This is a genomic window from Streptomyces sp. NPDC046915 (assembly GCF_040644935.1).
In the GTDB taxonomy this organism is placed as follows: Bacteria; Actinomycetota; Actinomycetes; order Streptomycetales; family Streptomycetaceae; genus Streptomyces.
Genome location: NZ_JBEYXB010000037.1, coordinates 1 through 55,551, shown reverse-complemented (window position 1 = coordinate 55,551; position 55,551 = coordinate 1). Strand labels below are relative to the sequence as shown.

52 protein-coding genes and 1 tRNA gene (1 of these 53 only partly in view) are annotated in these 55,551 nt (G+C 73.1%); 23 read left to right on the top strand and 30 right to left on the bottom strand.

Going from position 1 to position 55,551, the window contains the following annotated elements:
- On the top strand, positions 1–572 hold the 3' portion of the coding sequence (locus ABZ915_RS46290) for a LacI family DNA-binding transcriptional regulator (protein WP_361816738.1). The gene continues 460 nt to the left of window position 1, outside the view; the window shows 572 of its 1,032 coding nt (coding positions 461–1,032); its start codon lies beyond the left edge, outside the window; its stop codon occupies positions 570–572.
- A 10-nt stretch (positions 573–582) separates the two neighbouring features.
- Positions 583–1,233, top strand: a complete 651-nt coding sequence (locus ABZ915_RS46285; RefSeq protein WP_361816735.1) for a poly-gamma-glutamate hydrolase family protein — start codon at positions 583–585, stop codon at positions 1,231–1,233.
- Here ABZ915_RS46285 and ABZ915_RS46280 read toward each other — a convergent pair.
- The gene (locus ABZ915_RS46280; protein ID WP_361816733.1) at positions 1,197–2,357 is read right to left on the bottom strand and encodes a Gfo/Idh/MocA family oxidoreductase; all 1,161 of its coding nucleotides are present in this window, start codon (positions 2,355–2,357) and stop codon (positions 1,197–1,199) included. The two genes, ABZ915_RS46285 and ABZ915_RS46280, sit on opposite strands and share 37 nt — an antisense overlap.
- Before the next feature lie 111 nt (positions 2,358–2,468).
- Here ABZ915_RS46280 and ABZ915_RS46275 point away from each other — a divergent pair, with 111 nt between their 5' ends.
- On the top strand, positions 2,469–3,515 hold the full coding sequence (locus ABZ915_RS46275; protein WP_361816730.1) for a LacI family DNA-binding transcriptional regulator: 1,047 nt from the start codon (positions 2,469–2,471) through the stop codon (positions 3,513–3,515).
- Here the strand turns inward: ABZ915_RS46275 and ABZ915_RS46270 are convergent.
- On the bottom strand, positions 3,505–3,849 hold the full coding sequence (locus ABZ915_RS46270) for a cupin domain-containing protein (RefSeq protein WP_361816727.1): 345 nt from the start codon (positions 3,847–3,849) through the stop codon (positions 3,505–3,507). The genes ABZ915_RS46275 and ABZ915_RS46270 overlap by 11 nt on opposite strands.
- 167 nt (positions 3,850–4,016) lie before the next feature.
- On the opposite strand from ABZ915_RS46270, the gene ABZ915_RS46265 reads away from it, so the two are divergent.
- The 3 genes from ABZ915_RS46265 (at position 4,017) to ABZ915_RS46255 (ending at position 5,939) form a co-directional block, all read left to right on the top strand.
- Positions 4,017–4,529, top strand: coding sequence for a hypothetical protein (locus tag ABZ915_RS46265; protein ID WP_361816724.1), 513 nt, complete (start codon positions 4,017–4,019; stop codon positions 4,527–4,529).
- A 35-nt stretch (positions 4,530–4,564) separates the two neighbouring features.
- Positions 4,565–5,764, top strand: a complete 1,200-nt coding sequence (locus tag ABZ915_RS46260; protein ID WP_361816721.1) for a serine hydrolase domain-containing protein — start codon at positions 4,565–4,567, stop codon at positions 5,762–5,764.
- Positions 5,765–5,865: 101 nt separating this feature from the next.
- Positions 5,866–5,939: transfer RNA gene (locus ABZ915_RS46255), tRNA-Pro, on the top strand.
- Between the two features lie 98 nt (positions 5,940–6,037).
- Here the strand turns inward: ABZ915_RS46255 and ABZ915_RS46250 are convergent.
- The 3 genes from ABZ915_RS46250 to ABZ915_RS46240 form a co-directional block, all read right to left on the bottom strand.
- Positions 6,038–6,547 carry an RICIN domain-containing protein gene (locus tag ABZ915_RS46250; RefSeq protein ID WP_361816718.1) on the bottom strand — a complete coding sequence of 170 codons (510 nt, stop codon included), beginning with the start codon at positions 6,545–6,547 and terminating at the stop codon, positions 6,038–6,040.
- A complete protein-coding gene (locus ABZ915_RS46245) occupies positions 6,547–7,026 on the bottom strand; it encodes a hypothetical protein (RefSeq protein ID WP_361816715.1) in 480 nt (159 codons plus the stop codon). Before ABZ915_RS46245 ends, ABZ915_RS46250 begins: the two co-directional genes overlap by 1 nt.
- Before the next feature lie 235 nt (positions 7,027–7,261).
- Positions 7,262–8,185 (bottom strand): helix-turn-helix transcriptional regulator, encoded by a 924-nt coding sequence (locus ABZ915_RS46240; protein ID WP_361816713.1) that lies wholly within the window; start codon positions 8,183–8,185, stop codon positions 7,262–7,264.
- 222 nt (positions 8,186–8,407) lie between these two features.
- On the opposite strand from ABZ915_RS46240, the gene ABZ915_RS46235 reads away from it, so the two are divergent.
- A complete protein-coding gene (locus ABZ915_RS46235; RefSeq protein WP_361816710.1) occupies positions 8,408–10,159 on the top strand; it encodes a heparin lyase I family protein in 1,752 nt (583 codons plus the stop codon).
- An 11-nt stretch (positions 10,160–10,170) separates the two neighbouring features.
- On the opposite strand, the gene ABZ915_RS46230 is transcribed toward ABZ915_RS46235, so the two are convergent.
- From ABZ915_RS46230 to ABZ915_RS46195, 8 genes are all read right to left on the bottom strand, one after another.
- Entirely contained in the window at positions 10,171–10,869 is a 699-nt protein-coding gene (locus tag ABZ915_RS46230) for a GntR family transcriptional regulator (protein ID WP_361816768.1), read from the bottom strand.
- A gap of 41 nt (positions 10,870–10,910) precedes the next feature.
- Entirely contained in the window at positions 10,911–11,912 is a 1,002-nt protein-coding gene (locus ABZ915_RS46225) for a proline racemase family protein (RefSeq protein ID WP_361816707.1), read from the bottom strand.
- A gap of 13 nt (positions 11,913–11,925) precedes the next feature.
- Positions 11,926–12,816: a dihydrodipicolinate synthase family protein gene (locus ABZ915_RS46220; protein ID WP_361816704.1), complete on the bottom strand. Its 891-nt coding sequence runs from the start codon at positions 12,814–12,816 to the stop codon at positions 11,926–11,928.
- Positions 12,816–14,231, bottom strand: a complete 1,416-nt coding sequence (locus ABZ915_RS46215; protein WP_361816701.1) for an NAD(P)/FAD-dependent oxidoreductase — start codon at positions 14,229–14,231, stop codon at positions 12,816–12,818. Before ABZ915_RS46215 ends, ABZ915_RS46220 begins: the two co-directional genes overlap by 1 nt.
- Positions 14,215–14,523, bottom strand: a complete 309-nt coding sequence (locus ABZ915_RS46210; protein ID WP_361816698.1) for a (2Fe-2S)-binding protein — start codon at positions 14,521–14,523, stop codon at positions 14,215–14,217. The genes ABZ915_RS46215 and ABZ915_RS46210 overlap by 17 nt, the downstream gene beginning before the upstream one ends.
- Positions 14,520–15,680 (bottom strand): FAD-binding oxidoreductase, encoded by a 1,161-nt coding sequence (locus ABZ915_RS46205; protein ID WP_361816695.1) that lies wholly within the window; start codon positions 15,678–15,680, stop codon positions 14,520–14,522. The genes ABZ915_RS46210 and ABZ915_RS46205 overlap by 4 nt, the downstream gene beginning before the upstream one ends.
- 68 nt (positions 15,681–15,748) lie before the next feature.
- Entirely contained in the window at positions 15,749–16,543 is a 795-nt protein-coding gene (locus ABZ915_RS46200; protein WP_361816692.1) for a hypothetical protein, read from the bottom strand.
- A 105-nt stretch (positions 16,544–16,648) separates the two neighbouring features.
- Complete coding sequence (locus tag ABZ915_RS46195) at positions 16,649–16,924, bottom strand: hypothetical protein (RefSeq protein ID WP_361816689.1); 276 nt, start codon at positions 16,922–16,924, stop codon at positions 16,649–16,651.
- Positions 16,925–17,362: 438 nt separating this feature from the next.
- On the opposite strand from ABZ915_RS46195, the gene ABZ915_RS46190 reads away from it, so the two are divergent.
- The 4 genes from ABZ915_RS46190 to ABZ915_RS46175 all read left to right on the top strand — a co-directional run bounded on the left by ABZ915_RS46190 (position 17,363) and on the right by ABZ915_RS46175 (position 21,317).
- Positions 17,363–18,262 carry a glutathione S-transferase C-terminal domain-containing protein gene (locus ABZ915_RS46190; RefSeq protein WP_361816686.1) on the top strand — a complete coding sequence of 300 codons (900 nt, stop codon included), beginning with the start codon at positions 17,363–17,365 and terminating at the stop codon, positions 18,260–18,262.
- A 110-nt stretch (positions 18,263–18,372) separates the two neighbouring features.
- Positions 18,373–18,516: a hypothetical protein gene (locus ABZ915_RS46185; RefSeq protein ID WP_361816683.1), complete on the top strand. Its 144-nt coding sequence runs from the start codon at positions 18,373–18,375 to the stop codon at positions 18,514–18,516.
- 198 nt (positions 18,517–18,714) lie between these two features.
- Positions 18,715–19,923: an LLM class flavin-dependent oxidoreductase gene (locus ABZ915_RS46180; RefSeq protein ID WP_361816680.1), complete on the top strand. Its 1,209-nt coding sequence runs from the start codon at positions 18,715–18,717 to the stop codon at positions 19,921–19,923.
- A 20-nt stretch (positions 19,924–19,943) separates the two neighbouring features.
- Positions 19,944–21,317 carry an NtaA/DmoA family FMN-dependent monooxygenase gene (locus tag ABZ915_RS46175; protein ID WP_361816677.1) on the top strand — a complete coding sequence of 458 codons (1,374 nt, stop codon included), beginning with the start codon at positions 19,944–19,946 and terminating at the stop codon, positions 21,315–21,317.
- A 114-nt stretch (positions 21,318–21,431) separates the two neighbouring features.
- On the opposite strand, the gene ABZ915_RS46170 is transcribed toward ABZ915_RS46175, so the two are convergent.
- Entirely contained in the window at positions 21,432–22,517 is a 1,086-nt protein-coding gene (locus ABZ915_RS46170; protein WP_361816674.1) for a M12 family metallopeptidase, read from the bottom strand.
- A 94-nt stretch (positions 22,518–22,611) separates the two neighbouring features.
- Between ABZ915_RS46170 and ABZ915_RS46165 the strand changes: the two genes are divergently transcribed.
- Entirely contained in the window at positions 22,612–24,267 is a 1,656-nt protein-coding gene (locus tag ABZ915_RS46165) for a LuxR C-terminal-related transcriptional regulator (protein ID WP_361816671.1), read from the top strand.
- 31 nt (positions 24,268–24,298) lie between these two features.
- Here the strand turns inward: ABZ915_RS46165 and ABZ915_RS46160 are convergent, their stop codons facing one another.
- Complete coding sequence (locus ABZ915_RS46160) at positions 24,299–26,869, bottom strand: CHAT domain-containing tetratricopeptide repeat protein (protein ID WP_361816765.1); 2,571 nt, start codon at positions 26,867–26,869, stop codon at positions 24,299–24,301.
- A 147-nt stretch (positions 26,870–27,016) separates the two neighbouring features.
- Here ABZ915_RS46160 and ABZ915_RS46155 point away from each other — a divergent pair, with 147 nt between their 5' ends.
- Genes ABZ915_RS46155 through ABZ915_RS46145 form a run of 3 tightly spaced genes read left to right on the top strand, consistent with a single transcriptional unit; the run spans position 27,017 to position 29,576 of the window.
- Positions 27,017–28,456, top strand: a complete 1,440-nt coding sequence (locus ABZ915_RS46155; protein ID WP_361816669.1) for a S8/S53 family peptidase — start codon at positions 27,017–27,019, stop codon at positions 28,454–28,456.
- Positions 28,453–29,091 carry a sigma-70 family RNA polymerase sigma factor gene (locus ABZ915_RS46150; protein ID WP_361816666.1) on the top strand — a complete coding sequence of 213 codons (639 nt, stop codon included), beginning with the start codon at positions 28,453–28,455 and terminating at the stop codon, positions 29,089–29,091. The genes ABZ915_RS46155 and ABZ915_RS46150 overlap by 4 nt, the downstream gene beginning before the upstream one ends.
- Before the next feature lie 5 nt (positions 29,092–29,096).
- Positions 29,097–29,576 carry a hypothetical protein gene (locus tag ABZ915_RS46145; protein WP_361816762.1) on the top strand — a complete coding sequence of 160 codons (480 nt, stop codon included), beginning with the start codon at positions 29,097–29,099 and terminating at the stop codon, positions 29,574–29,576.
- 9 nt (positions 29,577–29,585) lie between these two features.
- Here ABZ915_RS46145 and ABZ915_RS46140 read toward each other — a convergent pair whose 3' ends face one another.
- The gene (locus ABZ915_RS46140; RefSeq protein WP_361816663.1) at positions 29,586–30,386 is read right to left on the bottom strand and encodes an N-formylglutamate amidohydrolase; all 801 of its coding nucleotides are present in this window, start codon (positions 30,384–30,386) and stop codon (positions 29,586–29,588) included.
- 341 nt (positions 30,387–30,727) lie between these two features.
- The gene (locus ABZ915_RS46135) at positions 30,728–32,947 is read right to left on the bottom strand and encodes an NADP-dependent isocitrate dehydrogenase (RefSeq protein ID WP_361816661.1); all 2,220 of its coding nucleotides are present in this window, start codon (positions 32,945–32,947) and stop codon (positions 30,728–30,730) included.
- 208 nt (positions 32,948–33,155) lie between these two features.
- Here ABZ915_RS46135 and ABZ915_RS46130 point away from each other — a divergent pair, with 208 nt between their 5' ends.
- Complete coding sequence (locus tag ABZ915_RS46130; RefSeq protein WP_361816659.1) at positions 33,156–34,706, top strand: M1 family metallopeptidase; 1,551 nt, start codon at positions 33,156–33,158, stop codon at positions 34,704–34,706.
- Between the two features lie 6 nt (positions 34,707–34,712).
- On the opposite strand, the gene ABZ915_RS46125 is transcribed toward ABZ915_RS46130, so the two are convergent.
- The 3 genes from ABZ915_RS46125 to ABZ915_RS46115 all read right to left on the bottom strand — a co-directional run bounded on the left by ABZ915_RS46125 (position 34,713) and on the right by ABZ915_RS46115 (position 37,465).
- A complete protein-coding gene (locus ABZ915_RS46125; protein ID WP_361816656.1) occupies positions 34,713–35,108 on the bottom strand; it encodes a DUF4186 domain-containing protein in 396 nt (131 codons plus the stop codon).
- Positions 35,109–35,415: 307 nt separating this feature from the next.
- Positions 35,416–36,507 (bottom strand): mechanosensitive ion channel family protein, encoded by a 1,092-nt coding sequence (locus ABZ915_RS46120; protein WP_361816653.1) that lies wholly within the window; start codon positions 36,505–36,507, stop codon positions 35,416–35,418.
- A 196-nt stretch (positions 36,508–36,703) separates the two neighbouring features.
- On the bottom strand, positions 36,704–37,465 hold the full coding sequence (locus ABZ915_RS46115) for a crotonase/enoyl-CoA hydratase family protein (protein WP_361816650.1): 762 nt from the start codon (positions 37,463–37,465) through the stop codon (positions 36,704–36,706).
- A gap of 93 nt (positions 37,466–37,558) precedes the next feature.
- Here ABZ915_RS46115 and ABZ915_RS46110 point away from each other — a divergent pair, with 93 nt between their 5' ends.
- Positions 37,559–37,705: a hypothetical protein gene (locus ABZ915_RS46110; protein WP_361816647.1), complete on the top strand. Its 147-nt coding sequence runs from the start codon at positions 37,559–37,561 to the stop codon at positions 37,703–37,705.
- Positions 37,706–38,048: 343 nt separating this feature from the next.
- On the opposite strand, the gene ABZ915_RS46105 is transcribed toward ABZ915_RS46110, so the two are convergent.
- Positions 38,049–39,023, bottom strand: a complete 975-nt coding sequence (locus ABZ915_RS46105; protein WP_361816644.1) for a lysylphosphatidylglycerol synthase transmembrane domain-containing protein — start codon at positions 39,021–39,023, stop codon at positions 38,049–38,051.
- Between the two features lie 183 nt (positions 39,024–39,206).
- Between ABZ915_RS46105 and ABZ915_RS46100 the strand changes: the two genes are divergently transcribed.
- The 6 genes from ABZ915_RS46100 (at position 39,207) to ABZ915_RS46075 (ending at position 47,022) form a co-directional block, all read left to right on the top strand.
- Positions 39,207–41,150 (top strand): ABC transporter ATP-binding protein, encoded by a 1,944-nt coding sequence (locus ABZ915_RS46100; RefSeq protein WP_361816759.1) that lies wholly within the window; start codon positions 39,207–39,209, stop codon positions 41,148–41,150.
- A gap of 71 nt (positions 41,151–41,221) precedes the next feature.
- Positions 41,222–42,091, top strand: a complete 870-nt coding sequence (locus ABZ915_RS46095; protein ID WP_361816641.1) for a hypothetical protein — start codon at positions 41,222–41,224, stop codon at positions 42,089–42,091.
- Between the two features lie 103 nt (positions 42,092–42,194).
- Positions 42,195–42,776 carry a 2Fe-2S iron-sulfur cluster-binding protein gene (locus ABZ915_RS46090; RefSeq protein ID WP_361816638.1) on the top strand — a complete coding sequence of 194 codons (582 nt, stop codon included), beginning with the start codon at positions 42,195–42,197 and terminating at the stop codon, positions 42,774–42,776.
- Complete coding sequence (locus tag ABZ915_RS46085) at positions 42,773–43,768, top strand: xanthine dehydrogenase family protein subunit M (protein WP_361816635.1); 996 nt, start codon at positions 42,773–42,775, stop codon at positions 43,766–43,768. The genes ABZ915_RS46090 and ABZ915_RS46085 overlap by 4 nt, the downstream gene beginning before the upstream one ends.
- Positions 43,769–43,774: 6 nt before the next feature.
- Entirely contained in the window at positions 43,775–45,901 is a 2,127-nt protein-coding gene (locus tag ABZ915_RS46080; protein WP_361816632.1) for a xanthine dehydrogenase family protein molybdopterin-binding subunit, read from the top strand.
- A 119-nt stretch (positions 45,902–46,020) separates the two neighbouring features.
- Positions 46,021–47,022, top strand: coding sequence for a LacI family DNA-binding transcriptional regulator (locus tag ABZ915_RS46075; protein WP_361816630.1), 1,002 nt, complete (start codon positions 46,021–46,023; stop codon positions 47,020–47,022).
- Positions 47,023–47,099: 77 nt separating this feature from the next.
- On the opposite strand, the gene ABZ915_RS46070 is transcribed toward ABZ915_RS46075, so the two are convergent.
- The 9 genes from ABZ915_RS46070 to ABZ915_RS46030 all read right to left on the bottom strand — a co-directional run.
- Positions 47,100–47,723 (bottom strand): Gfo/Idh/MocA family oxidoreductase, encoded by a 624-nt coding sequence (locus ABZ915_RS46070; RefSeq protein ID WP_361816628.1) that lies wholly within the window; start codon positions 47,721–47,723, stop codon positions 47,100–47,102.
- Positions 47,690–48,112: a Gfo/Idh/MocA family oxidoreductase gene (locus ABZ915_RS46065; protein WP_361816625.1), complete on the bottom strand. Its 423-nt coding sequence runs from the start codon at positions 48,110–48,112 to the stop codon at positions 47,690–47,692. The genes ABZ915_RS46070 and ABZ915_RS46065 overlap by 34 nt, the downstream gene beginning before the upstream one ends.
- A gap of 12 nt (positions 48,113–48,124) precedes the next feature.
- Positions 48,125–49,075: a TIM barrel protein gene (locus ABZ915_RS46060; RefSeq protein ID WP_361816622.1), complete on the bottom strand. Its 951-nt coding sequence runs from the start codon at positions 49,073–49,075 to the stop codon at positions 48,125–48,127.
- 28 nt (positions 49,076–49,103) lie between these two features.
- Positions 49,104–50,600 (bottom strand): CoA-acylating methylmalonate-semialdehyde dehydrogenase, encoded by a 1,497-nt coding sequence (locus ABZ915_RS46055; RefSeq protein WP_361816619.1) that lies wholly within the window; start codon positions 50,598–50,600, stop codon positions 49,104–49,106.
- Positions 50,601–50,614: 14 nt separating this feature from the next.
- Complete coding sequence (gene iolD / locus ABZ915_RS46050; protein WP_361816616.1) at positions 50,615–52,492, bottom strand: 3D-(3,5/4)-trihydroxycyclohexane-1,2-dione acylhydrolase (decyclizing); 1,878 nt, start codon at positions 52,490–52,492, stop codon at positions 50,615–50,617.
- Positions 52,492–53,370 (bottom strand): 5-deoxy-glucuronate isomerase, encoded by an 879-nt coding sequence (iolB, locus tag ABZ915_RS46045; protein ID WP_361816613.1) that lies wholly within the window; start codon positions 53,368–53,370, stop codon positions 52,492–52,494. The genes iolD and iolB overlap by 1 nt, the downstream gene beginning before the upstream one ends.
- Positions 53,367–54,239 (bottom strand): aldolase, encoded by an 873-nt coding sequence (locus ABZ915_RS46040; protein WP_361816610.1) that lies wholly within the window; start codon positions 54,237–54,239, stop codon positions 53,367–53,369. The genes iolB and ABZ915_RS46040 overlap by 4 nt, the downstream gene beginning before the upstream one ends.
- Positions 54,240–54,243: 4 nt before the next feature.
- The gene (gene iolC, locus ABZ915_RS46035) at positions 54,244–55,215 is read right to left on the bottom strand and encodes a 5-dehydro-2-deoxygluconokinase (protein WP_361816607.1); all 972 of its coding nucleotides are present in this window, start codon (positions 55,213–55,215) and stop codon (positions 54,244–54,246) included.
- Between the two features lie 96 nt (positions 55,216–55,311).
- On the bottom strand, positions 55,312–55,551 hold a 240-nt coding region (locus ABZ915_RS46030; RefSeq protein ID WP_361816604.1), incomplete at its 5' end, for a TIM barrel protein.

The following is a 55,551-nucleotide window of genomic DNA, read 5'->3' as shown; positions in this document are numbered from 1 at the left end:
CCGCCAGCGGCCGGTTCGGCTACGTCGGCATCGACAACCGGGCGGCCGGGGCCACCGCCGCCTATCTGATGGGCCAGTGGCTCGGCGACCGGCCCGGCAACGTCCTCACCAGCCTCAGCAGCGGGTTCTTCCGCAACGAGGAGGAGCGCGAGATGGGCTTCCGCAGCGCCATGCGGGCCCGGCACCCCGAGCGCGCGCTGGTGGAGATCGCCGAGGGGCAGGGGCTGGACGCCACCCAGTACGACCTGGTGCGGGCCGCGCTGGAACGGGACCCGGAGATCCGCGCGGTCTACTCGATCGGCGGCGGCAACATCGCCACCCTGCGGGCCTTCGCGGACCTCGGCCGCCCGTGCGCCGTGTTCGTCGCGCACGACCTCGACCAGGACAACACCCGACTGCTGCGCGAGCACCGCCTGTCCGCCGTGCTCCACCACGACCTGCGCCACGACCTGCGCGAGGCCTGCCACCTGGTGATGCGCGCCCATGGCGCCCTGCCCCCGGCGGGCCCGACCCCGCCGTCGGCGATCCAGGTCGTCACGCCCTACAACATGCCCGTGCGGGCCACGCGTTGAAGGAGACGGAGTGACGCGCGCCGAGCAGACCGAACACCTGGAGATCGACGGCGTCCCCCTGGTCGCGACCCTCGTGCGGGGCGGCGACGTGGGAATGCTGGCCCTGCACGGCAGCAACGAGGGCGGCACGGCCGAACTCGCGCGCATCGTGGCCCGCCGCTGCGGCGCCACCAGCCTGGTCTTCACCCAGCCGGAGACCCGGCGGCCCGTGCACATCCCGTCCCCGCGCATGGCCGTGGACCACTGCGAACTCCTGCGCGCGTTCCTCTCCCGGGTCTCCCTCACGGTCTCCCTGCACGGCCACATGCGCCCCGAGGCCCCCCGCTCGGTCTTCCTGGGCGGCGGCAACCGGGACGCGGCGCTCGTCCTCGCCCGCGAACTGAGCGCCCTCGCCCCCGGGTTCAAGGTCGTCACGCACGTTCCGGAGATTCCGGCCGCCCTGCGCGGGCTGCATCCCAGGAACCCGGTCAACCTCACCCGCCGGTCAGGAGTCCAGGTGGAACTGCCGCTCCTGGCCCGCACCAGCGGCCCGGAGAAACGGGACGGCGTCCCCGACGAACCCCCGCCGCCGGTGATCGAGGCGCTGGTCGCCGGTGTCGGCCGTCTTGCCGCGGGCCCGGACGGTCAGGGCCCGGCCACCTCCACCCAGGACCCGCTCTGAGCCGACCGGACCATGGCGTCCAGCGCCTCCGCGCTCCGCACGGCGTCCGTGAGCGTCGCACCGTACGGCTTGTCCTCCGCGATCGAGCGCAGGAACCGGGCGGCCTCGATCACCTTCAGGTCGTCGTAGCCCATGGCGTTGGCCGCTCCGGGCTGGAACGCCTCGAACTCGCCGTCGCCGGGGCCGACGTAGACGGTGCTGACGGGCTGGTCCTGGTAGGCCGTGCCGCGGCTGACGGCCAGTTCGTTCATCCTGCGGAAGTCCCAGGAGACCGCTCCCCGGGTGCCGTGCACTTCGAAGCCGTAGTTGTTCTGCTCGCCGACCGAGACCCGGCAGGCCTCCAGGACACCGCGGGCGCCGGAGGCGAAGCGGAGCAGGCAGCTGACGTAGTCCTCGTTCTCGACCGGGCCGAGTTCGCCGCCGGCGGCCCGGGTGTGGCCGGCGGTGGCGCCGGTGGGGCGGGCCCGCTCCGGGACGAAGACGGCCGTGTCGGCGGTCAGGGACGCGATGTCGCCGAGCAGGTACCGGGCCAGGTCCACGCCGTGCGAGGCCAGGTCGCCGAGGACTCCGCTGCCGCCCCGCTCCCGCTCGTACCGCCAGGTCAGCGCGCCGTCCGGGTGGGCGGCGTAGTCGCTGAAGAGGCGGATGCGGACGTGGGTGACGGTGCCGATCCCGCCGGAGGCGATCAGGTCGCGGGCGGTCTCGACGGCGGGCGCGTTGCGGTAGTTGAAGCCCACCGCGCCGCGCACGCCCGCCTTCGCCACCGCGTCGGCGACCGCGCGGGCGTCGTCGGCGGTCAGGCCCACCGGCTTCTCGATCCAGATGTGCTTGCCGGCCTCGGCCATCGCGACACCGATCCGGCGGTGCAGGAAGTTCGGCGCGGTGATGCTGACCGCCCGCACCCGGGGGTCGGCGGCGATCTCGCGCCAGTCCCGGGTGGCCGAGGCGAAGCCGAACCGCCCGGCGGCCTCCTCGGCCCGGCCCGGCACCTCCTCGGCGACCGCCACCAGCTCCGGCCGCAGGGGCAGTTGCGGGTAGTGGTGCGGGAGGCGGGCGTACGCCTGGGTGTGCACCCGGCCCATCCAGCCGAACCCGACGACGGCGACTCCGAGCGTCTCCACCATGACAGCCCCTCTTTGGACCGGTCCATATTCTTTCCCGGGCCACCTTGGGTGCGTTTGCCACGGGTGTCAACCCTTTGACAGGCGGGAGTGCCCCATGGAACGGTCCACGGCATGAGAGCGCCGACCATCCGCGACGTGGCCGAACGGGCCGGCGTGTCCAAGTCCCTGGTCTCGCTGGTGCTGCGCGGCTCCGGCCAGGTGCGCCCGGAGAAGCGGGAGGCCGTGCTGCGGGCGGTACGGGAACTCGGCTACCGGCCCAACGCCGCCGCGCGCAGCCTCAGCGAGCAGCGCACCCTCCCCCACTCTCGGCTTCGCTCGAGCGGGGGGACCCCCATGATCGGCGTGCTCCTCAACGACCTGCGCAACCCCTGGTACGTCGACCTCCTCGACGGCCTCAACCCGCTGCTGCACGCGGCGGGCCTGCACATGCTGCTCGCCGACGCCCGCCTGAACCGGCGCGGCGGCCACGATCTGACCGGCCCGTTCCTGGACCTCGGCGTCGACGGCCTGGTGGTCGTCGGCACCCTGCCCGACCCGGCCGTCCTCACCGCGGTCGCCGAGCGGCTGCCCGTCGTCGTCGCGGGCGCCCGCGAGCCGGTGCTGCCCGGCGTCGACATCGTGGCCGGGGACGACGAGCAGGGCGCCCGGCTGGTCACCGAGCACCTCATCGGGCTCGGTCACTCCCGCATCGCGCACCTCGCCGGGTACGGCGCCGTCGCCGAGCTGCGCCGCCGCGGCTTCGAGGCGACGATGCGGGAGCACGGGCTCGCCGACCGGGCGGCGGTGGAGCCGGGCGACCTCACCGAAGAGGGCGGCTACCGCGCCGCCGTACGGCTGCTCAGCCGTCCTCAGCGGCCCACCGCACTTCTCGCCGTGAACGACATCGCCTCCGTCGGCGCGCTGTCGGCCGCCGGGGAACTGGGGCTGCGGGTGCCGGGGGACGTGTCCGTGACCGGCTACGACAACACCAGCATCGCCCGGCTGCGCCACGTCTGGCTGACCACCGTCGACACCGCCCCGCACGAGGTCGGCCGCCGCGCCGCCCGCTGCCTCCTGGACCGGCTCGACGGGCGCGGGGGAGCGGGCGGCCTCCACCTGGCCGCGCCGGCGCTGCGGATCCGGGGGACGACGGCGGCGCCCCCGGCCGTCACAGGTTGATCGCGTACACCTTCCGCAACGTCTCGTGCACCGTCCACGTCGTACGGTCGCCCGCGCGCAGCACCGCCATGTCGCCGGGCCCGACCCGGAGCGTGGGCCCGCCCTCGACCTCGATCGTGGCCGAGCCGCCGAGCACCACGAACAGCTCGTCCGCCTCGGTGTCCGTGACCACGCCCGGGGTGATCTGCCAGATGCCGCGGAGCTGCTTGCCGTCCGCCGACTCCCAGACCACCTTTCCGGTCACCTCGGGCGTGCCGGACAGGATCTGCTCCGGGGCTAGCGGCTCGGGTTCGAGCTCGGCGTCGGGGACGTGCAGGGCGAAGCTGTGGGTCATGCCGGTGACCCTAACCGGGGCGTACGACGCCCGGGCGTGGACACAGTGTGGGGTATCGGCGCGGCTCGCAAGACGCTTCGTCGCGGCCCGCGGTGAAGTGGCGGGACGTGCCGGGGCGGGTGACCGTGGAGAGCACCGCCCCTGTGAGCCCGCGAAGAGAGCACCCCATGACGGATCCCGCGGAGGCCGTGCCCCGGCGGCCGGCGCACGACCGCCGGTCCATGCTGCTCTTCGGCGGGGTCTACGGCGCCGTGGTCGCCAGCGCCATGGTGGCGGCGCTCACCGAGTACGGGCACTTCAGCCGGGCCGACCGGCGCTACGACGCCGCGTGGCTGCTGGTGACCGCCCTGGCCTCCGCCCTGGCGCACGGCTACTCCCACTACATCGCCGAGCGCGGGCCCCGGATACGCGGCGAGGCCCTGCGCGCGCTCGCCGCCGAGTGGCCACTGGTCGTCGCCATGCTGCCCAGTGCCCTGATCCTCGCGGGCGCGGGCTGGGGCTGGTGGCCGACGAGGAGTGTCGAGTACACCGCGTTCACCTTCAACACCGTCCTGCTGTTCTCCCTGGGCCTGGCCTCGGCGAGGTCCGCGGGCCGCAGATGGTTCTTCGCGGCGGCCACCGGGGTGGGGGACGCGTTGATCGGGGTGTTCGTGGTGGTGGCCAACGCGATCATCAAGTAGCGGGCGCTCGTGTCAATATGTTGCTTATGGCCCGTATGACCGGTGTCCGTGCGATGTCGCTGTGCGCCGCCGCCCTGCTCGCCGTGGCCCTCGGGACGCCGGCGCTGCCGGCCGCTGAGCGCCCCGGCCGGGCCTGCGTCGCCGGCGGGCAGAGCACCGACGACCGGGCACGGCGGGTGAGCGACATCGTGCGCAAGGCCCAGCGGGAACTCGATCTCAAGGCCGTACTGGTCCGGGTCACGGTGAACGGCGGCGAGGTGGTCACCGACGCGACCGGTGAGTCGATGGCCGGTGTCCCGGCCACGCCGGACATGCGCTTCCGCTCCGGTGCGGTCGCCTTCGCCTACCTCGGAACCGTGCTGCTCCAGCTCGTCGACGAGGGCCGGGTGGGCCTCGACGAACCCGTCTCCCGCTGGCTGCCCGACCTGCCGCACGGCGACGAGATCACGCTGCGGATGCTCGGCGACTCCACCTCCGGCCTGCACGACTACGTCACCGACCCGGCGTTCGTGAAGCGGTTCTACGCCGACCCCTTCCGCCGGTGGACCCCGCGCGAGCTGCTCGCGTTCTCCCTCAGCCACCCCCTCTGGTACGCGCCGGGCTCGAACTGGAGCTACTCGCACGCCAACTTCGTCCTCCTCGGCCAGGCCCTGGAGAAGATCACCGGCACCCCGCTGGACAGGCTGCTGCGCGAGCGCGTCCTGGACCCGCTGGGGCTGAGCCGGACGGCCAACGGCTTCACCCCGGAGATCCCCTCGCCCGTGCTGCACGCCTACGACGGCGAACGCGGCAGGTACGAGGAGTCCACCTTCTGGAACCCCTCCTGGACCACCGTCCCGGGCGCCGTCCTCACCAGCGACATCTGCGACCTGGCGCGCTCGGCCCAGGGCATCGGCTCGGGCGAACTCCTCTCCCGGCATGCCCGCCGGGTGCAGCTCGACCCCGGCACCCCCGGCCTCGGCACCCCGACCGCCGGCTGCCCCGCCACCGTGTGCCTGAAGCAGACCGAGGACTTCCACTTCGGGGTGGGCGTCATCGTCAAGAACGGCTGGGTCGTGCAGAACCCGTCCTTCGCCGGCTTCGCGGCGGTGCAGGCGTACGAGCCCGACGCGAAGCTCGCCATCGCCGTGTCCACGACCGTGGGACAGCGGGCGCCGCAGGGCAACACCGCCCAGACGATCACCGACCGCATCGCGGCCGCCCTGGCACCGGGCCACCCGCTCGACCTGCCCTGACCTCGGCGGGCGGCGCTTGCCCCGGCCGCGGCAGCAGCACCCGTACGGGTGCGGTAGGGTTGACCTGCGCGATCACGCGGGACACCCGCGTGGCACCGCACCGGGACGTGGCGCAGCTTGGTAGCGCACTTGACTGGGGGTCAAGGGGTCGCAGGTTCAAATCCTGTCGTCCCGACTGGAGACAGTCGCAGGAGGGCCTGTTTCGGAGGTATCCGAAACAGGCCCTTGATCATTATCCGCCGCCTGCGCCCGGACCGTCGTCGGACGGGCTCCTCAGGGCCGTAGCGCCCAGTCCTGGTCGGCTCCGTCGGTGTCGGCCCACTGGACGACCTCGGACCCGTTCGCGGTCCGGCCGCCGTAGACGCCCAGGATCATCCTGGTCTGCTCGTTCTTGATCACACGATGCCCGTTGGCGTCGGTGGCGTACGACCAGAACATGTTCCCCGTCAGGTTGCACAGTGAGGCGATGACCTGGGCCCCTTGTCCTCCGGAGACGTTGAGGCACTGGTTGTCGCCGTTCTCGATCAGGAAGAGGTTGCCGGACGGAGAGCCGACCGACCACTCCTGGTCCGGGCGGGTCGTGCAGTCCCAGATCCCCGCGTTTCCGTTCGCGATGCCGAGGCAGCGGCCGGAGTTCGGGTTCAGCAGTCGCACGGGACCGAACCAGGGGCCGGTCAGCGGCACCGCAGCCCTGGAAGCCGCTGCGTTCGCGCCCGGCGCGGCGCCGGCCAGTGCGAGGCAGGCGAGGAGCGCGGCGGTGAGGGTACGGATGTGGATACTCATCAGCAGTGCGCTGTCGGCTCGTAGTTGACCGTGAGCGGGCCGGAGTTGGTGCTGGTGTCGTTGATCTGCCGACTGCCGCTGTACAGCCGGAAGTAGGCGTGCACCGTGACGCTGTCGCCGTATTCGGCCGGGTCCCAGCTTGACACGCACCACGAGCCGCTGGAGGGGTGGTGGCCCTTCGTACAGGAATTGCTGTCCTGGAAGACGGGGCCGAACCGGCGCTTGAAGCCGTCCCAGATCTCAACCGTGATCCGGCAGTTCGCCGGCACCGCGCCGTTGACGTAGTAGTCCGGGTATGCGTTGGTCGCGCCTGGGATGTTGCGGTCGTTGATGCAGATGCCGATCGGGTAGCCACCCGGCGAGTAGTCCTTGCAGTTGCCGGTCGCCTGTGCGTCGGGTGCGGCCATCAGCCCTGCGGCCGCCAGCAGTACTCCTGCGCCGGACAGGATCGCGGCCCGGCCTGGACGGGACGAAGTCATCTTCGATCAGCTCCTCGGATCTGACGCGCCTGGTGGGGGGAAGTGGTGGTGCAGCGGCCTGCCGCGCCCGGCGGTCACCAGTCGGCGCCGCGGCCCGCCGCCACACTCGTGCCGCGGCCCGGCCCGGTCAACGGGCGGGAGGCGGAATCGGAGGCGGTCGTACAAAGGAGCATCAACTCATCAATGTCTCGCCTGCTCAGGCCGGCTTTCCAGATGCGCGACCAGGTCCGCGTCCCTAGGAGGCGTCCCTCGGCTTCCAGATCACCACGTCGAGGCGGACCTGGGAGGGGCGGCCGGCCGCGTCGTGCCGCACGCCGACGATGCGGCACAGTACGTAGCGGCGCCGGTCGGTGATGAGGCAGAACAGCGTGCCCACACGGTCCTTGGCGGCGGTGACCGGCTGGCTGTAGTCGTTGCGGACCGCGCACTCGTCGCGGGTGCCACGGCTGTGGGCCGGAAGGATGGTGATGTCGTCCGCGCCGATGCTGGTCAGGGTGTACTGGTCCGACGTCAGTTGCAGGTCGTAGGGGTTGCCCTCATCGCCACTGGACATCGGCCACGCCGGGTTGTCGAAGTCGACGAGCTGGTCCGGACGCAGCGTCACGCCGCCCTCGCGCAGCACCGGGCGCGGCCGGTCGGTGCTCTCGCCGTCGCGTGCACTGGGCGTGGTCGCCGCCGCGGTGGGGGCGGGGCGCTCGGCCGGGGAGTGGCCCGAGCCGAAGGACGGCCGCACGACGGCGCCCACCCCTGCGGCGACGGCGAGCACGACGGCGAGGACCGCGGCGACTCGCAGGCGCCCCCTGAGGCGGGCGCGCAGGCGGTCCCCGAGGCGGGCGCCGCCCATGAGGGGCGGGTCACCGGGCTCGGCCCCGGCATCGTCCAGGGACGCGCTGTTCAACTCGCGGCGCACCGCATGCCATCGCGCCTCCCAGGCCCTGGTGTCCCCGTCGCACGCGGCGACGAAGGCGAGAGTGACCTCCAGCGACGGCAACGCCTGCGCGGAGGCGGCCCGCGACAGTGCGGTGGCGGAGAAATGAGCCCGGGCGGCCAGTTGCCGGTAGCTGGGGGTTCCCGCCTTGTGCCGCAGGGCGCGTAAGTCATGGGCGAATGCGGCCAGCAGCCCATCGGCGGGATCCAGCGGCAGTTCCGGTCTTCCCATCAGAGGACGCCCCTCCCACACGGTCACCGTTGTTGATGCCGCACGGTGCGCATTGATTGTTCACCGCCGGCGTCGCCTGGTCATCAACCCCCCGGTCATCTTCCCTGAAGCCGTCAGGCGTCACACGCGCCGTGTCCACAGGCGCGGCGGCGTAACAACTCCCGGCGGCACGCGGCAGGCCTTGCCGGCCGCCCGCCGGCTTGACGAAAGCAGGGCAGGAACATGCGATCCACGCTGTTGGCCTCGCTGGCCGCAGTCGCGTTGGCCGCCGGCGGCATGACAGCCGCCTCCGCGGCCCCCGCGCACCGGTCCGGCGTATCGGCCGCATCCCCGAAAGACTCCAAGTACCCCGACTTCAAGGGCATTTATGCCTTCAGCGGCGGCCACAGCTCCGACCTGGCGAGCAATCCGGATGTCGCGGGCCGCTCGCTGGTCTACTACTGGGCCCAACTCGAACCCAAGAAGGGCCAGTACAACTGGGACCTGGTCGACAAGGACATGAAGCCGTGGGTCGACGCGGGCAAGAAGGTCATCCTGCGCGTCTCCGCGGCCGGCTGGGCCAAGTGGGACAAGGAGGCCGACTCCGCGCACGGCACCCCCAAGTGGGTCTACGACGAAGGCGTCAAGTCCGTCACCGAGCAGGACAAGGCGGTCTTTCCGCAGTACTGGGGCCCCACTTTCGAGCAGGACTACGACGACTTCATCAAGGCGTTCGCGGCCCGCTACGACGGCAGTGCGAACGTCGCGTTCATCGAAGCGGGCGTAGGGGTCGGCGGTGAGACGAAACCGGACAGTGAGAAGAACGACAAGATCCTGAGCCTGTGGCAGGGCATCGGCTACACGGACAAGATCTGGTGGGGCTACGTACAGAACGCCATCAGCACCTACCGTCAGGCGTTCACCAGGACGCCGGTCGCGGTGATGCCGGACAAGACGTTCCTGGGCTCGACCGACGGCTACAACGAGCAGAAGACCCTCGACTACGCCGTCGCGCAGGGCGCCTGGCTCCAGGACAACGGCCTGGGCACCACCTGGCCGCTGAAGGGCGGGGACTGGCACAGGACCACGCTCATCGGCGAGCAGCGCCGAATGACCTCGGAATCCGGCGACAGACTGATCGACGACTTCCAGACGGCGCTGGACAACGACGCCGCCTACATCATGGCCTTCACCGACGACCTGGAGAACCCCGACAACGCGCAGACGATCCACCAGGTGGCCGCGGAGGCCAACCCCGACCCGACGGACCCGCCGCCCCCGCCCTCGGGCAGCGACCAGACCCTGTGGGACGGCGACTGGAGCACGTACGACTGGGAGATCCACGCCGGCGGCGACTGGGGCAACTCCACGCTGGAGAAGGTGGACGCGCCCGGCGGGCGGTCGGGCGTGGCCGGCAAGTTCACCGTCGACACCACCAAGAACGCCGAGGAGGAGCGGGCCGAGGCGACCGCCACCCAGAAGGACACCGGCGGTGACCCCGGCGACGAGGCGTACTACGAGTGGTGGACGTACGTACCCTCCGACCCGAACAAGAAGACCGGGTGGAGCTCCGACTGGACCGACATCACCCAGTGGATGGACGCCCGCGCCAACTGCTCCCCGCCCGAGCAGATCGACATCCTCCCCGGTGACAACGGCCCGCAACTGGTCTTCGACAACGAGCTCAACAACCAGAAGAACCCCTGCGACTACTCGCAGCCCGAGCATCTCCACACCCTCGGCGACCTCCGGTACGACACCTGGATGCACTTCGACGTGCACCTGAAGTTCTCCACCGACCCCGACGTCGGTTTCGCCGAGATCTGGCTGAACGGCAAGAAGGTCCTCCCCCTGACCCACATGCAGACGCTCGACGACAACAGCAAGGGTGTCTACATGGAACAGGCGCTGTACCGGGCCGACATGAAGGGCACCAACGTCCTCTATCACGCGGGAACACGACGCCACACCCAGCACATCGACAGCGGAGAATGAAGTGGGCGCGGTCAGTCCCGGGCGGCCCACAACCCCCGCACATGCCCCAGATGCCGGGTCATGACCTCGCGTACGGCGTTCTCGTCGCGGGCCAGCAGGGCGTCGAGCAGTTCGAGGTGTTCCTCGGCCGAGGCCAGCAGGCGGCCCGCCTCCACCAGCGCGGTGAGACCGTAGAGGCGGGAGCGTCCGCGCAGGTCGGCCACCACCTCGACCAGGTGGGTGTTGCCGGCGAGGGCGAGCAGACCGAGGTGGAAGCGGGTGTCGGCCTCGACGTACGCGATGAGGTCGCCCGCCGCCGCGGCGGTGACGATCTCCCGGGCGGCCGGGCGCAGCGCCTCCAGGCCGGCACGGTCCGCCGTGCCGGTCAGGGCCACCACGGTGGGGATCTCGATGAGCGCGCGCACGTGCGTGTACTCGTCGAGCTGCCGGTCGGACACGGCGGTGACCCGGAAGCCCTTGTTCGGGACCGCGTCGACCAGTCCCTCCTTGGCCAGGTCGAGCATCGCCTCCCGCACCGGTGTCGCGGAGACACCGAAGCGGGCGGCCAGGGAGGGGGCCGAATAGACCTCGCCGGGCCGCAGTTCACCCGCGATCAGCGCGGCCCGCAGCGCGTCGGCGACCCGCTCCCGGTAGCTGCTGCGCCTGCCGCCCAGCCGGGGGAGTGCGGGGGCCTCGGCGGCCTGGGCCGGCTGCTGCGGCTGCTGTGCCATGTCACGCGTCACCGGGGGAGTCTAGAGGGGGCTGGAGGAGGCTAGAGGACGAAGCCCGCGGGGAACGGGTCCGTGGGGTCGAGCAGGTACTGGGCCGTTCCCGTGATCCAGGCGCGGCCCGTGAAGCTCGGCAGCACGGCCGGGGTCCCCGCGACCTCGGTCGTGCCGAGCAGCCGGCCGGTGAACCGGGTGCCGATGAAGGACTCGTTCACGAACTCGGTGTGCAGCGGCAGTTCGCCCCGCGCATGCAGTTGTGCCATGCGGGCGCTCGTCCCGGTGCCGCAGGGCGAGCGGTCGAACCAGCCGGGGTGGATGGCCATCGCGTGCCGGGAGTGGCGGGCGGTGGCGCCGGGCGCGTACAGGTGGACGTGGTGGCAGCCCCGGATGGACGGGTCCTCGGGGTGGACCGGCTCCTCCTCGCCGTTGATGGCCTCCATCAGGGACAGGCCGGCGGCGAGGATCTCGTCCTTGCGGGCGCGGTCGAAGGGCAGGCCGAACTCCTCCAGCGGCAGGATGGCGTAGAAGTTGCCGCCGTAGGCGAGGTCGTAGGTCACCGTCCGCCCGTCGGCGAGCACGGCCTTGCGGTCCAGGCCGACGGAGAAGGACGGCACATTGCGCAGGGTGACGTTCCTGGCGGCACCGTCCTCGACCGCCACCTCGGCGACGACGAGCCCGGCCGGGGTGTCCAGGCGGATGGTGGTGACCGGCTCGACGACCTCCACCATGCCGGTCTCCACGAGCACGGTCGCCACGCCGATGGTGCCGTGCCCGCACATCGGCAGATAGCCGGAGACCTCGATGTACACCACCCCCCAGTCGCAGTCGGGCCGGGTCGGCGGCTGGAGGACCGCGCCGCTCATCGCGGAGTGCCCGCGCGGCTCGTTCATCAGCAACTGCTTGATGTCGTCGCGGTGTTCACGGAAGTACAGCCGCCGCTCGTTCATCGTCGCGCCGGGGATCGTGCCGATCCCGCCGGTGATCACCCGGGTGGGCATGCCCTCGGTGTGCGAGTCGACGGCGTGCAGGACGAGCTTGCTGCGCATGACCGAACTCCTCCTAGTCCAGGCCCGCCGCGACGGCCTTCTCGGTGGCCGCCCGGACGGTGGCCTCCTGCTCGGGCGCCAGCGGCATGCGCGGCGGCCGTACGGGACCGCCGTACCGTCCCACGACGTCCATGGACAGCTTGATCGCCTGCACGAACTCCGTGCGCGAGTCCCAGCGCAGCAGCGGGTGCAGCTGCCGGTAGAGCCGCTCGGCCGTGACGAGGTCGCCGCCGGTGGCCGCGTGGTAGAGCTCGACGCAGGCGGTGGGCAGCGCGTTCGGGTAGCCGGCCACCCAGCCCTTGGCACCGGCGATCGCCAGCTCCAGCAGCACGTCGTCCGCGCCGATCAACAGATCCAGTTCCGGGGCGAGTTCGGCGATGCGGTAGGCACGGCGGACATCGCCCGAGAACTCCTTCACCCCGTGGATCAGGCCCTCGCCGTGCAGCCGGGCGAGGAGTTCGGGCACGAGGTCGACCTTGGTGTCGATCGGGTTGTTGTACGCCACCACCGGCAGGCCCGCCTTCGCGACCTCCGCGTAGTGGGCGAGCACCGAACGCTCGTCGGCACGGTAGGCGTTGGGCGGCAGCAGCATCACCGCGCCGCAGCCCGCCTCCCGGGCCTGTTCGGCCCAGCGGCGGGCCTCGGCCGAGCCGTAGGCGGCGACGCCCGGCATCACGCGCCGGCCGCCGATCGCGGCGACGGCCGTCTCGACGACCTTGGCGCGCTCGGCGGGGGTGAGCACCTGGTACTCGCCGAGCGAGCCGTTCGGCACGACGCCGTCGCAGCCGTTGTCGACGAGCCAGGCGCAGTGCTCGGCGTACCTGTCGTAGTTCACCGTGAGGTCGTCGTCGAGCGGGAGGGCGGTGGCGACGAGGACGCCGTGCCAGGGGCGGTGGTCGGTCATCAGGGTCCTTCCTCGGTGGGATCTTCGAAACCGGCGGCCAGCACGCCCAGTGGTACGGGACGGGCGAACGGCCGCCGGGCGGAGGTGAGTTCGCAGCCGGCGAGGCCCGCCACCGCCGGTCCGCACATCCGGCCCTGGCACCAGCCCATCCCGGCCCGGGTGAGCAGCTTCACGGTGCGCGGATCGCCCGCGCCGAGCTCGCGCACGGCCGCGCGGACCTCGCCGGCGGTGACCTCCTCGCAGCGGCAGGCCACGGTGTCGTCCGGGACGCGGTCCGGCCAGCGGGCGTCGGGCGCGTACACCGCGTCGACGGCCGTGAAGAACGCCCTCAGGCGGGTACGGGACCGGGCCGCCGCCGACCAGGCCGTGGGGTCGGGCTCCCGGCCGTGCAGCCGGGCGGCGATCGAGCGGCCGGCGATGTGTCCCTCGGCGAGCGCGAGGGCCGCGCCGCCGATGCCGGTGGCCTCGCCGGCCGCCCAGACGCCCGGGACGTCGGTGCGCTGCTCGTCGTCGACACGCACCCGCTGCCCGTCCAGGGCGCAGCCCAGTGTGTCGGCGAGGTCGGTGTGCGGCAGCATGCCGTGGCCGACCGCGAGGGCGTCGCAGGTCAGGCGGCGCGCACTGCCGGGCCGGACTCGGCCGGAGGCGTCCAGGGCGGCGACGGTGACCGCTTCCAGCCGGTCCGTGCCGTGCGCCTCGACGACGGTGTGGCGGGCCAGGAGGCGTGTGCGGTGCCGCAGGAGCCGTACCGCGTACCCGGCGCCCTCGGCGAGCTTGCCGGGCTGTGCGGCCAGCGCCGCCGGGCGGCGGGCCAGGGCCTTCGGGTCGGCGGACTCCACGAGCGCGGTGACCCGCGCGCCCGCCGCCGCGAGGCCGTCGGCGACAGGCAGCAGCAGCGGCCCGGTCCCGGCGACGACGGCCGTCCGTCCCGGCAGCACCAGCCCGCCCTTGAGCATGGCCTGCGCACCGCCCGCGGTGACGACACCGGGCAGCGTCCAGCCAGGGAAGGGCAGTACGACCTCGTAGCCGCCGGTGGCCAGGAGCACCGCGTCGGCGCGCACCGCCGCGGGTTCCTCCTGCGCCGGGCCGCGCAGCGCGTGCACGGTGAAGCCGGCCGACCGCCGCTCGACGCACCAGACATGATGATCCGTCAGGTGGGCGACGCGGCCCGCCGTGCGATGCCCGTCGAGTCCGTCCCGCAGCCGCTCCCAGGTGTGCCACTGGTGGTGCAGCGCGCGGGCGCGGCGCGCGCCGAGGGCGGTGGCGGGCTGCCGGTAGAACTGGCCGCCCGCCTCCGGGCCGGCGTCCACGAGGGTGACGTGCACCCCGCGGGCCGCCGCGGCCAGGGTCGCGGCGAGCCCCGCCGGGCCCGCGCCGACGACGACGAGGCGCATCCGCTCAGCCGTCGTGGCCATCGTGTCCCGTCCCCTCCTGGGTGCGGATGACGTCGCCCGGCTGGACGGGCACCAGGCAAGCCCGTTGGTTCGGGCTGCCGTTGACCGTCACCAGGCAGTCGAAGCAGACGCCGATACCGCAGAAGACCCCGCGGGGGCGGCCCTCGCGCCGGGTGGTACGCCACGCGGTCACGCCCGCCGCCCAGAGCGCGGCGGCGACCGTCTGGCCGGGGAGCGCCTCGACCGGACGGCCGTCGAAGGTGACCGTGAACGCGGGGCCGGGCCGTGCCCCGGCCAACTCCAGTGGATTCACGCGGTGTTCACCCCGTTCGCCGCGAACCGTTCCGGCCGGAAGGGCGCGAGGTCCAGTTCCGTCGGTGTCCCGGTCAGTGCCTGGGCGATCAAGTGCCCCGTCCCGGTGGCCAGTCCGATGCCCGCGCCCTCGTGCCCGCAGGCGTGCAGCAGCCCGGGGACGCGCACGTCGGGGCCGATCGCGGGCAGGTGATCGGGCAGGTACGGCCGGAACCCCAGGTACGTCCGCATCGCGCGCACCCGCCCGAGGAACGGGAACAGCCGCGTCGCCCCGGCCGCCAGGGCCCGTACGACGGGCAGCGAGAACGAGCGGTCGAAGCCGACCCGTTCGCGGCTCGCACCGATGAGCACGGGACCGGCGGCCGTGCCCTCGACGACCGGTGAGGTCTGGAGCGCGGCCGAGTCGCTGGCCACGTCGGCCACGTAGTCCGCGGCGTACACCTTGTGCCGCACCAGCCGGGGCAGCGGCTCGGTGACCAGGACGAAGCCGCGCCTCGGCAGGACGGGAAGGCGCACCCCGGCCAGGCGGGCGAAGTCGCCGCCCCAGGTCCCGGCGGCGTTCACCACGGCCGGCGCGTGGACGTCCCCGCGGTCGGTGCGCACGCCGCGCACCGCGCCGCCGGCCGTGCGCAGCACGCCGGTCACCGTCCAGCCGGTGCACAGGCGGGCGCCCGAGGCACGGATCAGGCGGGCGGCGGCCAGCGCCGGCATGACCTGGGCGTCCTGCGGATAGTGCACGGCGCCCGCGAGGCCGGGCGCCAGATGGGGTTCGAGGTCGGGGAGCCGGTCCGCGTCCACGGGCACCGCGGTGACCCCGGCTCCCCGCTGGCCGGCGGCGAAGCCGGACAGGGCGGCGAGGTCCTCGGGGGTGGCGGCCACCACGACGCCGCCCTTGGACTCGTACTCGTACGCGGCGCCGTCCTCGCGGGCCAGGTCCGACCACAACCGGGCGGAGAGCAGGGCGAGCGCGAGTTCCGGGCCGGGCTCCTTGTCGGAGACGAGCAGGTTGCCCTCGCCCGCGCCGGTCGTGCCGCCGGCCACCGGGCCCCGGTCGACGAGGACGACGTCCAGGCCCGCCCGTGCCGCGTACAGGGCACAGGCCGCGCCCGTCATCCCGGCGCCGACCACCACGACATCGCAGGTCAGCCGCTTCGCCACGTCAGTACTATGTCACATATCGCTGACGCTGGGGAGGGCTCGGCGGCGTGGATCCGGGGTGGCCGGTCTCATGGGCTCGGGGTGCCGGGCGGAGTCTTCCCGGCGAGGACGTCCTTCAGGCGCTGGGCGCCCTGCCGCACCGCGGTCGCGGTGGTGTCGTGGCCGGCGCCGGACGGGCCGCCGTTGGTGACGGTGATGCCGGAGGCGCCGACCCGCACGGCGGCCACGTCCACGGTGACGGTGACGGGCTTGCCGTCCGCGGTGCCCCGCATCGTGACGGTCAGCCCCTGGCGATCGTCGCCCGCCGAGGGCAGCGAGTTCTTGGCCACCTGCACCGTCCGCTTGCCGCCGTCGGACCCGGTCGCGGTGAACTGGGCGCACTTGTCCGGGAGGCTCTTGACCCAGTCCAGGGACTTCTCCAGTGAGGCCTGGCCGTAGTCGCCGACCTGGTACAGCAGCCGGGCGTCGCCCTGGGTGAAGCCGGTCAGCGCCGACGCGCCGGGCGCCCGGCCCAGGAGGGTGTCGGAGTACAGGCTGTCGAGCAGCTTCTGGCAGCGGGCGTCGGTCGTCCTGGCATTGAGGAACGCGGCGACGTCGACATTTCCGACGAGGAGCCTGTCGCGCCAGGTCGCGGCGTTGTTCGCCTGCGTCCAGTTGTTCCCCAGGTCGTCCTTCGTGATCAGGGCCGCCCGCGCTCCCGTGCCGGTCAGCGCGGGCGTGGCGGTCGCGGGGGAGGTCGGCGTGGGTGAGGCGGACGTCGTGCCGGACGAGCCGCCCTGGTTCCCGCAGGCCGCCACGGCCAGCAGGATCCCCGTGGCCAGGACCGGGGCGAGAACACGCACGGGACGGGACGGACGGTTCATCGCGACGGCCTCCTCGGGAACGCGGTACGTCCTCCCACGCCACCATCCTCTTCGGCGGTCGGCCATCCGCACGGCGCCGTTCGGGCGAGGAACGGCGCGCCGCGCTCATCCGGAGCCGCCGCCCGCCCGGGGCGGGTGCGCGGCCCGTGCGGCGCGTTCCGGTGTGGTCACGCGGACCCGGCGTCCGCCGCAGCGGGGGCAGACCGCGTCGGCGAGGGGCGACCGCAGAGCCCGGCCGGCCTCGTCCACGTACTCCTGGGTGTACACGGAGACCGGGTCGGTGAAGAACACCACCTGGAAGACGGCCTGCCAGACATGGCCGCAGCCGGCGCACACGAACACGAACGTCTCGGGCACGGCTCCTGGGACCGCCCCGGTCACGCGGCCCGGCTCCTTTGCCATCGCGTCCGGCCCCCTTCCACCAGACCCGCCCGCTTCCAGACCACCGCGCGGACCGCCGTCCGGCAACTCGGACGCCCGGCCCGCCATGCCGCGGCCCCCGGGTGTCCCAGGCGTGGACGCCCACTTGACGCCGTCGCGAGCCGGATCGACACTCGCCGTGGGAATCCTAGTGAACAGGTAGGGAAACATGGGGCGCGTCGAGACGGCCACCGGCCGCGTGAGCCGTACACCGGCCTCACCCCTGCTCACCTCCCGCCGGCACATCGACCTGCTGCGCGTGTGCAGCGCACGATCAGCCTCCTGAGCCGGTCCGAGCCGCTCCGGGAACCCCGGACCTGTCCGGCACGCCTCGGCGCCCCCTGTCCGACGACGCTTCCGCCGCGCGTACGTCCGCGCGCCCGTACCCCGGGGAGACGCATGTCCATCACTCCGCTCGCCGCCGTCCCGTCCGCCCGCCGGACCGCCCCCGCCTTCCGGGGCCGCCTCGGCCGGGACGCGCGCAGCGGCCACCACGCCGTGCCGCACCGCTACCGGATCCATCTGTCGACCGCCTGCCCCGACGGGCTGCGCCTCGCCATCGGGCACGGCCTGCTCGGCCTCGACGGCAGCTGTCCGGTCACCTTGCTGCCCGCCGTACCGGACGGTCCCGGCGGCGGCCACTCGGCCCTGCGCCCGCTGTACGAGGCGAGCGCACATCACTACACCGGGCCGGCCCTCGCGCCGGTGCTCAGCGACGACTGGTCCGGACGCATCGTCAGCACCCATGCCCCGGACATACTGCGCGACCTGGACCGTTTCCCCCGGGACGGCCGTGCCTCCCTGTACCCGTGCGGCACCGAGAGCGAGATCGAAGCCGTGGAACGGCTCTGCGCCGAGGGCATCCAGGAGGCCGCGCAGCGCGCCGGTCAGGCCGACGCCGGCCCCGCCGAGCGCGCCGCCGCACTGGAGTCGCTGCTGGACACGCTGGGCAGGCTGGAGCGGTACCTGGACGGCGAGGAGTACCTCGTCGGCGGCCGGCTCACCGCCGCCGACATGGAACTGTGGGTCGCGCTGGTGGAGTTGGACACCGTGCACCGCTGCCACCTCGACGCCTCCGCCGTGCACCGCATCGCCGGCCACCCGGTGCTGTGGGCCTACGCCCGGCGCCTGGCCGCCCACCCCGCCTTCGGGTCCCACCTCGACCTCGACGGCATCGCCCGCCGCCACCACGGCCACTGCAAGGGGCTCGAGGCCGCCGGAGCCGCCGTCCAGATCCTGGACTGGAGGGGCCATGCCGCGGACTCCCCGGGTGCCGGTGCGCAGGTCAGCGGCGCCTGAGCCGGTCCATTGCATGGACCGGCGTTGACATCCCTGCGGCCGGACTCCTTTACTTACGGCTCTGGCAAGCGCACGGCCCGTCCGGGCCGGCACAGCGACAGGTGACGGACATGTACGCAGCTTTCAGGACGGCGGCCCGCCGCCCCCTGAGCTGCGTGCAGCCGAACCCCTTGGTCGCCGACCGTGCCGTCGATCTGCTCCGCGTCAGCAGCGCACTGTGTACCGCGCCGGGCCGTGCCCGCCGCCGGGTCTGACCGCTTCCTGACGTTCCTCGCGTCATCCCGCCGTCGCGGCCCCGCCCGCCCCGTGCGCCGCTCCCGGCCCCACACCGACCTCCAGCGCGTGGCCGGCGCCCTGCGTCGTTGCTCCTGAGCAGTCCTCTCCTCCGCCGTGGACCCGTTCCCGTGCGGCCCGGCGTGCCCTCGTACGGACCTCCAGGAAGGCACCCACTCGTGTCATCGACTCCCGTTTCCCCCCTGCACCTCGCCGTCGCCCTCGACGGCACCGGCTGGCACCCGGCGTCCTGGCGCGAGCCGGTGGCCCGGCCCCGGGACCTGTTCACCGCCGGCTACTGGGCCGGCCTGGTCGCCGAGGCGGAGGCCGGTCTCCTCGACTTCGTGACCATTGAGGACGGTCTCGGCCCGCAGTCCTCGCACTTCCTGGAGCCGGACGAACGCACCGACCAGGTGCGCGGCCGGCTCGACGCCGTGCTCATCGCCTCCCGGATCGCCCCGCTCACCCGGCACATAGGCCTGGTGCCGACCGTGGTGGCCACGCACACGGAGCCGTTCCACATCTCCAAGGCGATCGCCACGCTCGACTACGTCAGCACCGGCCGTGCCGGCCTGCGCGTGCAGATCACCGCCCGGCCGAACGAGGCCGCGCACTTCGGCCGCCGTACCGTCCCCGTCATCGACGCCTACGACAGCCCGGCCGCGGGGGAACTGGTCACGGACCTGTTCGACGAGGCCGCGGACTACGTGGAGGTCGTTCGCCGCCTCTGGGACAGCTGGGAGGACGACGCGGAGATCCGGGACGCGGCCAGCGGCCGGTTCGTCGACCGCGGCAAGCTGCACCACATCGACTTCGACGGCCGCCACTTCAGCGTCAAGGGCCCCTCGATCACACCCCGCCCGCCCCAGGGCCAGCCGCCGGTCACCGCGCTCGCCCACCGGACGGTGCCGTACCGGCTCGTGGCCCGCCAGGCCGACATCGGCTACGTCACCCCGCACGACACCGTCCAGGCCCGTGCGATCGTCGCCGAGATCCGCGCCGAGCAGGAGGCCGCCGGGCGCGCCGGCGATCGCCTGCACGTCTTCGGCGACCTGGTGGTCTTCCTGGACGAGGACCCGGGCCGGGCCGCGGCCCGCCGCGAGCGCCTCGACGCCCTCGCGGGCACCCCGTACACCAGTGACGCCCGGATCTTCACCGGCACCCCCGGCCAACTCGCCGACCTCCTGGAGGAGTTGCGCGGCGCCGGGCTGACCGGCTTCCGGCTGCGGCCGGCCGTGCTCGGCCACGACCTGGCGGCGATCACCCGGGGGCTCGTGCCCGAACTCCAGCGCCGGGGCCTGTTCCGCGGTACCTACGAGGCCGGCACCCTGCGCGGCCTCCTCGGGCTCGCCCGCCCCGCCAACCGCTATGCCCGAGCCACCGTCTGAGCCGGAGGGCCGATACGACCATGAGCAAGCCGCTGAAGCAGATCCATCTGGCCGCCCACTTCCCGGGCGTCAACAACACCACCGTGTGGAGCGACCCGGCCGCCGGCAGCCACATCGAGTTCGCCTCCTTCGCGCACTTCGCGCGCACCGCCGAACGCGCCAAGTTCGACTTGCTGTTCCTCGCCGAGGGCCTCAGGCTGCGCGAACAGGGCGGGGAGATCTACGACTTGGACGTGGTCGGCCGCCCCGACACCTTCACCGTGCTGGCCGCGCTCGCCGCCGTCACCGACCGGCTCGGGCTGGCCGGCACCATCAACTCCACCTTCAACGAGCCCTACGAGGTGGCCCGCCAGTTCGCCGGCCTCGACCACCTCTCCGGCGGCCGCTCCGCCTGGAACGTCGTCACCTCCTGGGACGCCTTCACCGGCGAGAACTTCCGCCGGGGCGGCTTCCTGCCGCAGGAGGAGCGCTACGCACGCGCCCGCGAGTTCCTGGCCACCGCGCACGAGCTGTTCGACTCCTGGCGCGGCGACGAGATCCTCGCCGACCAGGACAGCGGCACCTTCCTCAGCGACGCGAAGGCCGGCGCCTTCGTGCACCGGGGCGAACAGTTCGACATCCACGGCCGCTTCAACGTCCCCCGCTCCCCGCAGGGCCGCCCGGTGATCTTCCAGGCGGGCGACTCCGAGGAGGGCCGGGAGTTCGCCGCCTCCGGTGCCGACGCGATCTTCAGCCGGCACGCCACCCTGGAGGAGGGGCAGGCCTTCTACACCGACGTCAAGGGCCGCCTCGCCAAGTACGGGCGAGGCCATGACCAGTTGCTCATCCTGCCCGCCGCGACCTTCGTCCTCGGCGACACCGACGCCGAGGCCGAGGAACTGGCGCGCGAGGTGCGCCGGCAGCAGGTCAGCGGGGCCACCGCCGTCAAGCACCTGGAGTTCGTCTGGAACCGGGACCTGTCGGCGTACGACCCGGACGGCCCGCTGCCCGACGTGGACCTGGTGGTCAGCGAGGAGCACATCTCCCGGGGCCGCGCCCAGGTACGGATGTACCGCGACCCGGTCGCCCTCGCCCGCGAGTGGCGGGAGCTCGCCGAGGCCAACGACTGGTCCATCCGCGACCTGATCATCAACACCGGCAACCGGCAGACCTTCGTCGGCTCCCCGTCCACCGTCGCGAAGACCGTCAACGAGTTCGTGCAGGCGGACGCGTCCGACGGCTTCGTCCTCGTCCCGCACCTCACCCCCGGCGGCCTCGACCCGTTCGCCGACCGGGTCGTCCCGCTCCTCCAGGAACAGGGCGTCTTCCGCGCCGACTACGAGGGCACCACCCTGCGCGACCACCTGGGGCTCGCCCACCCGGACGAACTGCGGGGCGAGGGGGTGGCGTCGTGAGGTTCAGCCAGGACCGGTGTGGCCGCGGACGTCTCCCTCCCCCGAAGGTGACGTCCGCGGCCGCTCCCCCGGTGCCGGACTGTGGTCCGGACGCCCGCGTCGCGGCCTGTGCTGTCACCAGCACATGACGGCTGTCTCGCCCGAACCCCAGGTGGAGTACAGACGGACGCGGACGAAGTAGCGGCGGCCCTTGACGAGCCGGACCTGGACGGTCGCGTTGTGCGGTGTGCCCCCGTCGTCCCGGCCGGCGAGGTAACGCGGCTCCCCGTCGCGTTCCTCGAAGACCACGAGCACACTGTCGGCGTCCCCGAAGGTGCCCACGGTGTACGCGCGGGTCTCCGGCGGCTCGACGGTGAAGTCGGCCTGCCCGCCCGGTCCGAGGCCCAGCGGCGCCGAGCGGAACGGCACCAGCGCGGGCGGCCGGGACGGCTCGGCGGGCGGATACCAGCGGAGCACGAACTCCTTGTCCGCCGGGGACAGCGAACCCGGCGGGTGCAGGCCCGCCCGGTACTGCTCCGGTTCCAGGACCAGCCCCGGCCCGAAGGGGAACTCCATGACCGACTGCGGGTCCCACACGGACCCGTTGGCCTCGGACGGGTCCAGCCTGCGCAGGATGCTGGCGTACGTCGTGTCCCGGCTCCAGAAGTTCGGCGGGCCCGCCAGATCGGCGTACACGGCCTCGTCGTCCCAGTGGATCCCGGCGACCGGGCTCTGGTGCTCGTGCAGCATGCCGAGCGCGTGCCCGATCTCGTGCAGTGCCGTCCCGCGCTCCCCGGGCGCGGTCAGGTCCCAGCCGAAGTTCATGGTGCGTTCGCCCCGGCCGACCGTCAGCGCGTCCCGGCCGACGGCCGACCAGGAGCCGTCACCGGCCTGGAACCCGATGCGCAGTTCCGCCTCCCGGCGGTCGCCGACCTCGGCGAAGGTCACGCCGATGCCGAGGTCCCGCCACTGGCGGAAGCCCTCGCGCACCGCGTCCCGCTGCTCCTCGGCCCCGACCCACGACACCCGGCGGGTCTCCCCGGTCCCCGGGACGGGGATCACCGACGCGTCGGTGCCGGCGTCGAAGAAGTGGTAGTGCAGGACCGTGCCGTTGACCCACATCCGCCGCCCGCCGGTCAGCGCGCTCAGCCGCTCGGCGGTCAGCCCCGGTGCGAAGGAGGGGGCCGACTGCTGCGGGAGCGAGCAGTAGCGAGCGGTCATGGCCCCAGACTGCCGCCGCACCCCGCCGGGCGCCTGAGTCGAGGTCTACTCAAGTCCCCCTGTATCAGACGTGAGTATCCCGTCTCTCACTGGTGTGACGACTTACGAACCGGACGCGCGGACGCTCGAACCGCCCTGGCCGTTCACCGGCCGGGAGGACGAACTGGACCTGGTCCGCCGGTCCCTGACCGGCGCACGGCACGGCATCGTCGTGACCGGACCGTCCGGCCGCGGCAAGACACGGCTGGTCACCGAGGCCGTCCGGGGCACCGACTGCGCCCGGGTCACCGGGACGCCCGAGACGCGCCGGCTCGACTTCGCCGCGTTCGCGCACCTGCTGCCCGAGGTGGTCTCGTTGCACCGCGCGGTGCGGCTGCTGTCCGGTGTGCGCCTGCTCGTGGTCGACGACGCGCATCTCCTCGACGACGCCTCCGCCGCCCTGGTCCACCAGCTCGCCGTGCACGGGCGTACCCGCCTCGTGGTGATCGCGGCGGACGACGGCGCCCCGGTGCCCGCCGCCGTGTCCCGGCTGTGGACCGGCGAGCTGCTGCCCCGCCTGGCCCTGGAGCCGCTGCCGCGCGAGGAGACCGCGAGGCTGCTCACCGCGGGCGCGGGCCGTGCCCTGGAGCCGCTCACGACGGGCCGGCTGCACCGGCTGTGCGGGGGCGACCTGAGGCTGCTGCGCGAACTGGTGGGCGCGCTGGTCGAAGGCGGCCTGCTCACCCGGGTACGAGACGGCGACGAATGGGCCTGGCGCGGCCCGGTGCCGGTGACCGCCGCCGTACGCGAACGCGTCGCCCACGTCCTGGAACGCCCGGGTCCGGGTGAACGCGAGATCCTTCAGCGGCTCGCCTTCGCCGAGCCGCTGCCCCTGCGCCTCGACGAACTGGACCTGGAGACCGTGGAGGGCCTGGAGGCCGGCGGTCTCGTACAGGTCGACGACGAGGGTGCCGTCCGCCTCTCCCACCCCCTGCACGGCCCGGTCCTGCGCGCCGGCGCCGGACGGCTGCGCGCCAGGCGCCTGGCGCGCACACCGCAGGACTGCGGCCCGGCCCTGGCGGCCGAACGGGACGCGCTGGCCCGCCGGATCGAGGAGGCGGACGTACGGGCCCTGCCGACGCCGGTGGGGGAGTGGCTGGCGGGGGAGGGCGCCCGGGTACCGGCCGGGTACGCCGCCGTACGCGCCCGGTTCGCACGGCTGAGGGGTGAAGTGCGGGAGGCGGCGGCCTGGGCGCGCGAAGGGCTGCGGGACGCACCGGACGACCCCGCCTGCCGTGGCGAACTGGCCCTCGCGCAAGGGGAGTACGGTCCCGAGCAGGCCGCCGGGCACCTCCCGGCAGGGGGCGTGTTCGCCCGGCACGCCGACGCGCTCGCCCGCGGCGACGGACCCGCGCTGGACCGGGCGGCCGAGGCGCTGCGGCAGCGCGGCTTCCTGCTGTTCGCGGCCGAGGCGTACGCACAGGCCGCCCACGCGCACCGCGACCCGGGCGCCGCCCGCACCTCCCGCACCCGCGCGCTCGCCCTCGCCCGCCGCTGCCAGGACGCCCGCACCCCGGCCCTGTCCGGGCTGGTACTGGGCGAACTCACCGCCCGGCAACGGCAGATCGTCGCCCTCGCGGCGGCCGGGCTGAGCAACCGGCAGATCGCGGAGCGGCTCACGCTGTCGGTGCGCACCGTCGGCAACCACCTGTACAGCGCCTACACGCGGCTCGGGGCGAGCGACCGGGCGCGGCTGCCGCGGTCGGCGTGACCGCCGGCCGGGCAGCCGGCATGCGGCGAGGTCAGGCCGCCCCGAACGCCGCGAACGCCCACCCGGTCGCCTGGTGCACCGCGTCCCCGGGCAGCGCGGCCCGGGCGTCGCGGAGCGCCTCGGCGAGGGACAGGCCCGCCCCCAGGCCCTTGTGCAGCGCGAGCATCAGCGGCACCACCGCCGCGTCGCTGACCGGCGCGCTGCTCGCCACCACCCCGGCGGTGCCCAGCGGCAGCAGCGCGGTCACCAGGCCCAGCAGCTCGTCGGCGCCGACCGAGGCGAGCCGGGCGGTGTCGCAGCTGGAGAGGATGATCCGGTACGGGCTGCGGTCGAGACGCTCGAAGTCGTGCACGATGAGCGGGCCGTCGGACATCCGCAGCGACGAGAACAGGGGGCTGTCCGCACGGAACGTGCCGTGCGCCGCCAGATGGGCGAGCGTGGCGCCGTCGAGCTCGTCCAGCACCCGGGGGACCTGTGCGTCGTCGCCCTCCAGGACCGTCGCCGTGCCGTAGCGGCCCGCGAGTTCCGGCACCTCGGCGCCGCCCGTCGCCAGCCCCGGGCCGCGCACCAGCACCTGCCGGCCGCCCGGCGGCGGCTCGGTGTCCCGGGCGCGCAGCCAGCTGCCCGCCGACGGCGACACACTCAGCACCCGCTCCCTGAGCGACGGCAGCAGCGCCCACGGCACCCGGTGCAGCGCGCCCGGCGGCACCACCACGACCGGCCCGGACCCCAGGTGCCGTACCGCCCCGGCGAGCAGCAGCTCCTGAAGCCGGCGGCCCCCGGCCTCCACCACCGGCAGCCTGGCCTCCGCCCCCGGGTGGGCGAGCCGCCGCAGCCCCGCCTGGACGTGTTCCGCCTCGGCCACCGCCTCCGCCAGCGCCCCGCCCTCGAACCGCCGCACCCGCCCCTGCCCGCACAGCAGCACGTGCACCCGCCCGTCCAGTACGGCCAGTTCGACGAGCCGGGTGTCACCGAGCCGGTCCAGCAGCCGCCTCGGGTCGAAGGACGAGGTGTCCCCGTAGCCGGGGGCGGTGCCGCGCATGTGCAGGGTGCGGGACCTGATCTCTCGCTCCAGGCGCCGCTGTTCGCGCTCCAGGGCCGGCACCGGGCGGCCGTCCATGCGGGCGGCCTCCGCGCGGGCGGCGATCTCCCGGAACGCGGTCAGGCCGCTGAGCAGCGCGGGGTCGGCGGGCGGCCGGGTGGGCGGCGCGGACAGTATCGTGGCCCGCCACCGCTCGCTCCACTCCAGCAGCCGCCGCGGCCCGCCCCGGGCGAGGCCCGCCTCCTGGGCCAGCGCCGCCAGTTCCGCGCCCTGCGCGGTGGCCCGGGCCCGCAGCTCCGAGGCGCCCAGCGTCATCCGGTGGTCGTCGAGCACGTCCAGCCCGCGCCGGCACGCCTGAAGCACGCCCCGCCCCGAACCGGCCGCCCGCGCCCTGAGGGCCTGCGCCGCCCAGCCCGTCATCCGGGCCGGCGGCGGCCCGGCGCGTCTGCTGCGGGCGGCCACCGCCAGATGCCGTTCCGCGTCCGCCGTCCAGCCCAGGGCGAGCGCGATCCGGCCCGCGAGCAGCGAGGCCTCCGGCGCGGCGGGCGAGCCGAACGAGGCCAGCCGCTCCGCCACCCGGGCCGCGTCCGCGACCATCCGCCCCGACCGGCGCCCCGCCGCCACCCGCGCCTCGATCAGCACCAGCCGGGCATGCGTCTCCCACCAGGTGCGCCGCTGCCCGGCGAACAGCCGTACGGCGACGGCGGCCCGCGCGATCGCCGTGTGCGGGTCCCCGGCCGAGCGGGCCGCACGGGCGGCGGCCAGCAGCAGTTCGGCCTTGCGGGTGGACTGCCCGCCGATCTCGTCGAGCGCCGCGATCGCCGCGTCCGCCTCGGCGAGGGCCTCCGGGGCGAGCCCGGCCGCCATCAGCACCTCGCAGCGCCGGACGCACAGCATGAACGTGGGCGTGCCGAGCTTGGCGTACCGCTCCTCGGCCTCGTCGAGCAGACGGAGCGCCGCCGGGATGTCACCGGAGCGGAACGCGGCCAGGCCCCGGCTCTCCACCGCGTCGGCCTTGTCGTGCTCCTGGCCGGTCGTCTCCCACAGCCGCTCGGCCGCCGTGAAGTCGGCGTCCGCCCGGTCCACCGCGCCCAGCGCCAGGTGCACGGTCGCCCGCAGGGTCAGCGCACGCGCCGTCCAGATCACGTCGTCGGCCTGCCGCAGCACCGGTATCGCCCGGCGCACGTCCCCCAGTGCCTCCCGGTGCCGGCCCAGCACCCACCACACGTAGGCCCGGCGGTACAGCACCCGGGCCCGGGTGTGCCCGGTGCCGCGCGCGATCCCGCGCTCGAACGAGGTGAGCCCCTGCCGTGTGCGCCCCGCGTGCACCAACGCGACCCCGAGCGTGGCCAGGACGTCCGCCTCCCGGTCCGCCGACTCGGCCCGCGCCGCGAGGTCGCGGGCGCGCCGCAGATGGCCGAGGGCGATCTGGATGTCGCCGAAGTCCCGGTGCCAGATGCCGATGACCTGGTGGGCGACCGAGGCGTGCAACGGCGGCGGATCGGCGTCCAGCACCCCCTGCGCCCCGGCGAGGGCCTCGTTGGGGGCGGCGAACACCATCGGCAGCAACTGAAGGACCGACGCGTCTGTCGCTGTCACTCCTCGGATGGTAGTGGTCCCGTCACGGCCCGTCATGGTCCGGGCCTGTATCAATCGGCGGCCGGTGGGCTCAGACTGACGAAACCGGCCTCAGGGGGAGGACAAGCCATGGCACCTCAGCGCTTCCATGAACAGTTCGAACAGGTCCAGCGGTCGATGCCGGACGTCCCGCTGGCGATGGGACCGGACGACTCCGCCGAGTTCTTCTACGAGAAGGGCGTCGTCCTCGCCCGCGACGGCGAGGAGGCCCGGCTCGTCGAGGACACGGTCCGCGGCCACTTCACCGAGGCCACCGGCCTGGTCGCCGACCACGTGCGCCGGGAGAGCCCCGAGACCAACCGGACCGGCGTCACCCGCATCCGGGTCGGCGACCCGGGCCACGGCGACCGCAGCGGCGACCGCTCCGTGGCCCACGCGCTGCGGGCGATGCGCGAGCACGAGGGCCGGCAGGGCCGTCGGCTGGTCAGCCGCAACCACGTGGTGTCGATCGCGTCGGTCAACGCCTGCCCCGGCGACGAGCCGGAGCCCGCCCCCCTCACCGGGCCGTGCAACCCGGCGGCGGACGGGACGCCGTACGACCCGGACACCGCCGTCGCCGTCCTCGTCATCGACAACGGCCTCATGCACGACTACCGGTCCTACCCGCTGCTCGCCCGCGCCGAGGGGGACGCCCAGCTGACGGAGACCGGCGACGACGGCGTCCTCAGGCAGTACGTCGGCCACGGCACGTTCATCGCCGGACTGCTCGCCGCCGTCGCGCCCAACACCGACCTCACCGTCCGCAACACGCTCGACGACGCGGGCGCCGTCCTGGAGTCCGAATTCGGCGCCAGGCTCTTCGAGGCCGTCGACCGGGGCGGCTGGCCCGACATCATCAGCCTCTCCGCCGGCACCCCCAACGGCCGCACCGACGGGCTGCTCGGCGTGGACGCCTTCATGCGCGAACTGCGCGAGCAGCGCACCCTGCTGGTCGCGGCGGCCGGCAACAACGCCAGTGCCACACCCTTCTGGCCCGCCGCCTACGCCTCGCTGCCCGACTACGAGGACGCCGTGCTGTCGGTCGGCGCGCTGCGCGGGGACGGCGAGTTCGGCGCCTGCTTCACCAACCACGGCTCCTGGGTACGGGCGTACGCGCCCGGCGAGCGGCTCACCAGCGCCCTCACCGGCTTCGACCGGCCCGTGCCGTACGTCTACCAGCACTCCACGTACGACTCCTGCCGGTTCGGCTTCGCCTACGCCTGCACCTGCCAGTACCCGCGCCACACCGGGGTGCTGAGCGAGGAGCGGCAGGGCACCCCGGGCAAGGCGGACCAGGTCATGTTCGAAGGGTTCGCGCAGTGGAGCGGAACCTCGTTCGCCACCCCGGTTGCCGCCGGGCTGGTCGCCGCCCACATGACCGCGCACAAGGAGGGCGACCCGCGCGCCGCACGCAGGCAGTTGCTCGACTCCAACACCGAGTACGCCGAAGTGCGCGGGGCGCACGTACCGGCGCTGAAGCCGGCCACCTGGCGTCCGGTCCCCGTCGTGCGACTGGTTCCCGGCGCATGAGGACCGGATGCGTCCCCTCCGCGGCGTACGATGACGTGCCGTACACGAGGGGTGGGACCGTGGACCGAGCAGAGGTCGGGGCGCTGGTCCGGTCGGCCGTCGAAGGCGACGCGGCGGCCTGGAAGGCGCTCGTGGAAGGGCTGAGTCCGCTGGTGTGGTCCGTCGTGCGCGCGCACCGGCTCTCCGACGCCGACGGCTCGGAGGTCTACCAGACCGTGTGGTTCCGCTTCGCCCAGCACCTCGGCCGCATCCGCGAGCCGGAGAAGGCGGGGGCCTGGCTGGCGAGCACGGCGCGGCACGAGTGCCTGAAGGTGATCAAGGGCCTGACCCGGCTGATGCCGACGGACGATCCGCAGGTACTGGACCGGGTCAGCGAGGACCGTACGCCCGAGCAGTCGCTGCTGGACTCGGAGGAGGCGGCCGCCGAGGCCGAGCGGATCCGGCGGCTGTGGCAGGAGTTCGAGGAACTGGGCGACCGCTGCCGCCAGTTGCTGCGGGTCCTGATGTCCTCGCCGCCGCCGAGTTATCTGGAGGTGTCCGCCGCCCTCGGCATCGCGGTGGGCAGCATCGGACCGCTGCGCCAGCGATGCCTGCGCAGGCTGCGGGCGCGGCTCGACGCACGAGGGGCGGTGTGAGCGGCATGCACGAGGACGACTTCCGCGACCAGGACGCGTTCGGCGAGGACGACTTCGGTGGTGGGCTCCTGGAGGAGGAACTGCGCCAGGCTGCCGCCATCCTCGACCCCGTCCCCGCCGAGCTGCGCCAACTGGCCATCGACGCCTACGCGTTGCTTGATCTGGAGGCCCGCGTCGCCGAGCTGACCTTCGACTCCCTGGTCGACGCCCTCCCGGTCCGGGGCGCGTCGGACCCGCCCCGGATGCTGACCTTCCGCGCGGGCGGGCTGACCGTGGACGTCGAGGTCGGCGAGGACGGGCTGATGGGGCAGGTGCTGCCCCCGCAGACGGCACGCGTCGAGGTGCTCGGCGGCCCGCAGACGGCGGTCCCGGTCGCGGCGGACGCCCTGGGCCGCTTCACCAGCGCGGCGCTGCCCAGGGGCCCTTTCGCACTGCGGCTGCGGACCGGCGGGGACGTGATCGTCACGGAGTGGCTGCGGGCCTGACCGCGGGCCCTAGCGGGAGGCGCCGTCCACCAGGGTGGCCAGGGCCGCGGCCAGCCGGGACAGTCCCGGTTCCACGGTGGGTCCGCCGGGCTCGGTCATGTAGGTGTCCCGGCGGATCTCCACCATCAGGGCGCCGACCCGCTGGTCGGTGCCGTAGAAGTCGAGCGGCACGTACGTACCGCTGAACGGGCTGTCCAGCCCCGTCTCCCCGCACCGCGCGAACGCCTTCCGGGCCAGCTCCGCCAGTTCGGGCGGCGTGTGGAAGGCGTCGGTGCCCACGCACACCGGCGGGCGGGGCCCCGCTCCGTGCAGCTCGTAGGGCAGCGCCTCGGTGGGATAGGAGTGCACGTCGATCACGACGGCCCGCCCGGTCGCGGCCAGCCGGCCGGCCACCGCCCGCGTCATGGCCTCGGCGTACGGCCGGAAGTACCGCTCGACCAGCGGCTCCGGGTCGGTGCCGGCGGGCCTGAGCTCGGCCCGGTGCGTGGTCCGCGTGTACACCGCGCCCATCCCCACGGCGAGCATCTCCTCCCGCTCGTCCGGGAACCGCTCCGGGTCGACGACCAGCCGCGACAGCCGGTTGACGAACCGCCAGGGCGTCACCCCGGCCAGCCCGGCCGCGGCCTCGGCGAGCTCGGCCGTGTGCGCGTCGGTGATGTGGTCCAGCTCCCGCTCCAGCGCGGCGTCGTCCAGGACGATCCCCGCCCGCACGCCGTCCGGTATCTCCCGCGCCGAGTGCGGCACATGCAGGATCACGGGTGAGTCGTCGGCACCGGGCAGGAGGTCGAACGGGGGCAGCGGACGGGACACGGGCGGCTCCGGGGGTGTGGTCAGTGGCAGGGTGCGGGAGCAAGGGGCAGGACCAATGTGCCGGATCGATGCCGAGCCACGCGTGGCGCGCAGGGGGCCGCGTCTACCTCCGGTGCCGGACGTACCAGCCCACCACGACGACGACCAGCAACGAGCCGATGAACGCCCAGAGGGTCACTGCGGTGTCATGGGACTGGTAGCCGATGATGGCGAGCATGCCCGGTCGGATACCCGCGGTCGCCGACGGCATTCCCGCTCGGCTGCCCGTACGGCTCCGCCCCGGCCGGGGTGCCGGCCGGGGCGGAGTCTCATTCAGCGGGACGGCTCTCGGGCCGTGCGCGTCAGCTGAGGGACGCGAGGGCCTCGTTCCAGGTGGCCGACGGGCGCATGACCGCGTCCGCCTTGGCCTTCTCGGGCTGGAAGTAGCCGCCGATGTCGGCGGGCGAGCCCTGGACGGCGATCAGCTCGTCGACGATCGCCTGCTCGCCCGCGGTGAGCGTCTCGGCGAACGCGGCGAACGCCTTGGCCAGGTCGGCGTCGTCGGTCTGCCGGGCCAGCTCCTGCGCCCAGTACAGGGAGAGGTAGAAGTGGCTGCCGCGGTTGTCGATGCCGCCGACCCGGCGGGTCGGGGACTTGTCCTCGTTGAGGAAGGTCGCCGTGGCCCGGTCGAGGGTGTCGGCGAGGACCTTGGCGCGGGTGTTGCCGGTGGCCGCCGCGTACTGCTCGAAGGCGGGGACGAGCGCGAAGAACTCGCCGAGCGAGTCCCAGCGCAGGTAGTTCTCCTTGACCAGCTGCTGGACGTGCTTCGGCGCGGAGCCGCCGGCGCCGGTCTCGAACAGACCACCGCCCGCCATCAGCGGGACGACCGACAGCATCTTGGCGCTGGTGCCCAGCTCCAGGATGGGGAAGAGGTCGGTGAGGTAGTCGCGCAGCACGTTGCCGGTGACCGAGATGGTGTTCTCGCCGCGGCGGATGCGCTCCACCGACAGCTTGGTCGCCTCGACGGGGGAGAGGACCTTGATGTCCAGGCCCTCGGTGTCGTGCTCCGGCAGGTACTGCTCGATCTTGGCGATCAGGTTGGCGTCGTGGGCGCGGGTGGAGTCCAGCCAGAACACGGCCGGGTCGCCGGTGGCGCGGGCGCGGGTGACGGCGAGCTTCACCCAGTCCTTGATCGGCGCGTCCTTGGTCTGGCAGGCGCGGAAGATGTCGCCGGCGGAGACCGTCTGCTCGATCACGGCGTTGCCGGCCTGGTCGACCAGGCGGACCGTGCCGGTGACCGGGATCTCGAAGGTCTTGTCGTGGCTGCCGTACTCCTCGGCCTTCTGCGCCATGAGACCGACGTTCGGGACGGAGCCCATGGCCGCCGGGTCGTAGGCGCCGTGGGCGCGGCAGTCGTCGAGCACGGCCTGGTAGACGCCGGCGTACGAGGAGTCCGGCAGGACCGCGAGGGTGTCGGCCTCCTGGCCGTCCGGGCCCCACATGTGGCCCGAGGTGCGGATCATGGCCGGCATGGACGCGTCGACGATGACGTCGGACGGGACGTGCAGGTTGGTGATGCCCTTGTCGGAGTCGACCATGGCCAGCGCCGGGCCCTCGGCGAGCTCGGCGTCGAAGGAGGCCTTGATCTCCGCACCCTCGGGCAGCGACTCGATGCCCTTGAGGATGCCGCCCAGACCGTCGTTCGGGGTCAGGCCGGCCTTGGCGAAGGTCTCGCCGTACTTCGCGAACGTCTTCGGGAAGAAGGCGCGCACCACGTGACCGAAGACGATCGGGTCGGAGACCTTCATCATCGTGGCCTTCAGGTGCACGGAGAAGAGAACACCCTCCTCCTTGGCGCGGGCGACCTGGGCGGTCAGGAACTCGCGCAGGGCGGCGACGCGCATCACGGAGGCGTCGACGACCTCGCCCTCGAGGACCGGCACGGACTCGCGCAGGACGGTGGTGGAGCCGTCGTCACCCTTGAGCTCGATGCGCAGCGAACCGGCCTCCGAGATGACCACGGACTTCTCCGTGGAGCGGAAGTCGTCGACGCCCATCGTCGCCACGTTGGTCTTGGAGTCGGAGCTCCAGGCGCCCATGCGGTGCGGGTGGGTCTTGGCGTAGTTCTTCACCGAGGCCGGGGCGCGGCGGTCGGAGTTGCCCTCGCGCAGCACCGGGTTCACGGCGGAGCCCTTGACCTTGTCGTAGCGGGCGCGGATCTCGCGCTCCTCGTCGGTCTTGGGGTCGTCCGGGTAGTCCGGCAGCGCGTAGCCCTTGCCCTGGAGCTCGGCGACCGCGGCCCTGAGCTGCGGGATCGACGCCGAGATGTTCGGCAGCTTGACGATGTTGGCCTCGGGCGTCTTGGCCAGCTCGCCCAGCTCGGCCAGCGCGTCCGGGATGCGCTGGTCCTCGTTCAGGTACTCCGGGAAGTGGGCGATGATGCGCCCGGCCAGCGAGATGTCGCGAGTCTCCACGTCGACACCGGCCTGCGAGGCGTAGGCCTGGATCACCGGCAGGAACGAATGCGTCGCCAGGGCCGGGGCCTCGTCTGTGTAGGTGTAGATGATGGTCGAGTCAGTCACCGGGTGCTCCGCTCCACGTCTGCAACATTGCTCGACATCAAGATATCTCGTGACCGCCGTCCACTCGACAGGGGTCCGCCCTCACGCCGGGATCACATCGGTGTCGTCCGGGGCAACCGAGGGATTCGATTCTGCGGTCCAGCAAGTAGATCGCCCACTCACCGACGGCCGGATCCGACCACCCCGGCCGCCCGAGCGAAAGCGGACCATGAGATATCGCACCAGAGTGACGGCCCCCGCGGCCGCCCTGATCGGCACGGCGACCGCACTGACCGTGGGCTCGGCCGCCCACGCCGCCCCGCGCACCGGCGGCGACCCGGGGACCCCGGGCCCGGAGACCCTCGACGACCAGGTCTTCCCGGCCCTCGGCAACGACGGCTACCGCGTCTCCTCGTACGACCTCGACCTCGCGTACGACCCCGCGACCGGGCTGGTCGACGCGACCGCGACCCTGACGATCCGCACCGACCGGCGGCTGACCCGGTTCTCCCTCGACTGCCTCGGCCTGGACATACGGTCCATACACGTCGACGGCTGCGAGGCCGGCTTCGAGCAGGCGGACGAGAAACTGCGGATCACCCCCGCCGAGGCCCTGCGGGCCGGGGACCGGGTCACGGTGTGCGTGGCCTACTCCGCCGACCCGCACCGCGCCCTGCCGCACACCGGCTGGGTCGTCACCCCCGACGGGTTCGCGGTGTGCGGCCAGCCGAACTCCGCGCACACCGTCTTCCCCTGCAACGACCACCCCTCGGACAAGGCGGACTTCACCTTCCGCGTCACGGTCCCGGGCGGCCTGCGCGGCGTGGCGAACGGCGTGCTCACCCGCACGGAGACCCTGGCCGACGGCCGCACGGCGTACTCGTACCGCTCCCGCTCCCCGATGGCCACCGAGCTGGTCCAGATCACCGTCGGCGACTACGTCGTCAAGGACCGGCAGGGCCCGCACGGCCTGCCCCTGCGCGACGTCGTACCGGCCGCCCGCGCCACCGCCCTGGAACCGGCGCTCTCCCTCACCCCCGGCCTGGTGGAGTGGCTGGAGGCCCGCCTCGGCGCGTACCCCTTCGAGACGTACGGGCTGCTGCCCTGCAACTCCGACGACCCGAACGCCTTCGACTTCACCGGCCTGGAGACCCAGACCCTCACCCTGTACAAGCCGAACTTCCTGCTCCAGGAGGAGAAGAAGATCGGCTCGCACATGATGCACGAGCTGGTCCACTCCTGGTTCGGCAACCTGGTCAGCCCCGCCACCTGGGCCGATCTGTGGCTGAACGAGGGCCATGCCGACTTCTACGGGCTGCTGTACCGCTACGAGCGCGGCTGGCCCGACTCCCTCGGCCTCACCACCATGGAGGCCCGGATGAAGGACACCTACGCCCGCGGCGACCAGTGGCGCCAGGACTCCGGCCCGGTCGCCGCCCCGAACGCCGTCAACCTCTTCGACAGCCAGCGCTACCTGGGCGGCGTCCTCGTCCTGTACGCCTTCCGGCAACTGGTCGGCGAGGACGTCTTCCACGCTGTGGAGCGCACCTTCCTGACGTGCTTCCGCAACTCCTCCGCCGCCACCGAGGACTACGTCGCCGTCGCCTCGCAGGTCTGCGGGCAGGACCAGTCCGGCTTCCTGCGCGACTGGCTGTACGGCACCACGACCCCGCGCATGCCCGGCCACCCGGACTGGACGGTCACCCCGGTGACCCCGTCCCTGGCGACCCCGCACAGCCTGCGCGGCGGCCACTACCACGACAACTCGGCGACGCTCTGAGCCCGCTCAGCCGGTCAGCTCACGCTCGATCCAGCGGCAGACGACGGCCACCACGTAGGCGCGCTCCGCGCGGCTCAGCTCCCGCCCCTTGGGGATTCCGTGCCAGCGCTGGAGGCAGCCGCGGCAGCACGTCGCGGTGGCGTGCTGGGCGACGAAGACCGGGTGCCCGCGGTACGGCGTCTGCCTGCCGTCCTTGTACGGCTCGGCCGGCGCCAGCCGCTTGGCGATCAGGTCGTGGGCGTGCCACCGCATCGTGGCCGGGCCACTCAGTTCCGCGGTGGCCCGGTCCCGCCCGCGCAGGTGGAACTTGGCCCGGAACGGCTGCCGCGCGATCGCGTCGAGCCGCTGGTCGAGCACGCGGGCCGGCGGATCGGGAATCGGGGAGTCCGGGGGAGAGGCCATGCTGCTGCGAGCATACGACGGCCGGGCCCGAGGCCGCCGAGACGCCACCCGGCCCCGCCACACGGAACATCGGCGCGGGGCGCGTGCGACGGGAAGCCGGCCACTCGGCCGGGGTGCGCGCCCGTCGGCGTGGGCGGGAGGTGCCTGCCGGGTGCCGCCACCGCCGCCCGCCACCGCCGGTCGGCGTCTGCGGGCGGTGCGGGCTGCGGGCGATGGCATCCTGTTCGGTCGGGGTGCGCCCCCAGGTGGTGCGGGCGAGAAGTGCCTGCCGGGCGCCGCGGCCGGCGCCGGCGCCCGCCGGACGGCGTCAGCCGACGATGCCGGGGCCCGACGGGACGTCCTCCGCGCCGCGCTGGTGCGGGATCGCCACCGAGCCCTGCTGGAGCGCGACCGTGCGGGCGGGCGCGGGGATGCGGATGCCCTCCTCGCGGTAGCGGCGGTGCAGACGCTTGATGAACTCGTGCTTGATCCGGTACTGGTCGCTGAACTCGCCGACGCCCAGGATGATCGTGAAGCCGATGCGGGAGTCGCCGAAGGTGTGGAAGCGGATGGCGGGCTCGTGGTCCGGGACGGCGCCGGTGACCTCGGTCATCGTCTCGGCGATGACCTCCGTGGTGACGCGCTCGACGTGGTCGAGGTCGCTGTCGTAGCTCACGCCCGCCTGTACCAGGATCGTCAGCCGCTGCTCGGGGCGGGTGTAGTTGGTCATGTTGCTCTTCGCCAGCTCGCCGTTGGGGACGACGACCAGGTTGTTGGAGAGCTGGCGGACCGTCGTCTGGCGCCAGTTGATGTCGACGACATAGCCCTCCTCGCCGGTGTTCAGCCGGATGTAGTCGCCGGGCTGCACGGTCTTGGAGGCGAGGATGTGGATGCCCGCGAAGAGGTTGGCGAGGGTGTCCTGGAGGGCCAGGGCGACCGCCAGACCGCCCACGCCGAGGGCGGTGAGCAGGGGCGCTATCGAGATGCCCAGCGTCTGGAGCACCACCAGGAAGCCGATCGCCAGGACCAGCACCCGGGTGATGTTGACGAAGATGGTGGCCGACCCGGCGACACCGGAGCGGGAGTGGGTGACGCTCTGCACGAGCCCGGCGATCACCCGGGCCGCGGACAGGGTCACCACGAAGATCAGCAGCACCTTCAGGCACTGGTTGGTGTGGTGCTGGACGGACCGGGTCAGCGGCAGCGCCGCCCCCGCACCGGCCGCGCCGGCCGCGATCGCCGCCCACGGCACCACCGTGCGCAGCGCGTCCACGATGACGTCGTCGCCGCTCCACTTGGTGCGCTTGGCGTGCCCCGCCAGCCAGCGCAGCAGGGTGCGGGAGGAGAAGGCCACCAGCAGGCCCGCCGCCAGGGCGATGCCCGCGAGGATCAGGTCGTCCAGGGTCAGCGCGCGGTTCACCGGTCACCTCCGGCGCGGGAAGCTGCGGCGAACGGCGTCGCCGGCGGCCCGGTGGGAAGACCGGTGTGAGGAATCGTCACGTTGTCACCTGCTCGTTTCCGGGATGTGCGGTCGCGCCCGCCGGTTGGACGTCGACGGCCGGCGCGACTTTTCATCCTGCCGTATCGGGAACGGCAGTTCGCACACGTGCGGCCCCTCAGCGCGAGAACGAGCCGTGTCGTCCCTCACCCTCGGCGAACCGGGCCGCTCCTTCCAGCGCCTCCGTCAGCACACCGGCTCCGTGCCGGAGTTCACCGCGCAGCGCGCTCTCCTCGTCCAGCCCCTCCTGCTCCAGCACCGACGCCCGGTCGGCGCGCAGGCAGGCCTGCGGGAATCGGGCGATGGACGCGGCGAGCTCCTCCGCCTCGGCGCGGGCCCGGCCGGTGGGGACGAGCCGGTTGGCCAGGCCCGCCTCGTGGGCCTCGCGGGCCGGCACCGGGCGGCCGGTGAGGATCATGTCCAGGGCGCGGCTCGTGCCGATCAGCCGGGGCAGCCGTACCGTGCCGCCGTCGACGAGCGGGACGCCCCAGCGGCGGCAGAACACGCCGAAGACGGCGTCCTCCTCGGCGACCCTGAGATCGCACCACAGGGCGAGCTCCAGGCCTCCCGCAACGGCGTGACCGGCGACCGCGGCGATCACCGGCTTGGACAGCCGCAGCCTGGTCGGGCCCATCGGGCCGTCCCCGTCCTCGGCGACCCGGTTGCCGCGCTCCGTACCCATCGCCTTCAGGTCCGCACCCGCGCAGAAGGTGCCGCCCTCGCCCCACAGCACGGCCACCCGCGCCTCGTCGTCGGCCTCGAACGCCCGGAACGCCGCCACGAGCCCGGCCGCGGTCGGACCGTCGACGGCGTTGCGGACCTCAGGGCGGGAGAGGACGACGGTGGTGACGTGTTCCTTGCGTTCCACGCGGACCGGCACGGGTGTGTCTCCTTCTGCCGTCGACTTGTCATGTCCGGCCGTGCTTGGCTCGGGAGGCCACTGTGCCATCCGGTTCGTCTCGCAGGAGGACATGTGAGGGAGAAGCTCGTCATTCTCATCGCCGCGGTCGTGTTCGTCGCAGGCATCGCCACCAGCGCGATCGCCATGAGCGGCGCAGGAGCCGACGCGAGGCCGTCGACGCCGGCCGTCCAGGGGTCCATCGGCGGCGGCTGCTGCTGAGCGGGAGCCGCCCGGCGGTGTCCCGGCCGTGGTCCGGGCCAGGTGGCCCGTGGGCGGCCGGGGCCCCCGCCTCGGATCGCCTTCAGCCGCACCGGCGCCCCGGCGTCGGGTGGGTTCGCCACGGGTGTGACCGTCGTGGGGGACCGGGACCGGGAGCGGGTGTGGCCCGGTGGTGTCCGTGGCCCAGGCGGGTCCGGGCCGGGTTCCGTCTCGGATCGCCTTCAGCCGCACCGGCGCCCCGGCGTCGGGTGGGTTCGCCACGGGTGTGACCGTCGTGGGGGACCGGGAGCGGGCGTGGCCCGGTGGTGTCCGTGGCCCAGGCGGGTCCGGGCCGGGTTCCGTCTCAGATCACTTTCAGCCGCACCAGCGCACCCAGCGTCAGCGCGCCGGGCAGCAGCGGGACCCAGACCGTGATGATCCGGTAGGCGAGGACGACCGCGGTGGCGACGGCCGCCGGGCCGCCCACCGCGACCAGGGCCACGATCAGTGCCGCCTCCACGGAGCCGATCCCGCCCGGCGTCGGCACCAGCGCCACCGCGACCGTCGCCGCCAGATAGGCCAGAGCCATGTGCGCGGCCGGCACCGGCAGCCCCAGCGACTGCCCCACCGCGGCCAGCCCGGCCGCCTGGAGCGCGGGGAACGCCAGCGAGCCGCCCCACAGGGCCAGCGCCCGGGCCGGCCGGGCGTGCACCGACCGCGCCTCGCCCAGCGCGGTCCGCACGAAGGAGAACGCGGCCGTGCGCAGCCGTCGTACGAGCAGCAGCACGGCCACCGCCAGCAGCAGCACGGCACCGACGGCCAGTAGCAGCGGGCCCAGCGCACCGCCGGGCAGCAGGCTGCCGAGCCGCAGCGCGTCCGGGAAGGCGATCAGCAGCGCCGTCAGCAGGACCAGCCGGCCCACGCACTCGGCCAGCAGGTACAGCGCGAGAGCCGCCGAGGAGCGGGCGAGCGGCACCCCGCACACGGTCATGAAACGCAGATTGACGGCGCTCGCGCCGAGCCCTGTCGGCAGCAGGTGATTGGCCGCCCCGGCCGCGAACTGGGTGGCCAGCAGCCGCCGTCTGGGCAGCGGCTGCACGACGGCGCCCTGCCGGGTGAAGGCGGCGGCGACCCAGGTCAGACAGGTGGCGCCGGCCGCCGCCAGCAGCCACGGCCAGGACGCCGTGCGCAGATGGCCGAAGCCCGCGGTGAGCACGGAGCGGTGCCGCACCGCGGCCACGGTGACCAGCAGGAGCGGGACCAGGCACAGGGCCTGGCGGACGGGGACGCGTCGGGGGAGTCGTCCCGGGCGGAGTTCGGGGAGTTGTACCGCTGTCACATCGCAAGAGGCTTTCCGCACCGCGCCAACGGCGGGTGGCGGAATCGGGACGGGCGGCTTACGGACGGGAAGCGGGTGAGGGGGAAGGTGCGGGGGAGGGGTCATCGGGTCCTTCGCGCGAGGGGACGGCGGGCGGGCATTGACCTCAACGATGCCTGAGGTTCTACGTTCTCTCCCATGAGCATGGAGACCACAGCGTGGACACAGCTGCACAGCGTGATGAACGCCCAGGCGGAGCGCCGCCCCTTCGACCGCCGGACCCTGCGGCGCATCGCCGCCTTCGCCCGCCCGCACCGCCGCCGCATCGTATGGTTCGTGCTGCTCGGGGTGGTGACCGCGCTGCTCGCCGTCGCGACCCCCGTGCTCGCCGGCCACGTCGTCGACGCGATCGTGACGCACGGCGACGAGCACACGGTCGTACGCCTGGCCGTGCTCATCGCGCTGATCGCCGTCGCCGAGGCCGCCCTCGGGATCCTCGGCAGACGGCTGTCGTCGACGCTCGGGGAAGCGCTCATCCTCGATCTGAGAACGGCTGTGTTCGATCATGTGCAGCGCATGCCGGTCGCGTTCTTCACACGTACTCGTACGGGAGCGCTCGTCTCCCGACTCAACAACGACGTCATCGGCGCCCAGCGGGCCTTCAGCAACACCCTGTCCGGCGTCGTCAGCAACATCGTCACACTGCTGCTCACCCTCGCCGTCATGCTCACCCTGTCCTGGCAGATCACCCTGCTCGCACTCGTGCTGCTGCCGGTGTTCGTGGTGCCCGCCCGCCGCATGGGCAGCCGGATGGCCCGTATGCAGCGGGAGGCGGCCGCCCTCAACGCGGCGATGGGCACCCGGATGACCGAGCGTTTCTCCGCCCCCGGCGCCACCCTGGTCAAGCTGTTCGGCCGCCCGGAGGAGGAGTCGGCCGAGTTCACGGCCCGGGCCGCCCGGGTGCGGGACATCGGCGTCCGCACGGCGACCGCCCAGTCGGCGTTCATCACCGCCCTCACCCTGGTGTCGTCCCTGGCCCTCGCCCTGGTCTACGGCCTCGGCGGCTGGTTCGCGCTGCGCGGCCACCTGGAGCCCGGCGCGGTCGTGTCGCTGGCGCTGCTGCTGACCCGGCTGTACGCCCCGCTCACCGCGCTCGCCGGGGCCCGCGTCGAAGTGATGTCCGCTCTCGTCAGCTTCGAGCGGGTCTTCGAAGTGCTCGACCTCGAGCCGCTCATCCAGGAGAAGCCGGACGCCCGTGAGGTCCCCGAGGGCCCGGTGGCGGTCGAGTTCGACGGCGTCCGCTTCGGCTACCCGTCCGCCGACAAGGTCTCCCTCGCCTCCCTGGAGGAGGTCGCCGCCCTCGACGCCCGCGGCGGCAGCCCGGTGCTGCACGGCGTCACCTTCCGCGCCGAACCGGGGCAGACCGTCGCCCTCGTCGGCTCCTCCGGCGCCGGCAAGTCGACCATCGCCCAGCTGCTGCCACGCCTGTACGACGTCGACGAGGGCGCCGTCCGGGTCGGCGGCGTCGACGTACGGGACCTGACCGCGACCTCCCTCAGGGCCACCCTCGGCATGGTCACCCAGGACGGCCACCTCTTCCACGACACCGTCCGGGCCAACCTGCTGCTGGCCCGCCCCGGGGCGAGCGACGACGAACTCTGGGACGCGCTCGGCCGCGCCCGCCTCGACGTCGTCGTACGGTCCCTGCCCGACGGCCTGGACACCGTGGTCGGCGAGCGCGGCTACCGCCTCTCCGGCGGCGAGCGGCAGCGGATGACCATCGCCCGGCTGCTGCTGGCCCGGCAGCGCGTCGTCATCCTCGACGAGGCCACCGCCCACCTGGACAACACCTCCGAGGCCGCCGTCCAGGAGGCCCTGACCGAAGCCCTCAGGGACCGCACCGCCCTCGTGATCGCCCACCGCCTGTCCACCGTCCGCGCCGCCGACCTGATCCTCGTCGTCGAGGCCGGCGGCATCGTGGAACGGGGCACGCACGACGAACTCCTGGCGGCCGGCGGGCGATACGCACAGCTGTACCGCACCCAGTTCGAACAGAAGCGGGACGTCGCGCCCGAGACCGCGCCCGAGACCGCGCCCGAAACCGAGACCGGGACCGAGGGGGCCGCCGAGGTGGTGGCCGGGGCGTGACCTGCGGTCGGCAGGGCACCCGAGGAGGCGCCGAGAACCGACGGAACGACCCCTCCCGGGAGGCAGACACCGTGTCGAAAGCGCAGATCGGAAGTGCCGTGGCCACACTCGTCCTGATCGCGGGAGCAGCGGCCTGCGGCAGCGACGACGGCTCCGCGGCGGGCGGCGACGCCAAGGGCGGCGCGAGTACGACGCCCAAGGCCGAGGCCGTACGGGACGCCTACCGCAAGACCGTGGCCGCGGACACCGCGCGGATGACGGTGAGCACCAAGGCGGTCGCCGACGGACAGGCCGTCACCGCGCACGGCACCGGCCTGGTCGACCTGAAGGAGGGCGCCAGCCGGATGACGCTCACCTCACAGGGCACCGAGATCGAGCAGCGCGTCGTCGACGGGGTCGTCTACCAGAAGCCGTCCGGCGGACAGAAGGGGGGCGTCGTGCCGGGCGGGAAGACCTGGATGAAGATCGACCTCGCCCGGCTGGCCCGGTCCGGATCCGCGGGCCGGTCCCAGTTCAGCGACCCCGCCCAGCCGCTGCGCTACCTCAAGGGCGTCGGCTCCGGCAGCGTCGCCCGCGCCGGCGCCGAGACCGTCGACGGCACCGCCACCACCCGCTACCGCGTGGCGGTGCCCGTGTCGGCGCTGGCGTCCGGCAACGCCGGCCAGGCCGCGGAACTCCGCCGCCAGCTGGGCAGGTCCTCCCTGCCGTTGGACGTGTGGCTGGACGGTCAGGGCCGTCTGCGCCAGGAGCGCGTCCGCCTCGCCCTGCACCCGCTCAAGGACCGGGCGCCCGGGCAGCGCGACACCCAGGTGGTGAGCAGCACCGTCCTGAAGTTCGCCGACTTCGGCACGAAGGTGGACGTCGCGGCGCCGCCCGCCTCGGACACCGCCGACGTCACCGGCCGGCTGACGCAGTCCGGCGGCCCCACGCAGTCCGGCTGACCCCGGTCCGGGCCTCCCCGGGGTGCCGGAACGTGTCAGCTGTCGCAGCCTGGATACGCGGTCAACCACGGCAGCACGGCGCGTCCGGAAGGTCATCCACACCATGGACAGTCACGACGAGACCCCCGACGCCGGGGCGGGCCCCGAGCCGCCCGCGCTCCCCGCCCCGTACCGCTCGGAAATCACCCTCCGTGTCAACGGGAAACCCCGCACCCTCCTCGTCGACCACCGGCGCGCCCTGCTCGACCTGCTGCGCGAGGACCTCGACCTCACCGGCGCCAAGAAGGGCTGCGACCACGGCCAGTGCGGGGCCTGCACGGTCCTGGTCGACGGGCGCCGCGTCAACAGCTGCCTGCTGCTCGCCGTGGCCCTCGACGGCAGCGAGGTCACCACCGTCGAGGGCCTCGCGGGCGACGGCGAGGAACCGCACCCCCTCCAGCGGGCCTTCCTGGACCGCGACGCCTTCCAGTGCGGGTACTGCACACCGGGCCAGATCTGCTCCGCCGTGGGCGCCCTGGCCGAGGCCGCCGCCGGTCACCCCTCGCACGTCACCGACCCGGCGGCCCCCTCCGGCCGGCCCGTGCCGCTGGACCGGGCCGAGATCCGCGAGCGGCTCAGCGGCAACCTCTGCCGCTGCGGGGCCTACCCGCGCATCGTCGACGCCGTGGAGGACGTGAACCAGTGAAGCCCTTCGCCTACGTACGGGCCCGCAGCGTCGAGGAGGCGGTCGAGGCGTACACCGCGCACCCCGGCGCCCAGTACCTCGGCGGCGGCACCAACCTCGTCGACCTGATGAAACTCGGCGTGGCCCGGCCCGCCGCCCTCGTGGACGTCGGCCGCCTGCCCCTGGACACGGTTCAGGAGCTCGACGACGGCTCACTGCGCGTCGGCGCCACGGTCCGCAACAGCGACCTCGCCGCCCACCCGCTGGTCCGCGACCGCTACCCCGCCCTGTCCCAGGCCCTGCTCGCGGGCGCCTCCGGCCAGCTGCGCAACGCCGCCACCACCGGCGGCAACCTGCTCCAGCGCACCCGCTGCCCCTACTTCCAGGACCTCTCCAAGCCGTGCAACAAACGCGACCCGGGCTCCGGCTGCGGCGCCCGCGACGGCGTGCACCGCGACCACGCCGTCCTCGGCCACTCCCCGCAGTGCATCGCCACCAACCCCTCCGACATGTCCGTCGCCCTGTCCGCCCTCGACGCCCGCGTCGAGCTGTACGGCACCGACGGCACCCGGAGCGTGCCGGTGGCCGAGTTCCACCGGCTGCCCGGCGACCACCCGGAGCGGGACACCGAGATCCGGCCCGGCGAACTGATCACCTCCGTCGTGCTCCCGGCCGCCACCGCCAAAGCGCCCTCCGCCTACCGCAAGGTCCGCGACCGCGCCTCGTACGCCTTCGCGCTCGCCTCCGTCGCCGTGCTGCTGCGGGTGGCGGACGGCAGGGTCAGCCAGATCGGCCTGGCCTTCGGCGGGCTGGCGCACCGGCCCTGGCGGGCCCGGCTGGCCGAGGAGGCCCTGCTCGGCGCCGCCGCCACCCCGCCCGCCTTCGAGGGCGCCGTCGACCTCGAACTCGACGCCGCCGAGCCCCTGCGCGACAACGCCTACAAGGTGCCCCTCGCCCACAACCTCGCCCTGGAGGTCCTGGGCCGCCTCGCGCCGGCGCCCGTGGGGAGCTGAACCGGTATGCCACAGGAGGACACCATGGCCCGCACCGGCCCCGCCCTGGGTGCCCCGGCCGAGCGCCGGGAAGGCCGGGAGAAAGTCACCGGCCAGGCCCGCTACGCCGCCGAGCACCGCCTGCCGGGCCGCGCCCACGCCTGGCCCGTGCCCGCCACGATCGCCCGCGGCCGGATCATCGCGATCGACACGGTCGCCGCCCGGGAGGTCCCCGGCGTCCTGGACGTGCTCACCCACGAGAACGCCCCCCGGCTCACCGAACCGGAGGACGCCACCCTCGCCGTGCTCCAGAACCCCGGGGTGCCGCACCGGGGCTGGTTCGTCGCCCTGGTCGTCGCCGACACCCCGGAGGCGGCCCGCGCCGGCGCCCGGGCCGTCCTGGTCACGTACGACACCGAGGAGTACGACGTCACGCTCCGGCCGGAACACCCCGACGCCTACGAACCCGAGGAGGCCAACGGCGGCTACCCCGGCCGCACCGAACACGGCCACCCGGACGGCGCCTTCGCCGCCGCACCCGTCCGCGTCGACACCGAGTACCGGGTGCCGCCACTGCACAACCACCCCATGGAGCCGCACGCCAGCACCGCGCACTGGGACCGGGCCCGCGACAAGCTCACCGTGTACAACTCCAGCCAGGGCGGCACCACCGTCCGCTCCGTGCTCGCCGGACTGTTCGACATGCCCGAGGACCACGTCACCGTCGTCGCCGAACACGTCGGCGGAGGCTTCGGCTCCAAGGGCACCCCGCGCCCCGACGTCGTCCTGGCCGCGATGGCCGCACGCCACACCGGGCGGCCCGTGACCGTCAACCTGCCGCGCAAGTACCTGGCCGCCGTGGTCGGCCACCGCGCCCCCACCCTGCACCGGCTGCGCCTCGGAGCCACCGCCGACGGCCGACTGACCACCGTCATGCACGAGGCGACCACCTATACCTCCCACGTCCGGGAGTTCGTCGAGCAGGCGGCGGTCCCGGCGCGGGTCATGTACGCCGCCCCGCACCTGCTGACCGTCCACCGGGTCGTCCCGCTGGACGTGCCCAGCCCGTCCTGGATGCGCGCACCCGGCGAGGCGCCCGGTATGTACGCCCTGGAGTCCGCGATGGACGAACTCGCCTACGCGCTCGGCGAGGACCCGGTGGAGCTGCGGATCCTCAACGAACCCGACAGCGAACCCGACAGCGGCAAGCCGTTCAGCAGCCGGCACCTCGTGGAGTGCCTGCGGGACGGCGCCCGGCGCTTCGACTGGGCGCACCACGCCCCGCGCCCCCACGCCCGCTCCGAGGGGGACCTGCTGGTCGGCACCGGCGTGGCCGCGGCGACCTACCCCTTCCTGGTCTTCCCGTCCACCGCGGCGGCCCACGCGCTGCCGGACGGCACCTTCCTCGTGCGGGTGAACGCCGCCGACATCGGCACCGGCTCCCGTACCGTGCTCGCGCAGGTGGCGGCCGACGCGCTCGGCGTACCGCTGGAGCGGGTACGGACCGAGGTCGGCAACAGCGACCTGCCGTCCGCGTCGCTCGCCGGCGGTTCCTCCGGCACCGCCTCCTGGGGCTGGGCCGTGCACGCCGCGTGCGCCCGGCTCGCCGGCCGCCTGGCCGGGCGCACCGGGCCGCTGCCCGACACCGGCCTCGTCGAACGGGCGGACACCACCGGCCGCGCCGGCCTGGACGAGGGCTATGCGCGCCACGCCTTCGGCGCCCACTTCGCCGAGGCCGCCGTCGACACCGTCACCGGCGAGGTCCGGGTGCGCCGGCTGCTCGGCGTGTACGCGGCCGGGAGGATCCTCAACGCCCGTACCGCGCGCTCCCAGTTCGTCGGCGGCATGACCATGGGGCTCGGCATGGCGCTCACCGAGGGCAGCACCATGGACGCGGCCTTCGGCGACTTCACCGAGTCCGACCTCGCCTCCTACCACGTGCCGGCGCACGCCGACGTCCCCGACATCGAGGCGCACTGGATCGAGGAGGACGACCCCCACCTCAACCCGATGGGCAGCAAGGGCATCGGTGAGATCGGCATCGTCGGCACCGCCGCCGCCATCGGCAACGCCGTCCACCACGCCACCGGCATCCGCTTCCGTGAACTGCCCCTCACACCGGACCGGGTGCTGACCGGCCTGTTGGGACTCTGAGGGCTGCCGCGCTCTACTGTCGCGCTCCAGTACGAGTACGATGATCCCTGTCGAAATGCCATGTCAAGGGCCTGAGAGTGGGTTCACAGGTGGATGCATCGGGCAAGCAGCGGCCCACGATGGCGGATGTCGCCGCGAAGGCGGGCGTGTCCCGGGCGCTCGTCTCGATCGTGTTCCGCAACCAGCCGGGGGCGAGCGAGGAGACCCGGGAGCGGGTGCTGCGGGTCGCCGACGAGATCGGTTACCGCCCCGACAGCGCGGCCCGGCTGCTGGCCCGGGGGCGCAGCCGCACGCTGGGCGTGATGTTCACCGTGCAGCAGACCTTCCACACCAACCTCATCGAGGGCATCTACCCGGAGGCCGAACGCCTCGGCTACGAGGTCCTGCTGTCCGGCGCCACCCAGGGACGCAGCGAGGAGAAGGCCGTCGAGGCGCTGCTCAGCCACCGCTGCGAGGCGGTGATCCTGCTCGGCTCCTTCGCCGAGCCCGCCCTCCTCCACGAACTGGGGAGCCGCACGGTCGCCGTCTCGGTCAGCCGCCGGGTCCCCCACGCCCACGTGGACTTCGTGCACTCCGCCGAGGGCAAGGGCGTACGGCAGGCGATGGACCACCTCGTCGAGCTCGGGCACCGCCGGATCGTGCACATCGACGGCGGGCACGGCCCCGGCTCGGCCGAGCGGCGGCGCGCCTACCGCGCGGCGATGCGCCGCCACGGACTGGAATCCGAGGCCCGGGTGATCCCCGGCGATCACACGGAGGAGTCCGGCATCGACACCGGCCGTCTCCTGCTGGCGGAGCGCGAGGAGGGGCGGCCACTGCCGACGGCGGTCCTCGCGGGCAACGACCGTAGCGCGATGGGCCTGTTGATGTCCCTGACCCGGGCCGGTGTCGAGGTCCCGCGCGACCTGTCCGTCGTCGGATACGACGACAGCCACCTCTCCCACCTCATGCCGATCGGCCTGACCACGGTCCGTCAGGACGCGGGGCTCATGGCGGAGCACGCGGTGCGGTTCGCCGTGCAGCGGCTGGAGAACGCCGGCCTGGAACCGCGGGAGGCGGTCGTGGATCCGAAACTGGTGATCCGGGGCACCAGCGGGCCGCCGCCGGCCGGCGCGGCCTGAGGCCTCAGGGGGTACCGAGCAGTTCTTCCGGCTCTCCGGCTCGCCTCTCGCCGGGGAAGACGATGCCGCGGGCATGCTCAGACCTCCGGGACCTGGACGGCGACGGTGCGGCCCCCGTCCTTCATGGAAGCGATGACGGCCTCGGCCACCGCGCCCGCGACGAGCCCGTCGTGTGCCGTGGCCAGGGGTGAGGGACCACCGGTGGCGACGGCGTCGGTCCAGGCCTGGAGTTCGAGGCGGTAGGCGTCGGCGAACCGGGGGCGCCAGTCGGCGGGGTAGCCGAGGGAGCGGGCCCGGACCGAATCGGTGACGAGGCGCGCGGGGTTGGTGAGGGCCAGCGCGCCCTGCTCGCCGACCACCTCGCAGCGGATGCCGTAGCCGTAGCCGGCGTTGAGGAACACCTCGACGGTGGTCAGCGCGCCGTCGGCGGTGCGCAGCAGCATCAGGTGCGGGTCCCGCAGACCGGACACCGCCGTCGTGGCACGGGCCGCGTGCCAGCTGACCTCGGTGACCGGGGAGCCGAGCAGCCAGGGAACGGTGTCGAACTCGTGGATCGCCGACCCGGTGACGCTGAATTCGTCCGTGGCTCCAGGAGCGGAGGAGACGCCTCGGCTGACACAGTGCAGCAGCAGTGGCGCTCCGCAGGCACCGGCGGCCAGGGCCTGTCTCAGTTCCACGTACGCGGGGTCGAAGCGGCGCATGAAGCCCAGCGAGACCAGCCCCCCGCCGGCCCGCCGCTCCTCGCGCACCACGCGGACGCATTCGGCCGCGTGGGGGCGAGCGGCTTCTCGCACAGCGCGGGCTTACCGGCCCTCACGGCCGCGACGAACAGCTCGGCATGGGTGCTGTCGTGCGAGGCGACCACGACCGCGTCGACCTCCGGGTCGGCGATCACGGCATACGGATCGCCGGTGGCGCGGGCGTCGGGGAGCGCACCGGCGACATCGGTGGCCCGCTCCTCGTCGATGTCGGCGACCACGGTGACCAACGCCCCGGACACATGACGGTGCAGAGTGTTCACGTGGTCGGCGCCCATGTTGCCCGCGCCGATCACCCCTATGCGTACGGCGTTCATGCCAGGCTCACCCATGCTCCGGCTCCATCAGGCGGTGCCGCCCGGGCGCCGGGTTCCGGTGAGGCCGCAGGCGGCGAGGTGTTCGCGGGTGCTGATGGCGATGGGCAGTGGTACGTCGGGGGCGCAGGGGTAGAGGTCCTGCTCGACGATGACGAACAACTCGGCGTCCAGTGTGGAGAGTTCGGTGATGATGTCGGCCGGGTTGGGCACGCCGGCCGGGGGAGACACGCATACGCCGCGCTTGACGGCTTCGCCGAAGGAGAGGTCCTCGGCGGTGACTTGGGCGAGGATCTCGGGGTCCATCTGTTTGATGTGGACGTAGCCGACGCGTTCGCCGTGGCGGCGGATGAGGTCGAGGTTGTCGCCGCCGCCGTAGGCGACGTGTCCGGTGTCCAGGCAGAGGTTGGTGTAGCGGGAGTCGGACTCGTTGAGGAGCCGTTCGATCTCGGGCTGGGTCTGGATGTGGCTGTCGGCGTGGGGGTGGACGACGAGGCGTACGTCGTACTCGTCGAGGAGCAGCTTGCCCAGCCGGTCGGCGGCCTTGCCGAAGCCCGCCCACTGCTCCGCCGTCAGCACCGGTGACTCGGTGAAGGCACCGCTCTTCTCGTCGCGGTACATGGGCGGGATGAGGACGAGGTGGTGGGCGCCGGCGGCGGCGGTGAGGGTGGCGACCCGGCGGACGTGGGCGAGCATGTCGTCCCAGGCCTCGGGGCGGTGCAGGGCGCCGAAGGCGGTGCCGCCGGAGACCTTCAGGCCGCGGGCGTCGAGTTCTTCCTTCAGCCGCTGGGGGTCGGTGGGGAGGTAGCCGTACGGGCCGAGCTCCAGCCACTGGTAGCCGGCCGTGGCGAGTTCGTCGAGGAAGCGGGTGTGCGGCACCTGGTGCTCGTCCTGGGGGAACCAGACGCCCCAGGAGTCGGGGGCGGAGCCCAGACAGAGGTTGCCGACGGTGGTGCGCAGCGGGGTGGGCGCCGTTGCCATGAGGTGTCCTTCGGGCAGGGGACCGAGTTCAGCTGGAGGTGGGGAAGTCGAAGCCGGCGTCGACCTGCTGCTTGGGCTGCGGCCAGCGGGTGGTGACGACCTTGGGGCGGGTGTAGAAGCGGATGCCTTCGGGGCCGTGGATGGGGTTGTCGCCGATGAGGGAGTCCTTCCAGCCGCCGAAGGAGTAGTAGGACATCGGGACCGGCACGGGGACGTTGATGCCGATCATGCCGACCTTGATGGTGCGCTGGAAGCGGCGGGCGGCTTCGCCGGAGGCGGTGAACAGGGCGGTGCCGTTGCCGTAGGGGTTGGCGTTGATCACGTCGATGGCCTCGTCGAGGGTGTCCACCCGGAGGATCGCCAGGACCGGGCCGAACAGCTCCTCCTTGTACGCCGCCATCTCGGTGGTGACGTGGTCGAGGAGGGAGGGACCGGTGAAGAAGCCGTCCTCGTGGCCGTCGATCTTCAGCCCACGCCCGTCGACGACGATGGTCGCGCCCTGCGTGGCGGCCGTGCCGACCGCGTTCTCCACCCGTTCCTGGGCGGCCTTGGTGACCAGCGGCCCCATCTCGGTGCCCGGCCGGTCGCCGGGGCCCACCTTCACCTCGCGGGCCTTGCGCTCCAGCACCTCCACCAGACCGTCGGCCGCGGCACCCACGGCCACCGCGACGGAGACGGCCATGCAGCGTTCACCCGCGGAGCCGTAGGCGCCGGAGGTGATGTGGTTGGCGGCGAACTCGAGGTCGGCGTCGGGGAGGACGACGGCGTGGTTCTTGGCGCCGCCGAGGGCCTGGACGCGCTTGCCGTGGGCGGTGGCCTGCTCGTGGACGTACTTCGCGATCGGCGTCGAGCCGACGAAGGAGACCGCCTCGATGCCGGGGTGGGTGAGGATCGCGTCGACCGCGTCCTTGCCGCCGTGGACGACGTTGAAGACGCCGTCCGGGAGTCCGGCCTGACGGTAGAGGGCGGCGACGAAGTTGGCGGCCGAGGGGTCACGCTCGGACGGCTTGAGGATGAAGGTGTTGCCGGTGGCGATCGCGATCGGGTGCATCCACAGCGGCACCATCGCCGGGAAGTTGAAGGGCGTGATGCCCGCGACGACACCCAGCGGCTGGCGGAAGTTGTGCACGTCGACGCCGCGGGAGACCTGGTCGGAGAAGGAGCCCTTGAGGACGTCGCCGAGGCCGCAGGCGAACTCGACGACCTCCCGGCCGCGGGTGATCTCGCCGCGGGCGTCGTCGACGGTCTTGCCGTGCTCGGCGGAGATGATCCGGCCGAGTTCCTCCTCGTGTTCGACGAGGAGCTGGCGGAAGGCGAACATCACCTGGGTGCGCTGCGTCAGCGACGACTCCGACCACGTCTCGAAGGCGCGGGCGGCGGCCTCGACCGCGGCATCCACATCGGCCGCACCGCCGAGGACGACCCGGGCCTGCTCCTGGCCGGTGGCCGGGTTGAAGACGGGCTGGGTCCGCGGGGCGGCGCCGTCCGCGGGGGAGCCGTTGATCCAGTGCTGAATGGTCTTCACGTTGAGGGGTTTCCTTACAGGTAGTGCCGCTGGGCGCGCTTGTGGTCGGCGTACGTCTCGTACGCGCCTCGGGTGGTGTCGAGGGCGGAGGTCCGGCTGACGGGGACGTCCCACCAGCCGTGGCCGGGCGGGTTGGGTCCGTAGAGGTCGGTTTCGACGTGGACGACGGTGGTGCGGCCGGCGGCCTTGGCCTTCTCCATCGCCGCCCGGAACTCCTCGACGGAGGCGGCGTGCAGGACGTCGGCGCCGAGGGAGGAGGCGTTGGCGGCGAGGTCGACGGGCAGGACCTCGCCGTCGAGCCGGCCCGAATCACCGTTGCGATAGAGGTACTTGGTGCCGAACCGCTGCGAGCCGAGCGACTCCGACAGGGCGCCGATGGAGGCGAAGCCGTGGTTCTGGACCAGCACGATGATGACCTTCAGGCCCTCCGAGACCATGGTGACGATCTCCTGCGCCATCATGAGGTAGGAGCCGTCGCCGACGAGGACGACGACCTCGCGGGAGGGGTCGGCCATCTTCGCCCCGACGCCGGCGGCGACCTCGTAGCCCATGCAGGAGTAGGCGTACTCGACGTGGTAGGCCTTCGGGTCCCTCGCCCGCCACAGCTGTTGCAGGTCACCGGGCATGGAGCCGGCCGCGTTGATGACCACGGCCCGGTCGTCGAGGACGGCGTTGAGCGCGCCGAGGATCTCGGTCTGGGCCGGCAACGGACCGTGCCCGGCGTTGAAGCAGGCCTCCTCGATCTCCCGTGTCCGGGCGATCAGTTCGCGCGTGCGCTGTCGGTAGGAGGGGTCGACCTCCCAGTCCGTCAGCGCTCCGGCGAGGGCCTGGATGCCGAGCCGGGCGTCGGCGACCAGTGGCTCCGCCGAGTGCTTGACGGCGTCGAGGCGGGCGACGTTGAGGTTGACGAAGGTGACCTCGGGGTTGCCGAAGACGGTGTGACTGGCGGTCGTGAAATCGCTGTACCGGGTGCCGATGCCGAGGACGACATCGGCGTCCTTCGCCAGTTCGTCGGCCGCGTAGGAGCCGGTGGAGCCGATCCCGCCGACCGCGTACGGGTGGTCCCAGGGGACGGCGCCCTTGCCGGCGTGGGTGTCGGCGACCGGGATGCCCGTGGCCTCGGCGAAGGCCCGTAGCGCGGTCTCGGCGCCTGAATAGACGGCTCCGCCGCCCGCCACGATCAGCGGCTTCTTCGCATTCCGCAGCAGTCGCGCGGCCCGCTCCACGGCGGCGGGTTCCGGCACCGGGCGGCCCACGTGCCAGACCCGGCGGCGGAAGAAGGACACGGGCCAGTCGTAGGCCTCGGCCTGCACGTCCTGCGGCAGCGCGAGGGTGACCGCGCCGGTCTCCACCGGATCGGTCAGCACCCGCATCGCCGCCAGCGCGGCCGGGATGAGCTGCTCGGGACGGGAGATGCGGTCGAAGTACTTCGACACGGCGCGGAAGGCGTCGTTGACGGTGACGTCCCCGCCACGCGTGTCCTCCAGCTGCTGGAGCACCGGGTCGGCGACGCGGGTGGCGAACATGTCGGACGGCAGCAGCAGTACCGGCAGCCGGTTGGTCGTGGCCAGCGCCGCACCCGTGATCATGTTCGTGGAGCCCGGCCCGGTAGACGCCGTGCAGGCGAAGGCCGCGAGCCGGTCGCGCATCTTGGCGTAGGCGACCGAGGCGTGGACCATGCCCTGCTCGTTGCGGGCCAGGTAGTAGGGCAGGTCGGCCTCGCCGGTCGTGGCGGCCTGGAGCAGTGCCTGCCCGATGCCGGCGACGTTGCCGTGGCCGAAGATGCCCCAGACGCCGGGGACGAGGCGCTGTTCCTGGCCGTCGCGCTCGCTGTACTGGGCGGCCAGGAAGCGGACCAGGGCCTGGGCGGTGGTGAGTCTGATCGTTTCCATCACTCGGTCTCCTCGGCGCCGAAGGGCAGCCGGTCGTCGACGTCCTGCGAGTCCCAGGTGCCGCGGACCCAGCCGTGGGCGGGGTCGTCGCAGATCAGCCAGGCCCGGTCCTGACCGGGGCCCGCCATGACGTTGAGGTAGTACAGGTCGTAGCCGGGCGCGGCGATGGAGGGGCCGTGCCAGCCGTGCGGGATGAGGACGGTGTCGCCGGAGCGGACCTCCGCGAGCACGTCGATCGGCCGGTCGTGGGTGCCGTACACGCGCTGGTAGGCGAAGCCGCCGTCACCCTGGACCTGGAAGTAATAGATCTCCTCCAGCTCCGACTCCACCCCGGGCCGCGCCTCGTCGTGCTTGTGCGGCGGGTACGACGACCAGTTGCCGCCGGGCGTGAGCACCTCGCACACCAGCAGCTGCTCGGCCTCGAAGGTGCCGGGCAGGCAGTAGTTGTTGACCTGCCGCGAGCACGCGCCCGCACCCCGCAGTTCGACGGGCACGTCCTCCTTGCGCCCGTACCGGGCCGGGAGGCCGCTTCGCCCGGTACGGGCGCAGGGCAGCGCGAACCGTCCGCCGGACACGCTGCTGATGACGGCCTCCGACTCGCGGGGGAGGTACGCGAAGTCGGTGACCGAGGCGAACACACCGGGCCGGCCGCAGAGTTCGAAGCTCTGTCCGTCGACGCCGACCGTGCACGCGCCGGCCAGGGGCAGGACCAGGAACTCGGAGTCCCCGGTGGACAGGGTGTGCGCCTCGCCCGGCTTCAGGGTCAGGATCCTGAGGCCGGAGTATCCCCAGCCCGCCGACTCGGGCGTGACCAGGAGGTCGTAGGGGCCGTCGGCCGAAGTCCCGGCCGGGAGGTGGTACTTGCTCGTGTCCGTCACAGCAGGCTCACCGCCTTGTCCACCGCACCGGCCACGTCGCCGTTGGACGGGTAGAGCAGCGAGCGGCCCACGACCAGCCCCTGTGCGGTGGGCAGCTTGAGTGCCTTGCCCCAGGACGCGAACGCCGCCCCCGCATCCTTCACCTCACCGCCCAGCAGCAGCGCGGGAAGGGTGGAGGAGGCCAGGACCCGCGCCATGTCCTTGACGACCGGCAGCTTCAGCCAGGTGTAGGCGCTCCGGCGGCCCAGCCCCGAGGCGATCGTGACCGACTTGACGACGGCGTCCGTCGAGAGGTCGTTGCGGACCTTCCCGTCCTGCCACACCGAGATGAACGGCTCGACCATGGCGATGAGCCGGCGGTCGTTCAGTTCATTGACGGCCCGCGCCGTCTCGGTCAGGGCGGTCGGGGTGGCCGGGTCGTCGAGGGCGATACGGGTGAGCATCTTGCCGCCGTCGAAGCCCATGGCGGCGATGGTCTCGGCGTCGTAGCCGGTGAACCGGTCGTCGATCTCGAAGGTGGAGCCCGCGAGGCCGGCGCGGTTCATGGAGCCGAAGACGCTCTTGCCGTCCAGGACGCCGAGCAGCAGCAGGTCTTCGAGGATGTCGGCGGTGGCCAGCACCCCGGTCACACCCGGCCGCTCCAGCGCGATGCACAGGCGGTCCAGCAGTTCGAAGCGGTCGGCCATCGCGGTGGGGTGCGCGCCGACGCCGTTGGCGCCGCGTGCGGGGTGGTCCGCGGCGATGATCATCGCCTTGCCGTGCTCGCCGAGCAGCGAGGTGGCCTTCACCCGGCGGGCGGCCGCGGCCGGGATGGCGCCGGGGTCGCCCACCCGGGCGGACACGATCCGGCTCACGTTGTCGGACAGCACGTCGTCAGGCCTTTCGTTCGGTCGAGGCAGGGGCTGCCTCGCGGAGCTTGGTGGTGACCTCGGCCTCGGTGGGCATGGCGTCGGAGCAGGCCAGCCGGCCCGCGACGATGGCACCGGCGGCATTGGCGAACGCGACCGCGCGGTGGGTGTCCCAGCCGGACAGCAGCCCGTGGCACAGCGCCCCGCCGAACGCGTCCCCGGCACCGAGTCCGTTGACCACGTCCACCGCGACCGGCGGGATCTCGGCCACGGAGCCGTCCCGGTCCACCGCCAGCACACCCCTGGGCCCCTGCTTGACCACCGCCAGCTCCACCCCGGCGGCCAGCAGCGCCTTCGCCGCCGCCAGCGGCTCACGCTCACCGGTGGCGACCTCGCACTCGTCGAGGTTGCCGACGGCTACCGTGGTGTGGCTCAGGGCCTCCGTGTAATACGCCCGCGCCTCGGCCGGATCCGGCCAGAACATCGGCCGCCAGTCCAGGTCGAACACGGTCGTTCCCGCCCTCGCCCGGTGCTCCAGCGCGGCCAGCGTCGCCGCCCGGCTCGGCTCCTCGCTCAGACCGGTGCCGGTCATCCAGAACACCGCCGCGTCCCGGACCGCGTCCACGTCCAGCTCATCGGGCTGAATGTCCAGGTCAGGAGCCTTCGGCAGGCGGTAGAAGTACAGCGGGAAGTCGTCCGGCGGGAAGATCTCGCAGAACGTCACCGGCGTCGGCGCGATGTCCGACGTCCCCACGAAACGGGCGTCGACGCCGTACCCCTCCAGCGCGGAGCGCACGAAGTCCCCGAACGGGTCCCGGCCCGTCTTCGTGATCACGGCGGCGGAGCGGCCGTGACGGGCGGCGGCCACCGCCACATTCGTCGGGCTGCCGCCGAGGTACTTGCCGAACGAGGTGACCTCCGCCAGCCCCACACCCGTCTGGAGCGGATACACGTCCACCCCCACCCGGCCCATGGTCAGCACATCGAACGGCGTCATGCTGGTTTCCCTTCGGGGTAAAGCGCTTTAAAGACGCCCTCGAACCTACGGCGAGCTAAATGTCATGTCAATACTTTGTACGGACGTTTGGCTCGGCTAGTCGGCCAGGTACTCGTTGATCTTTTCGCGCATGAACACGGAGGACTCCTTGGCGCGCTCCTCCCAGGCGAAGACGCAGGCGGTGAGGGTGCCGTCGAAGCCGTGGGCGCGCAGTGCGCGGAAGAGTTCGTCGAAGTCGACCTCGCCCTGGCCGATGTCGAGGTGCTGGTGGATGCGGGCGGGGGTGCCGGGTGGGTTGAGGATGTAGCGGTTGCCGGAGGAGGCGGTGTGGTCGAG

Excerpts from the sequence above, each read along its gene's own strand:
- ABZ915_RS46280 (WP_361816733.1), bottom strand. The coding sequence starts at position 2,357 with ATGGTGGAGACGCTCGGAGTCGCCGTCGTCGGGTTCGGCTGGATGGGC.
- ABZ915_RS46275 (WP_361816730.1), top strand. The coding sequence starts at position 2,469 with ATGAGAGCGCCGACCATCCGCGACGTGGCCGAACGGGCCGGCGTGTCC.
- ABZ915_RS46270 (WP_361816727.1), bottom strand. The coding sequence starts at position 3,849 with ATGACCCACAGCTTCGCCCTGCACGTCCCCGACGCCGAGCTCGAACCC.
- ABZ915_RS46265 (WP_361816724.1), top strand. The coding sequence starts at position 4,017 with ATGACGGATCCCGCGGAGGCCGTGCCCCGGCGGCCGGCGCACGACCGC.
- ABZ915_RS46260 (WP_361816721.1), top strand. The coding sequence starts at position 4,565 with ATGACCGGTGTCCGTGCGATGTCGCTGTGCGCCGCCGCCCTGCTCGCC.
- ABZ915_RS46250 (WP_361816718.1), bottom strand. The coding sequence starts at position 6,547 with ATGAGTATCCACATCCGTACCCTCACCGCCGCGCTCCTCGCCTGCCTC.
- ABZ915_RS46245 (WP_361816715.1), bottom strand. The coding sequence starts at position 7,026 with ATGACTTCGTCCCGTCCAGGCCGGGCCGCGATCCTGTCCGGCGCAGGA.
- ABZ915_RS46240 (WP_361816713.1), bottom strand. The coding sequence starts at position 8,185 with ATGGGAAGACCGGAACTGCCGCTGGATCCCGCCGATGGGCTGCTGGCC.
- ABZ915_RS46235 (WP_361816710.1), top strand. The coding sequence starts at position 8,408 with ATGCGATCCACGCTGTTGGCCTCGCTGGCCGCAGTCGCGTTGGCCGCC.
- ABZ915_RS46230 (WP_361816768.1), bottom strand. The coding sequence starts at position 10,869 with ATGGCACAGCAGCCGCAGCAGCCGGCCCAGGCCGCCGAGGCCCCCGCA.
- ABZ915_RS46225 (WP_361816707.1), bottom strand. The coding sequence starts at position 11,912 with ATGCGCAGCAAGCTCGTCCTGCACGCCGTCGACTCGCACACCGAGGGC.
- ABZ915_RS46220 (WP_361816704.1), bottom strand. The coding sequence starts at position 12,816 with ATGACCGACCACCGCCCCTGGCACGGCGTCCTCGTCGCCACCGCCCTC.
- ABZ915_RS46215 (WP_361816701.1), bottom strand. The coding sequence starts at position 14,231 with ATGGCCACGACGGCTGAGCGGATGCGCCTCGTCGTCGTCGGCGCGGGC.
- ABZ915_RS46200 (WP_361816692.1), bottom strand. The coding sequence starts at position 16,543 with ATGAACCGTCCGTCCCGTCCCGTGCGTGTTCTCGCCCCGGTCCTGGCC.
- ABZ915_RS46190 (WP_361816686.1), top strand. The coding sequence starts at position 17,363 with ATGTCCATCACTCCGCTCGCCGCCGTCCCGTCCGCCCGCCGGACCGCC.
- ABZ915_RS46185 (WP_361816683.1), top strand. The coding sequence starts at position 18,373 with ATGTACGCAGCTTTCAGGACGGCGGCCCGCCGCCCCCTGAGCTGCGTG.
- ABZ915_RS46175 (WP_361816677.1), top strand. The coding sequence starts at position 19,944 with ATGAGCAAGCCGCTGAAGCAGATCCATCTGGCCGCCCACTTCCCGGGC.
- ABZ915_RS46170 (WP_361816674.1), bottom strand. The coding sequence starts at position 22,517 with ATGACCGCTCGCTACTGCTCGCTCCCGCAGCAGTCGGCCCCCTCCTTC.
- ABZ915_RS46160 (WP_361816765.1), bottom strand. The coding sequence starts at position 26,869 with ATGGTGTTCGCCGCCCCCAACGAGGCCCTCGCCGGGGCGCAGGGGGTG.
- ABZ915_RS46155 (WP_361816669.1), top strand. The coding sequence starts at position 27,017 with ATGGCACCTCAGCGCTTCCATGAACAGTTCGAACAGGTCCAGCGGTCG.
- ABZ915_RS46150 (WP_361816666.1), top strand. The coding sequence starts at position 28,453 with ATGAGGACCGGATGCGTCCCCTCCGCGGCGTACGATGACGTGCCGTAC.
- ABZ915_RS46145 (WP_361816762.1), top strand. The coding sequence starts at position 29,097 with ATGCACGAGGACGACTTCCGCGACCAGGACGCGTTCGGCGAGGACGAC.
- ABZ915_RS46130 (WP_361816659.1), top strand. The coding sequence starts at position 33,156 with ATGAGATATCGCACCAGAGTGACGGCCCCCGCGGCCGCCCTGATCGGC.
- ABZ915_RS46125 (WP_361816656.1), bottom strand. The coding sequence starts at position 35,108 with ATGGCCTCTCCCCCGGACTCCCCGATTCCCGATCCGCCGGCCCGCGTG.
- ABZ915_RS46100 (WP_361816759.1), top strand. The coding sequence starts at position 39,207 with ATGGAGACCACAGCGTGGACACAGCTGCACAGCGTGATGAACGCCCAG.
- ABZ915_RS46090 (WP_361816638.1), top strand. The coding sequence starts at position 42,195 with ATGGACAGTCACGACGAGACCCCCGACGCCGGGGCGGGCCCCGAGCCG.
- ABZ915_RS46080 (WP_361816632.1), top strand. The coding sequence starts at position 43,775 with ATGCCACAGGAGGACACCATGGCCCGCACCGGCCCCGCCCTGGGTGCC.
- ABZ915_RS46075 (WP_361816630.1), top strand. The coding sequence starts at position 46,021 with ATGGCGGATGTCGCCGCGAAGGCGGGCGTGTCCCGGGCGCTCGTCTCG.
- ABZ915_RS46070 (WP_361816628.1), bottom strand. The coding sequence starts at position 47,723 with ATGCGCCGCTTCGACCCCGCGTACGTGGAACTGAGACAGGCCCTGGCC.
- ABZ915_RS46065 (WP_361816625.1), bottom strand. The coding sequence starts at position 48,112 with ATGGGTGAGCCTGGCATGAACGCCGTACGCATAGGGGTGATCGGCGCG.
- ABZ915_RS46060 (WP_361816622.1), bottom strand. The coding sequence starts at position 49,075 with ATGGCAACGGCGCCCACCCCGCTGCGCACCACCGTCGGCAACCTCTGT.
- iolD (WP_361816616.1), bottom strand. The coding sequence starts at position 52,492 with ATGGAAACGATCAGACTCACCACCGCCCAGGCCCTGGTCCGCTTCCTG.
- iolC (WP_361816607.1), bottom strand. The coding sequence starts at position 55,215 with ATGACGCCGTTCGATGTGCTGACCATGGGCCGGGTGGGGGTGGACGTG.